General features: G+C 57.5%; 57 protein-coding genes, 1 tRNA gene and 2 pseudogenes (2 of these 60 cut by a window edge). 34 read left to right on the top strand and 26 right to left on the bottom strand.

What is annotated here, in order from left to right:
* The 12 genes from nuoH to AC2FJV_RS06375 form a co-directional block, all read left to right on the top strand.
* Positions 1-98 carry the final stretch of an NADH-quinone oxidoreductase subunit NuoH gene (gene nuoH, locus AC2FJV_RS06320; RefSeq protein ID WP_142634879.1) on the top strand. It extends 940 nt beyond the left edge of the window, so only the last 98 of its 1,038 coding nucleotides appear in the window; its start codon lies beyond the left edge, outside the window; it ends in the stop codon at positions 96-98.
* Between the two features lies 1 nt (position 99).
* Entirely contained in the window at positions 100-594 is a 495-nt protein-coding gene (gene nuoI, locus AC2FJV_RS06325) for an NADH-quinone oxidoreductase subunit NuoI (RefSeq protein WP_496693923.1), read from the top strand.
* Entirely contained in the window at positions 591-1,001 is a 411-nt protein-coding gene (locus tag AC2FJV_RS06330) for a carboxymuconolactone decarboxylase family protein (protein WP_142634878.1), read from the top strand. Before nuoI ends, AC2FJV_RS06330 begins: the two co-directional genes overlap by 4 nt.
* On the top strand, positions 998-1,600 hold the full coding sequence (locus tag AC2FJV_RS06335) for an NADH-quinone oxidoreductase subunit J (RefSeq protein WP_281972815.1): 603 nt from the start codon (positions 998-1,000) through the stop codon (positions 1,598-1,600). Before AC2FJV_RS06330 ends, AC2FJV_RS06335 begins: the two co-directional genes overlap by 4 nt.
* A 92-nt stretch (positions 1,601-1,692) precedes the next feature.
* A complete protein-coding gene (locus tag AC2FJV_RS06340; RefSeq protein WP_496713070.1) occupies positions 1,693-2,085 on the top strand; it encodes a hypothetical protein in 393 nt (130 codons plus the stop codon).
* A 4-nt stretch (positions 2,086-2,089) separates the two neighbouring features.
* A complete protein-coding gene (gene nuoK, locus AC2FJV_RS06345; protein WP_050602759.1) occupies positions 2,090-2,395 on the top strand; it encodes an NADH-quinone oxidoreductase subunit NuoK in 306 nt (101 codons plus the stop codon).
* A gap of 6 nt (positions 2,396-2,401) precedes the next feature.
* Positions 2,402-4,552 (top strand): NADH-quinone oxidoreductase subunit L, encoded by a 2,151-nt coding sequence (gene nuoL, locus AC2FJV_RS06350; protein WP_496713072.1) that lies wholly within the window; start codon positions 2,402-2,404, stop codon positions 4,550-4,552.
* Positions 4,552-6,096: an NADH-quinone oxidoreductase subunit M gene (locus AC2FJV_RS06355; RefSeq protein ID WP_496713074.1), complete on the top strand. Its 1,545-nt coding sequence runs from the start codon at positions 4,552-4,554 to the stop codon at positions 6,094-6,096. Before nuoL ends, AC2FJV_RS06355 begins: the two co-directional genes overlap by 1 nt.
* Positions 6,097-6,111: 15 nt before the next feature.
* Positions 6,112-7,554: an NADH-quinone oxidoreductase subunit NuoN gene (gene nuoN / locus AC2FJV_RS06360; RefSeq protein WP_496713076.1), complete on the top strand. Its 1,443-nt coding sequence runs from the start codon at positions 6,112-6,114 to the stop codon at positions 7,552-7,554.
* A gap of 36 nt (positions 7,555-7,590) precedes the next feature.
* The gene (locus AC2FJV_RS06365) at positions 7,591-8,340 is read left to right on the top strand and encodes a biotin--[acetyl-CoA-carboxylase] ligase (protein ID WP_496713078.1); all 750 of its coding nucleotides are present in this window, start codon (positions 7,591-7,593) and stop codon (positions 8,338-8,340) included.
* A gap of 11 nt (positions 8,341-8,351) precedes the next feature.
* Positions 8,352-9,131 carry a type III pantothenate kinase gene (locus AC2FJV_RS06370; RefSeq protein ID WP_496713080.1) on the top strand — a complete coding sequence of 260 codons (780 nt, stop codon included), beginning with the start codon at positions 8,352-8,354 and terminating at the stop codon, positions 9,129-9,131.
* On the top strand, positions 9,128-10,795 hold the full coding sequence (locus tag AC2FJV_RS06375) for a ribonuclease J (protein ID WP_496713082.1): 1,668 nt from the start codon (positions 9,128-9,130) through the stop codon (positions 10,793-10,795). The genes AC2FJV_RS06370 and AC2FJV_RS06375 overlap by 4 nt, the downstream gene beginning before the upstream one ends.
* 6 nt (positions 10,796-10,801) lie before the next feature.
* Here AC2FJV_RS06375 and AC2FJV_RS06380 read toward each other — a convergent pair whose 3' ends face one another.
* Positions 10,802-11,506, bottom strand: coding sequence for an NUDIX hydrolase (locus AC2FJV_RS06380; protein WP_282021545.1), 705 nt, complete (start codon positions 11,504-11,506; stop codon positions 10,802-10,804).
* Positions 11,507-11,531: 25 nt separating this feature from the next.
* On the bottom strand, positions 11,532-11,930 hold the full coding sequence (locus AC2FJV_RS06385; RefSeq protein ID WP_142634860.1) for a DUF983 domain-containing protein: 399 nt from the start codon (positions 11,928-11,930) through the stop codon (positions 11,532-11,534).
* A gap of 222 nt (positions 11,931-12,152) precedes the next feature.
* Between AC2FJV_RS06385 and AC2FJV_RS06390 the strand changes: the two genes are divergently transcribed.
* The 4 genes from AC2FJV_RS06390 to AC2FJV_RS06405 are packed head-to-tail and all read left to right on the top strand — an operon-like array spanning position 12,153 to position 14,045.
* A complete protein-coding gene (locus AC2FJV_RS06390; protein ID WP_496689764.1) occupies positions 12,153-12,620 on the top strand; it encodes an EF-hand domain-containing protein in 468 nt (155 codons plus the stop codon).
* A gap of 6 nt (positions 12,621-12,626) precedes the next feature.
* Positions 12,627-13,241: an RNA polymerase sigma factor gene (locus tag AC2FJV_RS06395; protein WP_271950161.1), complete on the top strand. Its 615-nt coding sequence runs from the start codon at positions 12,627-12,629 to the stop codon at positions 13,239-13,241.
* Positions 13,234-13,575 (top strand): hypothetical protein, encoded by a 342-nt coding sequence (locus AC2FJV_RS06400; RefSeq protein WP_496689765.1) that lies wholly within the window; start codon positions 13,234-13,236, stop codon positions 13,573-13,575. Before AC2FJV_RS06395 ends, AC2FJV_RS06400 begins: the two co-directional genes overlap by 8 nt.
* Positions 13,572-14,045 (top strand): periplasmic heavy metal sensor, encoded by a 474-nt coding sequence (locus AC2FJV_RS06405; protein ID WP_271950157.1) that lies wholly within the window; start codon positions 13,572-13,574, stop codon positions 14,043-14,045. The genes AC2FJV_RS06400 and AC2FJV_RS06405 overlap by 4 nt, the downstream gene beginning before the upstream one ends.
* Before the next feature lie 5 nt (positions 14,046-14,050).
* Here the strand turns inward: AC2FJV_RS06405 and AC2FJV_RS06410 are convergent, their stop codons facing one another.
* On the bottom strand, positions 14,051-15,472 hold the full coding sequence (locus AC2FJV_RS06410) for a diguanylate cyclase (protein ID WP_496689766.1): 1,422 nt from the start codon (positions 15,470-15,472) through the stop codon (positions 14,051-14,053).
* A gap of 66 nt (positions 15,473-15,538) precedes the next feature.
* Between AC2FJV_RS06410 and AC2FJV_RS06415 the strand changes: the two genes are divergently transcribed.
* The 5 genes from AC2FJV_RS06415 to AC2FJV_RS06435 all read left to right on the top strand — a co-directional run bounded on the left by AC2FJV_RS06415 (position 15,539) and on the right by AC2FJV_RS06435 (position 19,923).
* A complete protein-coding gene (locus tag AC2FJV_RS06415; RefSeq protein ID WP_142634849.1) occupies positions 15,539-15,823 on the top strand; it encodes a DUF3572 domain-containing protein in 285 nt (94 codons plus the stop codon).
* 25 nt (positions 15,824-15,848) lie between these two features.
* A complete protein-coding gene (locus AC2FJV_RS06420; protein ID WP_271950155.1) occupies positions 15,849-16,544 on the top strand; it encodes an HAD family hydrolase in 696 nt (231 codons plus the stop codon).
* 118 nt (positions 16,545-16,662) lie between these two features.
* The gene (locus tag AC2FJV_RS06425; protein ID WP_496690834.1) at positions 16,663-18,222 is read left to right on the top strand and encodes a trimethylamine methyltransferase family protein; all 1,560 of its coding nucleotides are present in this window, start codon (positions 16,663-16,665) and stop codon (positions 18,220-18,222) included.
* 121 nt (positions 18,223-18,343) lie between these two features.
* Entirely contained in the window at positions 18,344-18,931 is a 588-nt protein-coding gene (locus AC2FJV_RS06430; protein ID WP_271950151.1) for a heme NO-binding domain-containing protein, read from the top strand.
* Positions 18,928-19,923 (top strand): diguanylate cyclase domain-containing protein, encoded by a 996-nt coding sequence (locus AC2FJV_RS06435; protein ID WP_496693922.1) that lies wholly within the window; start codon positions 18,928-18,930, stop codon positions 19,921-19,923. Before AC2FJV_RS06430 ends, AC2FJV_RS06435 begins: the two co-directional genes overlap by 4 nt.
* Before the next feature lie 45 nt (positions 19,924-19,968).
* On the opposite strand, the gene AC2FJV_RS06440 is transcribed toward AC2FJV_RS06435, so the two are convergent.
* The 8 genes from AC2FJV_RS06440 to AC2FJV_RS06475 form a co-directional block, all read right to left on the bottom strand.
* Positions 19,969-20,667 carry a CbiX/SirB N-terminal domain-containing protein gene (locus AC2FJV_RS06440; protein WP_496693921.1) on the bottom strand — a complete coding sequence of 233 codons (699 nt, stop codon included), beginning with the start codon at positions 20,665-20,667 and terminating at the stop codon, positions 19,969-19,971.
* A 69-nt stretch (positions 20,668-20,736) separates the two neighbouring features.
* Complete coding sequence (locus AC2FJV_RS06445; protein WP_496713085.1) at positions 20,737-21,669, bottom strand: AEC family transporter; 933 nt, start codon at positions 21,667-21,669, stop codon at positions 20,737-20,739.
* A 62-nt stretch (positions 21,670-21,731) separates the two neighbouring features.
* Positions 21,732-22,529, bottom strand: a complete 798-nt coding sequence (locus tag AC2FJV_RS06450; RefSeq protein ID WP_142634836.1) for an MBL fold metallo-hydrolase — start codon at positions 22,527-22,529, stop codon at positions 21,732-21,734.
* Positions 22,526-23,332, bottom strand: coding sequence for a TatD family hydrolase (locus AC2FJV_RS06455; RefSeq protein WP_496713087.1), 807 nt, complete (start codon positions 23,330-23,332; stop codon positions 22,526-22,528). Before AC2FJV_RS06455 ends, AC2FJV_RS06450 begins: the two co-directional genes overlap by 4 nt.
* Positions 23,329-24,450 (bottom strand): DNA polymerase III subunit delta', encoded by a 1,122-nt coding sequence (locus tag AC2FJV_RS06460; RefSeq protein ID WP_496713089.1) that lies wholly within the window; start codon positions 24,448-24,450, stop codon positions 23,329-23,331. The genes AC2FJV_RS06455 and AC2FJV_RS06460 overlap by 4 nt, the downstream gene beginning before the upstream one ends.
* Before the next feature lie 10 nt (positions 24,451-24,460).
* On the bottom strand, positions 24,461-25,084 hold the full coding sequence (tmk, locus tag AC2FJV_RS06465; RefSeq protein WP_496693918.1) for a dTMP kinase: 624 nt from the start codon (positions 25,082-25,084) through the stop codon (positions 24,461-24,463).
* On the bottom strand, positions 25,081-26,202 hold the full coding sequence (locus AC2FJV_RS06470; protein ID WP_281972839.1) for a D-alanyl-D-alanine carboxypeptidase family protein: 1,122 nt from the start codon (positions 26,200-26,202) through the stop codon (positions 25,081-25,083). The genes tmk and AC2FJV_RS06470 overlap by 4 nt, the downstream gene beginning before the upstream one ends.
* 64 nt (positions 26,203-26,266) lie before the next feature.
* On the bottom strand, positions 26,267-27,451 hold the full coding sequence (locus tag AC2FJV_RS06475) for an SPOR domain-containing protein (protein WP_496713091.1): 1,185 nt from the start codon (positions 27,449-27,451) through the stop codon (positions 26,267-26,269).
* 204 nt (positions 27,452-27,655) lie between these two features.
* Here AC2FJV_RS06475 and AC2FJV_RS06480 point away from each other — a divergent pair.
* The 3 genes and pseudogenes from AC2FJV_RS06480 to AC2FJV_RS06490 all read left to right on the top strand — a co-directional run.
* A tRNA-Ser gene (locus AC2FJV_RS06480) sits at positions 27,656-27,745 on the top strand.
* 69 nt (positions 27,746-27,814) lie between these two features.
* Positions 27,815-28,342 carry a DUF3604 domain-containing protein gene (locus AC2FJV_RS06485; protein WP_496713093.1) on the top strand — a complete coding sequence of 176 codons (528 nt, stop codon included), beginning with the start codon at positions 27,815-27,817 and terminating at the stop codon, positions 28,340-28,342.
* 187 nt (positions 28,343-28,529) lie between these two features.
* Positions 28,530-28,724 (top strand): annotated as a pseudogene (locus tag AC2FJV_RS06490) (IS6 family transposase); the annotation flags it as partial.
* Here AC2FJV_RS06490 and AC2FJV_RS06495 read toward each other — a convergent pair.
* Together AC2FJV_RS06495 and AC2FJV_RS06500 are read right to left on the bottom strand one after the other, a co-directional pair.
* Positions 28,706-30,358, bottom strand: a complete 1,653-nt coding sequence (locus tag AC2FJV_RS06495; protein ID WP_496713095.1) for a GMC family oxidoreductase — start codon at positions 30,356-30,358, stop codon at positions 28,706-28,708. The pseudogene AC2FJV_RS06490 and the gene AC2FJV_RS06495 overlap by 19 nt on opposite strands.
* 10 nt (positions 30,359-30,368) lie before the next feature.
* Positions 30,369-31,397: a LacI family DNA-binding transcriptional regulator gene (locus AC2FJV_RS06500; RefSeq protein ID WP_142635174.1), complete on the bottom strand. Its 1,029-nt coding sequence runs from the start codon at positions 31,395-31,397 to the stop codon at positions 30,369-30,371.
* Positions 31,398-31,635: 238 nt separating this feature from the next.
* Between AC2FJV_RS06500 and AC2FJV_RS06505 the strand changes: the two genes are divergently transcribed.
* The 8 genes from AC2FJV_RS06505 to AC2FJV_RS06540 all read left to right on the top strand — a co-directional run bounded on the left by AC2FJV_RS06505 (position 31,636) and on the right by AC2FJV_RS06540 (position 40,596).
* On the top strand, positions 31,636-33,102 hold the full coding sequence (locus AC2FJV_RS06505) for an aldehyde dehydrogenase family protein (RefSeq protein WP_221929474.1): 1,467 nt from the start codon (positions 31,636-31,638) through the stop codon (positions 33,100-33,102).
* Positions 33,103-33,156: 54 nt separating this feature from the next.
* A complete protein-coding gene (locus AC2FJV_RS06510; RefSeq protein ID WP_496713098.1) occupies positions 33,157-34,131 on the top strand; it encodes an ABC transporter substrate-binding protein in 975 nt (324 codons plus the stop codon).
* Between the two features lie 67 nt (positions 34,132-34,198).
* Positions 34,199-35,731, top strand: coding sequence for a sugar ABC transporter ATP-binding protein (locus tag AC2FJV_RS06515; protein WP_496713101.1), 1,533 nt, complete (start codon positions 34,199-34,201; stop codon positions 35,729-35,731).
* Positions 35,716-36,693, top strand: coding sequence for an ABC transporter permease (locus AC2FJV_RS06520; RefSeq protein WP_271946110.1), 978 nt, complete (start codon positions 35,716-35,718; stop codon positions 36,691-36,693). The genes AC2FJV_RS06515 and AC2FJV_RS06520 overlap by 16 nt, the downstream gene beginning before the upstream one ends.
* A gap of 3 nt (positions 36,694-36,696) precedes the next feature.
* Positions 36,697-37,695, top strand: a complete 999-nt coding sequence (locus AC2FJV_RS06525) for an ABC transporter permease (RefSeq protein WP_142634806.1) — start codon at positions 36,697-36,699, stop codon at positions 37,693-37,695.
* On the top strand, positions 37,692-38,792 hold the full coding sequence (locus AC2FJV_RS06530) for a mandelate racemase/muconate lactonizing enzyme family protein (RefSeq protein WP_496713103.1): 1,101 nt from the start codon (positions 37,692-37,694) through the stop codon (positions 38,790-38,792). Before AC2FJV_RS06525 ends, AC2FJV_RS06530 begins: the two co-directional genes overlap by 4 nt.
* Positions 38,789-39,829, top strand: a complete 1,041-nt coding sequence (locus AC2FJV_RS06535; RefSeq protein ID WP_496713105.1) for a zinc-dependent alcohol dehydrogenase — start codon at positions 38,789-38,791, stop codon at positions 39,827-39,829. Before AC2FJV_RS06530 ends, AC2FJV_RS06535 begins: the two co-directional genes overlap by 4 nt.
* Entirely contained in the window at positions 39,826-40,596 is a 771-nt protein-coding gene (locus AC2FJV_RS06540) for an SDR family oxidoreductase (RefSeq protein WP_496713107.1), read from the top strand. Before AC2FJV_RS06535 ends, AC2FJV_RS06540 begins: the two co-directional genes overlap by 4 nt.
* 30 nt (positions 40,597-40,626) lie before the next feature.
* On the opposite strand, the gene AC2FJV_RS06545 is transcribed toward AC2FJV_RS06540, so the two are convergent.
* The 7 genes from AC2FJV_RS06545 to AC2FJV_RS06575 all read right to left on the bottom strand — a co-directional run bounded on the left by AC2FJV_RS06545 (position 40,627) and on the right by AC2FJV_RS06575 (position 47,391).
* A complete protein-coding gene (locus AC2FJV_RS06545; protein ID WP_496713109.1) occupies positions 40,627-41,046 on the bottom strand; it encodes a secondary thiamine-phosphate synthase enzyme YjbQ in 420 nt (139 codons plus the stop codon).
* 112 nt (positions 41,047-41,158) lie between these two features.
* Positions 41,159-42,022, bottom strand: coding sequence for a sugar phosphate isomerase/epimerase family protein (locus AC2FJV_RS06550; protein WP_496713111.1), 864 nt, complete (start codon positions 42,020-42,022; stop codon positions 41,159-41,161).
* A 12-nt stretch (positions 42,023-42,034) separates the two neighbouring features.
* Positions 42,035-42,925, bottom strand: coding sequence for an NAD(P)-dependent oxidoreductase (locus AC2FJV_RS06555; protein WP_496713113.1), 891 nt, complete (start codon positions 42,923-42,925; stop codon positions 42,035-42,037).
* A 224-nt stretch (positions 42,926-43,149) separates the two neighbouring features.
* Entirely contained in the window at positions 43,150-44,331 is a 1,182-nt protein-coding gene (uxuA, locus tag AC2FJV_RS06560) for a mannonate dehydratase (protein ID WP_281994848.1), read from the bottom strand.
* The gene (locus tag AC2FJV_RS06565; RefSeq protein ID WP_281994847.1) at positions 44,328-45,380 is read right to left on the bottom strand and encodes a Gfo/Idh/MocA family protein; all 1,053 of its coding nucleotides are present in this window, start codon (positions 45,378-45,380) and stop codon (positions 44,328-44,330) included. Before AC2FJV_RS06565 ends, uxuA begins: the two co-directional genes overlap by 4 nt.
* On the bottom strand, positions 45,377-46,378 hold the full coding sequence (locus tag AC2FJV_RS06570; protein WP_496713116.1) for a Gfo/Idh/MocA family protein: 1,002 nt from the start codon (positions 46,376-46,378) through the stop codon (positions 45,377-45,379). Before AC2FJV_RS06570 ends, AC2FJV_RS06565 begins: the two co-directional genes overlap by 4 nt.
* Positions 46,375-47,391, bottom strand: a complete 1,017-nt coding sequence (locus tag AC2FJV_RS06575; protein WP_496713118.1) for a Gfo/Idh/MocA family protein — start codon at positions 47,389-47,391, stop codon at positions 46,375-46,377. Before AC2FJV_RS06575 ends, AC2FJV_RS06570 begins: the two co-directional genes overlap by 4 nt.
* Positions 47,392-47,514: 123 nt before the next feature.
* Between AC2FJV_RS06575 and uxaC the strand changes: the two genes are divergently transcribed.
* Together uxaC and AC2FJV_RS06585 are read left to right on the top strand one after the other, a co-directional pair.
* On the top strand, positions 47,515-48,858 hold the full coding sequence (uxaC, locus tag AC2FJV_RS06580; protein WP_496713171.1) for a glucuronate isomerase: 1,344 nt from the start codon (positions 47,515-47,517) through the stop codon (positions 48,856-48,858).
* Positions 48,859-50,055 (top strand): mannitol dehydrogenase family protein, encoded by a 1,197-nt coding sequence (locus AC2FJV_RS06585; RefSeq protein WP_496713119.1) that lies wholly within the window; start codon positions 48,859-48,861, stop codon positions 50,053-50,055.
* On the opposite strand, the gene AC2FJV_RS06590 is transcribed toward AC2FJV_RS06585, so the two are convergent.
* The 6 genes and pseudogenes from AC2FJV_RS06590 to AC2FJV_RS06615 form a co-directional block, all read right to left on the bottom strand.
* Complete coding sequence (locus tag AC2FJV_RS06590; protein WP_496713121.1) at positions 50,042-50,905, bottom strand: sugar kinase; 864 nt, start codon at positions 50,903-50,905, stop codon at positions 50,042-50,044. The two genes, AC2FJV_RS06585 and AC2FJV_RS06590, sit on opposite strands and share 14 nt — an antisense overlap.
* Positions 50,902-51,783 carry a DMT family transporter gene (locus tag AC2FJV_RS06595; protein WP_281994842.1) on the bottom strand — a complete coding sequence of 294 codons (882 nt, stop codon included), beginning with the start codon at positions 51,781-51,783 and terminating at the stop codon, positions 50,902-50,904. The genes AC2FJV_RS06590 and AC2FJV_RS06595 overlap by 4 nt, the downstream gene beginning before the upstream one ends.
* A 3-nt stretch (positions 51,784-51,786) precedes the next feature.
* A pseudogene (locus tag AC2FJV_RS06600) lies at positions 51,787-52,716 on the bottom strand (NAD(P)-dependent oxidoreductase); the annotation flags it as partial.
* Between the two features lie 98 nt (positions 52,717-52,814).
* Positions 52,815-53,819, bottom strand: coding sequence for a Gfo/Idh/MocA family protein (locus tag AC2FJV_RS06605; protein ID WP_142634776.1), 1,005 nt, complete (start codon positions 53,817-53,819; stop codon positions 52,815-52,817).
* Entirely contained in the window at positions 53,816-55,318 is a 1,503-nt protein-coding gene (locus AC2FJV_RS06610; RefSeq protein ID WP_496713123.1) for a UxaA family hydrolase, read from the bottom strand. Before AC2FJV_RS06610 ends, AC2FJV_RS06605 begins: the two co-directional genes overlap by 4 nt.
* A gap of 24 nt (positions 55,319-55,342) precedes the next feature.
* Positions 55,343-55,688: the 3' portion of a phytanoyl-CoA dioxygenase family protein gene (locus tag AC2FJV_RS06615; RefSeq protein WP_142634772.1), read on the bottom strand. Its footprint extends 605 nt past the window's final position; the window shows 346 of its 951 coding nt (coding positions 606-951); its start codon lies beyond the right edge, outside the window; its stop codon occupies positions 55,343-55,345.

Raw genomic sequence — 55,688 nt, forward strand, 5'->3', positions numbered from 1 at the left:
TCCTGCCCTTCTCGCTGGCTTGGGTAGTCTTCGTGGCCTTTGCGGCAAAATTCGACTGGTTCTGGGGCGCGTTCGCTCGCTGGAGCGTAGGAGGCTGACATGACCCAAATCGACTACACCCGTGCCGCCAAGTATTTTCTTCTACAGGATTTCTGGGTCGGCATGAAGTTGGGGCTGAAGTATTTCTTCGCAGCGAAGGCCACCCTGAACTACCCGCATGAAAAGGGTCCTCTGTCTCCGCGTTTTCGCGGTGAGCACGCCCTGCGTCGTTACCCCAACGGTGAAGAACGCTGTATTGCCTGCAAACTCTGCGAGGCGATCTGCCCTGCACAGGCCATTACAATCGACGCCGAACCGCGCGAAGATGGCAGCCGCCGTACCACGCGCTATGACATCGACATGACCAAGTGCATCTATTGCGGTTTCTGCCAAGAGGCCTGCCCGGTCGATGCCATCGTCGAAGGTCCGAATTTCGAATTCGCCACGGAAACCCGCGAAGAGTTGTTCTACGACAAGGAAAAACTGCTCGACAACGGTGAGCGCTGGGAAGCCGAGATCGCCCGCAATCTGGAAATGGACGCGCCGTACCGATGACTGACGCCCCGACAAATCCGTTTGAGCTGATGATGAAGCAGGCGCAGGACATGGCCAAGGCGATGAACCCTGCGATGGAGAGCTTCTCGCCCAAAGGGTTCGAAACTCTATGGCCGACCATGCCGAAAGAAGTCATGGAGATGATGTTCGGCAACACCGTCAACAAAGACGGGTTGGATGCCAAAACGCGCCTGTTGCTGACACTGGCCGGGCTGACCTGTCAGGGCGCGCAGGCGGATGCGGCGGTGCGTCAGACCGTGCGCCACGCTGTGGAAGCCGGTGCCAAGAAACAAGAGATCGTGGAAACGATCGGTCAGATGTCGGTCTTTGCCGGCATCCCGGCCATGACGCGCGCGCTGGAATTGGCGCAAGAGGTCATGGGCGATAACGAGGATGAGGATCAATGACCGTCTTTGCCTTCTATCTGTTCGCCATCAGCGCCATCACCGGCGGGCTGTTCACGGTGATCAGCCGCCAGCCGGTGCATTCCGTGCTGTGGTTGATCCTGTCCTTCCTGTCCGCGGCAGGATTGTTTGTGCTGCTGGGGGCTGAGTTCGTGGCGATGCTGCTGATCATCGTCTATGTCGGCGCGGTCGCGGTTTTGTTCCTGTTCGTCGTGATGATGCTGGACGTGGATTTTGCTGAGCTCAAGGCCGAGATGGCGCGCTATATGCCGCTGGCCCTGCTGATCGGTCTGGTTATCCTGATGCAGTTTGTCATGGCCTTTGGGGCTTGGGACAGCGCGCAGGGTGCTTCCGCCAATCTGGCACAGCCGGTTCCGGTGGATCGTCACAATACCGAGGCACTGGGTGTCATCCTTTACGACCAATACTTCCTTCTGTTCCAACTGGCGGGCCTGATTCTGCTGGTGGCCATGATCGGCGCCATCGTGCTGACGCTGCGCCACCGTCAGGACATCAAGCGTCAGGACATCATCGGCCAGATGATGCGCGACCCGGCCAAAGCGATGGAGTTGAAGGACGTGAAACCGGGGCAGGGGTTGTGAGGTTCAGTGCCATCATATCTGGTTTTGCTGTGGCAAGTATGCCTTTGTCAGTAGTCGCGTTTCCAATAACGGAGTGCGATGGCCTGCCGTTGTTGTCCCATCATTGGATTGCAACTGAGCACCAAGTGATCGGTGACGGAGTTGTAGCTTTCTACGAAGCCGGCGGTCTTTGCGACGAAGAATTGGGATGCACGGAATCGACATTCCTAAAAATTTCAGCTTGCGAGACTGGGCAAACACTTAATGTCGTGACGCAACTCAACAGGGAATACGACAATACCCTTCTGGATCGAACTGACGAGGCAAGTGAAACCCTACAAAAACTGGCCAAAGGTGGTGCAAGCCATTCGTGGGATTCGGTGAAAAAGACATTCGATCAGAAAGCCTTCGACGTCAGCGAAATCACGGAAACGAATGAAAACTGCGCCTGTGCGGCGGCTTTTCCAGAGCTCCGTAACGGGAAAGAGAAATTCGAGGGACTATGAGACGATGATCGGACTTGAACACTATCTTACGGTCGCGGCGACGCTGTTCGTCATCGGCATCTTCGGTCTCTTCCTGAACCGCAAGAACGTCATCATCCTGCTGATGAGCATCGAACTGATGCTGCTGGCGGTGAATATCAACCTCGTGGCGTTCTCCAGTTTCCTCGGCGATCTGGTCGGGCAGGTGTTTACGCTGTTCGTGTTGACCGTGGCGGCGGCCGAGGCGGCGATCGGGCTGGCCATTCTGGTCTGCTTCTTCCGCAACCGCGGCTCGATCGCGGTTGAAGACGTCAATATGATGAAGGGGTAAGGGCACATGGAAACCACCATCCTCTTTGCCCCGCTAGTGGGCGCGATCCTGTGCGGGTTCGGCTGGAAGTTCATCGGCGAGAAAGCCGCCATGTGGACCGCCACGGGCCTGCTGTTTCTGGCCTGTCTGCTGTCGTGGATCGTCTTCCTGACGTTCGACGGCCACACCCAGCAGATCGAGATCATGCGCTGGATCGAAAGCGGCTCGCTCTCGACAAGCTGGGCCATTCGTCTGGACCGGCTGACAGCAATCATGTTGATCGTGGTGACGACCGTCTCGGCGCTGGTGCACCTGTATTCCTTTGGCTACATGGATCACGATCCGCAATGGCGCGAAGGCGAAAGCTATAAGCCACGCTTCTTTGCCTATCTGTCTTTCTTTACCTTTGCCATGCTGATGCTGGTGACCGCGGATAATCTGGTGCAGATGTTCTTTGGCTGGGAAGGTGTGGGCGTCGCGTCTTATCTGCTGATCGGGTTCTATTACCGCAAGCCAAGCGCCAATGCGGCGGCGATGAAGGCGTTTATCGTCAACCGGGTTGGGGACTTTGGCTTTGCGCTTGGCATCTTTGCGCTATTCCTGCTGACCGACAGCATCAATTTCTCGGACATCTTCGCCTCTGCCCCGGCATTGGCCGAAGAGAAGCTGAACTTCCTGTGGGGTGAATGGACCGCGATCGAGGTGATCTGCGTTCTGCTGTTCATCGGTGCGATGGGCAAATCGGCACAGTTGTTCCTGCACACCTGGTTGCCGGACGCGATGGAAGGTCCGACGCCTGTATCAGCCCTGATCCACGCCGCGACCATGGTGACCGCTGGTGTCTTCCTGATCTGCCGCATGTCGCCGCTGATGGAGTTTGCGCCGGGTGCGACCGGGTTCATCACCTTCCTTGGTGCGTCGACGGCGTTCTTTGCCGCGACCGTGGGTTTGGTGCAGACCGATATCAAACGCGTCATCGCTTATTCGACCTGCTCGCAGCTGGGTTACATGTTCGTCGCCGCGGGCGTCGGGATGTATTCGGCAGCGATGTTCCACCTGCTGACGCATGCGTTCTTCAAGGCGCTGTTGTTCCTTGGGGCCGGTTCTGTGATTCACGCGATGCATCACGAGCAAGAGATGACGGAATATGGCGGGTTACGGAAGAAAATCCCCTATACGTTTTGGGCGATGATGATCGGTACGCTGGCTATTACCGGGGTTGGCATTCCGCTGACCACATTCGGTTTTGCGGGGTTCTTGTCCAAGGATGCCATCATCGAAAGCGCCTTTGCCGGAGGCACCGGCTATGCGTTCTGGATGCTGGTGATTGCGGCGGTATTTACGTCATTCTACAGCTGGCGTCTGATTTTCCTGACCTTCTATGGCGAGCCGCGCGGGGACAAGCACACGCATGACCATGCGCATGAAAGCCCGTTGGTCATGCTGGTTCCGCTGGGCGTTCTGTCGCTGGGTGCGGTTTTCGCCGGGATGATCTGGTATGGCAACTTTTTTGGCCACACCGACAAGGTCGGCCAGTTCTATGGCATTCCGGTTGCAGAGGCTTCGGTGGATGGCCACGCGGCAGAGGGCGCGCATGGGGACGATACCCATGCCGAAGATGATCACGGCGACGATACGCATGCGGATGCCGGTCACGCGGAGGACAGCCATGGTGAGAAGGACGCGCAGGGCGGCGATCACCATTATGCCTTTGTTGGGACGCCCGGAGAAGGCGCGCTCTACATCGCACCGGACAATCATGTGCTGGACGATGCGCATGCTGTTCCGAAATGGGTCAAGGTCTCACCCTTCGTTGCGATGCTGCTTGGTTTCATCGTGGCCTATTGGTTCTATATCGTGAATACGACGTTGCCCGCGCGCTTGGCAGCAAACCAGCGTCCGCTTTATCTGTTCCTGCTGAACAAATGGTACTTTGATGAGATCTATGACGCGATCTTCGTCAAACCTTTCTTGGCACTTGGGCGGTTCCTGTGGAAACGCGGAGACGGCAACACGATTGACGGTTTCCTGAACGGGGTAGCGATGGGCATCGTGCCATTCTTCACCCGCCTCGCCGGCAAGGCGCAGACTGGTTACATATTTACCTATGCCTTCTGGATGGTCCTGGGAATTGCTGCCCTGGTCACCTGGATGTCGATCGGCGGAGGCGCACACTAATGGACAATATCCTCTCGATCGTCACCTTCATCCCCGCAGCGGCGGCCGCCATACTGGCGCTGTTTCTGCAGGGCGACGACGCAGCCGCGCAACGCAATGCCAAATGGGTGGCCATGGTTGCGACGACGGTGACCTTCCTGGTCTCGATTGGCATCTATACTGGCTTTGATCCTGAAAACACCGGCTTCCAGATGGTGGAAGAGGGCCAGTGGCTGATGGGTCTGAAATACAAGATGGGTGTGGATGGCATCAGCGTCCTGTTCGTGTTGCTGACCACTTTCATTATGCCGCTGACAATTCTGGCCAGCTGGAATGTGACAGACCGCGTCAAGGAATACATGATTGCTTTCCTGCTGCTGGAAACGCTGATGCTTGGCGTGTTCATGGCGCTGGACCTGGTGCTGTTCTACCTGTTCTTCGAAGCGGGTCTGATCCCGATGTTCCTGATCATCGGCATCTGGGGTGGTAAGGAGCGCATCTATGCCAGCTTCAAGTTCTTCCTCTACACGTTCCTTGGCTCTGTGCTGATGCTGGTGGCCATGGTTGCGATGTATGCGGATGCAGGCACGACGGATATCGAAGCGCTGATGGCGCATCAATTCTCGTCCGACAGCTTTACCGTTCTGGGCATCCATATCGTAGGCGGTATGCAGACGCTGATGTTCCTGGCGTTCTTTGCCTCATTTGCTGTGAAGATGCCGATGTGGCCGGTCCACACCTGGCTGCCGGATGCACACGTGCAGGCGCCGACCGCAGGGTCGGTCGTGCTGGCGGCGATCCTGTTGAAGATGGGTGGCTATGGCTTCCTGCGGTTCAGCCTGCCGATGTTCCCGGTGGGGTCGGCGGTGATGACAGATCTGGTGCTTTGGATGTCGGCCATCGCGGTGGTCTATACCTCGCTGGTTGCACTGGTGCAGGAGGACATGAAAAAGCTGATCGCTTATTCCTCGGTCGCGCATATGGGCTTTGTCACCATGGGCATCTTTGCGGCAAACCAGCAGGGTGTCGACGGAGCCATCTTCCAGATGCTCAGCCACGGGTTCATCTCGGCGGCGCTCTTCCTGTGTGTCGGCGTGATCTATGACCGGATGCACACCCGCGATATCGAGGCCTATGGCGGTCTGGTAATCCGGATGCCGGCCTACGCGCTGGTCTTCATGCTGTTCACCATGGCCAATGTTGGCCTGCCGGGCACCAGTGGGTTCATCGGAGAGTTCCTGACCCTGATGGGCGCATTCCAGGTCAATACCTGGGTGACTGCTGTGGCCGCGACTGGTGTTATCTTCTCGGCGGGATATGCTTTGTGGCTGTATCGTCGGGTCGTATTTGGGGATCTTATCAAAGAAAGCCTCAAGGCGATGACTGATATGAGCTCGCGCGAGCGGTTGATATTTGCCCCCCTGATCGTCATGACGATCCTGCTGGGTGTGTATCCATCGCTGGTAACAGATGTGATTGGCAACTCGACTGCCGCGCTGATTTCGAACTATGATACGGCTCTGGCCGCGGCTGAGACCGCGACCCAGACAGCCGCCTCGCATTAAGGAGGCTTTGGAGACATGATCCAGGCTGATCTGACAATTATCCTGCCAGAGATCGTTCTGGCACTATATGCGATGGCGGCATTGCTTGCGGCTGTTTACACCACCAAGGACGGGCTTGCGCCGACATTGGTCTGGGTGACAGCAGGGCTGATGGCGCTGCTGGCGTTCTGGATCGCCACCAATGGCGACGGGACGAACATCGCGTTTAACGGCATGTTCGTTGATGACGGATTTGCGCGCTTTGCCAAAGTGGCGATCCTGCTATCTGCCGCAGCCGTTTTGATGATGAGCCAGGACTATATGACCCGCCGCGGGTTGTTGCGTTTCGAATACCCTTTGCTGGTGGCGCTTGCCGCTGTCGGCATGATGATGATGGTCAGCGCGGGTGACCTGATGTCTCTGTATATGGGGCTCGAGCTGCAGTCGCTGGCACTTTACGTTGTGGCTGCGCTGCGTCGTGACAGCGCCAAATCCACCGAGGCTGGCCTGAAATACTTCGTTCTGGGCGCGCTTAGCTCGGGCTTACTGCTGTATGGGGCTTCGCTTGTCTACGGCTTTACGGGTACCACGCTGTTCTCGGGCATCATTCAAACAGTTCACCACGGCGATGTGACCCTCGGGTTGCTGTTTGGGTTGATCTTCCTGATCTCGGGGCTCGCGTTCAAGGTTTCGGCTGTTCCGTTCCACATGTGGACGCCGGATGTCTATGAAGGATCGCCCACACCAGTCACTGCCTTCTTCGCCACGGCGCCCAAAGTGGCCGCCATGGCCCTGTTTGCCCGCGTGTTGCACGACGCATTTGGAGGTGTCGTAAAGGACTGGCAGCAGGTGATCGTACTCTTGTCTGTTCTGTCTATGCTGCTGGGGGCCGTGGCTGCCATCGGACAACGCGACATTAAACGGCTGATGGCGTTTTCGTCGATTGCCCATATGGGGTATGCGCTGATCGGACTGGCGGCTGGGACCGAGCTGGGTATCAAGGCGATGCTGATGTATCTGGCGATTTACGTGACCATGAATGTCGGAACTTTCGCCTTTATCCTGATGATGGAACGGGACGGTAAACCTGTTACCGACATTGACGCCTTGCGCCAGTATTCCAAACGCGATCCGGGTAAGGCTCTGGCCGTGCTGATCCTGATGTTCAGCCTTGCCGGTGTTCCACCGATGCTTGGGTTCTTTGCGAAATTCGGCGTCTGGCAAGCGGGTATTGAGGCTGGCCTGACCGGTCTGGTTATCATGTCTGCCATCGCCTCGGTGATCGGTGCATTCTATTACCTGCGGATCGTATACTATATGTATTTCGGTGCCGAGAATGACGACCCGATCGACGCAAATTCGTCTCCGGTTCTGTGGGCTGCTCTGATGGGGTCAGCTGCATTGATGTTGGTTGGCGTATTCTATCAGTTTGGGATTGAGGGCGCAGCGGCAGCTGCAGCGGCGACGCTTGTTAACTGATTTCGATCATTGCCCGCGGCCTAATGTTCTTGTGACATGAGCGATTGGCCGGATGGATATGGCCTGCATGTATTGCAAGAGGTCGATAGCACTCTGAACGAAGCCGCCCGGATCGCGCCGATGGCTCAGGGTCCGGTCTGGATCCTGGCGCACCGCCAGACACGGGCGCGCGGTCGGCGCGGACGGGTCTGGACCAACCCCGAGGGAAATCTTGCCGCAACTCTGCTGATGCGGCCCGCAGGACGCCCGGAACAGGCCGCTCTGCGCAGTTTTGTCGCCGCCTTGGCCCTGTTTGATGCATGTGTGGCGGTCACCGGACGCATATCGGGTTTGTCGCTAAAATGGCCCAATGATGTGTTGCTGAACGGTGGTAAGCTTGCGGGGATACTGCTGGAAAGTACCGGGCAGGGGCGGGACGTCTCGCATTTGGCAATCGGCATCGGCGTCAATCTCGCGCAGGCACCGGCTGCAGATAAAGTCGAACCAGGTGCGCTAAGGCCGGTTTCGCTGTTGTCCGAGACAGGGGCAGATGTCACCACCGAAGACTTTTTGACCGAGCTTGCATCGGCCTATGCGCGTTTCGAGGCCCAGTTTGTAACCTACGGGTTCGAACCCATCCGCGCTGCCTGGTTGTCCCGCGCAGCTAAGCTGGGTGAGGTCATCACCGCGCGTACTGTCACCACTGAGACCGTCGGGACCTTCGAAACGGTGGACGCACGGGGTAACCTTGTCCTAAACACCGCGAAGGGCCGCGTCAGCATACCTGCGGCAGACGTATTTTTCTGAAAGGGGCACCAATGCTTCTAGCCATCGACTGCGGCAACACCAATACCGTTTTCTCGATCTGGGACGGTGAGGAATTTGTCTGCACGCTGCGCACGTCTACGCACCATGCCCGTACGGCGGATGCCTATTTCACCTGGTACTCTACGCTGGTCAAACATTATGAGATCCAAGCTGATATCACCGATGTGATTATCGCCTCGACCGTGCCGCGTGTGGTCTTCAATCTGCGCGTCTTTGCGGACCGGTTCTTTGGCTGTCGCCCATTGGTCGTGGGCAAGCCGGAGTGTCTGCTGCCTGTCAGCCCGCGTATTGATGAGGGTACGGTCCCTGGCCCGGATCGCCTGGCCAATGCTGCAGGGGCGTTTGAACGGCATGGCGGGGATGTGGTTGTTGTCGATTTTGGAACGGCCACCAACTTTGACGTGGTGTCTTCGGATGGAGCATATGTCGGCGGCATCATCGCCCCAGGTGTAAACCTGAGCCTTGAGGCGTTGCACCAGGGGGCCGCCGCGTTGCCGCATATCGACATCACACGTCCCGAAAAAGTGATTGGAACAAATACGGTTGGCTGCATTCAATCTGGCGTGTATTGGGGCTATTCCGGTCTGATCGAAGGGCTGATTGCCCGGATCAAGACGGAATACGGCATGCCGATGAAAGTCGTGGGAACCGGGGGGCTTGCGCCTCTGTTCGATCAGGCAGATGTTGGGTTTGACGCTATAGAAGACGATTTGACGATGCACGGACTGACCGTGATCCATCGCTATAACAAGGAAAATGGCTCAACATGAGCAGTGAACGACTGATCTATCTGCCCCTGGGCGGGGCGGGCGAAATTGGGATGAATGCCTATGTCTATGGCTATGGCAAGCCGGGAAAGGAGAAGCTGATCCTTGTCGATCTTGGTGTAACCTTCCCAGATATGGACACAACACCCGGTGTCGACCTGATCCATGCCGATATCAACTGGCTAAAAGAACGTGCCGACCGGCTTGAGGCGGTATTCGTCACCCATGCCCACGAAGATCATGTCGGCGCTGTGGCGCATTGCTATGACGACTTGGGCGCCCCGATCTATGCACGCGCTTTCACCGCAAATCTCGCACGTCGCAAGATGGAAGAGAAAGCCCATCCGACAGACGCGGTTCAGACCCTGTCAGCCTGGCCTGAACAGGTGACGGTTGGCCCGTTTACAGTCGGGTTTTTGCCGGTATCGCACTCGATCCCCGAAAGTGCGGCGCTTGTCATAGACTCGCCTGCGGGGCGGATCGTGCATACAGGGGATTTCAAGCTGGATGCCAACCCTGTGGTAGGTGAACCGTTTGATCAGGACCTTTGGGCAGAGATTTCAAAGGACGGTGTGAAAGCATTGGTCTGCGACAGCACGAATGTGTTTTCAACGCATGCGGGCCGCTCGGAATCCGAGGTCGGGCCTGAGATCACCAAATTGATCGAAAATGCCAAATCAATGGTGGTTGCGACGACTTTTGCCTCGAATGTCGCACGGGTGAAGACGCTGGCCGAGGCTGGGCAGCGCGCGGGACGCTCGGTCGTTCTGTTAGGTCGTGCGATGCGGCGGATGATCGAGGCCGCGACGGAAACCGGTATTCTCACGGATTTTCCCAAGGTTATCAGCGCCGAAGAGGCCGTAGATATCCCGCGCCAGAACCTGATGCTGATCGTAACCGGCAGCCAGGGCGAACGCCGTGCGGCCAGTGCCCAGCTTGCACGCGGTAAATACCGCGGGATCGAGTTGAAGGAAGGCGATCTGTTCCTGTTCTCGTCGAAGACGATACCGGGCAATGAGAAGGGCGTGATCTTCATCATGAACCAGCTCAGCGAAAAAGGCGTTGATGTGGTGGATGACAGCTCGGGTCTGTATCACGTCTCTGGCCATGCCAACCGGCCTGATCTGGAAAAAGTGCACGCCATAGTCAACCCGCAGATGGTTATTCCCATGCATGGTGAACACCGACATCTGCGCGAACATGCTAAACTGGCCGAAGCGGGTGGTCGTACCGGGGTTGTGGCAGTCAATGGCACGATGCTGGATCTCAGTGGCAATGCCCCCAAGGTCGTCGACTACGTCGAGACAGGCCGAACTTATCTGGATGGAACCGTAAAGGTCGGAGCCTTGGATGGAATTGTCCGCGACCGCATTCGCATGGCCTTGAACGGGCATGTAACCGTGACGGTTATTTTAGACGAAGAAGACGAACCGTTGGGTGAACCTTGGTGCGATACGATGGGCTTGGCCGAGACCGGAACATCGCGCGCAGCACTGGTCGAAGTTCTGGAAGAGGACCTGAACCAGTTCCTCATGCGGGCGGATGCCAAAACCCGGCGCGACGATGACAAGCTGGAAGAGGCACTGCGCCGGATCGTGCGTCAGACAGCAAAGACCGAGATCGGCAAAAAGCCCGAGGTGACCACGGTGATCAGCCGAATGAAGTAGGTTCGGCTAGAAGTCCTGTTCGGACATTGGATAGCCTTTGATCTGTAAGAACAGGCTTTGTTCTTCTTGATTGAGGAAGAACGGAACGCTTTGGGGTGGTTCGGGTCGTGTGACCCGGGCTGCGACTTCGGCCAGAACAACTTCGGTTATGAAGGGAAGATCAAGCTCGCGCGCCTTGTTCAACGGAACCCATTGCAGGTGAGACAACTCATCCGAAGCGCGGCCAAAGTCATCCAGATCGCCTTGCAGGGCGTCTGCATCTACCAAAAAGAATCGTGCATCGAACCGGCGCGTACGGCCGGGCGGGGTGACGGCGCGAAAAACAAACTGCAATGCCTGTGCAGAGGGCAGAAATCCTGCCTCTGCATAGCTTTGCCAGTCAATCGGCACCTCACCTGTCCAAGCGCCGGGAACTCCAAGCACCAGGCCGGTTTCCTCCCAGAGCTCGCGGATTGCGGCGGCCGCCAAAGCATTCTGCAGCCCGGGCGGAGACTGTTCAGTAAGCCGATCGCGGCAGAGCTGGGACATGTCAGCCGATAGCGGGACAAGGGCGTCCTCTGCGTCTACCGCGCCACCTGGAAACACGAATTTGTTCGGCATAAAAACGGCTTTTGCGCCCCTTTGACCCATCAAAATGGAAGGGTTCGTCATCCGGTCCCGCAACACGATAACTGTTGCAGCGTCCCGTATAGCCGTTTTGTCTGTACTCATCTCAGGGCCGACCCAATCATTCCAGTCATCGGTCCGTTTCGAACCCATGCATCCGTCGTGCCCACTGATAGGCGACAACGGCCCCTTTCATTCGCGGTAGCAGGAACAGTGTCAAGGCTGTACATCCGAATGCAAAAATCAGGAACATGTTCAGCGGGTCAGGGCGCCACTGGACATAAGAGATGTGCAAAGCGGGCGCCAGCAGGTGACCGACCAACAGGATCGTCAGATAGGCTGGACCGTCATCCGCACGGTGATGAAACAGTTCCTGACCACAGCTGCTGCAGCTGTCATTCACCTTCAGGTAGCTGTGCAACAGCTTGCCTTCACCGCATTTTGGGCAGCGGCAGCGGAAGCCTTTGATTAGCGCAGGCCGGGTTGGACGGTCGTTCTCGGATATTGTGTCGATCGTTTGATCTGTCATTTTGAAACTCGCGCATTCAGATTGCCCTGATATTGCGCTTGTTTTGCCCCACAGAAAAGGGGGGTGCGTCGCTTTGTGCCGCGATGAGATGTCCGGAAATTATGAGGTCGATGGCAGTGAGCAACAGAAAAAATTCAAATTGGGCGACGGAAACCGAAAACTGCACCGTTTTAACCTATGTGAGCAGCGACAAACCGGTCGCGAGAAACAAAGGAAAACGATATGAAAAGCGCGAAACTTATCCCGGCCATTCTGGTATCGGCCATTGCATTGACAGGCACAACCGCCTTGGCTGTCGGTCCGAAAGGCCGTGAGGACGTGACCTTTCAAGAGTTGGACCTGAACAATGATGGTCAGGTCACGCAGGAAGAAATGCAAACCTATAGGCAACAGCGTTTCACCAATGCCGACACCAGTGGCGACGGCATGTTGAGCGTCGACGAGATGCAAGCGGCTAGCCAGAAGAAGGCGAATGAGCGTGTGAATCAAATGTTCGAAAAGCATGACGCCAATCAAGATGGCCTCTTGTCCGATGATGAGTTGCCCAAGCCGCGCCGTGCTGGCAAGATGTTTGACCGCATCGACGCGGACAAAAATGGCACGATCTCGGAACAGGAATTTGCCGATGCGAAAAACCGGATGGGCTGGCATCACAAAAAACGTGACAAGGCTGGCACCGACGACAGCTAATGAAGGATGCGGGACCTGAGTACCTCATCAACGGGGGCTCGCAGCCAAAGTCAGGCTGCGGGCGACCCCGGAGACGATGCATTGTTGCGGCGGTTCGCCGAGGGTGACGCTGATGCGGCACGCATTTTGACCGATCGGCTTGGGCCGCGCAGTTTTTCGGTGGCGCTCAGGCTGTTGAACGACCGGGCCGAAGCCGAAGATGTCACACAGGAAGCCATGATGCGCCTATGGAAGATGGCGCCGGATTGGGTTGCTGGACAGGCAAAGGTGTCGACTTGGCTTTACCGAGTCACTCTGAACCTGTGTGTCGATATTCGGCGGAAGAAATCGGCGGACAGTCTTTCTGATGTTGCCGAACCTGAAAGCGATGCGATCAGTGCAACCGAACACCTTCAGGATGCCGCCAGGTTGGACGCACTGCAGTTCGCGTTGGCGCAACTTCCGGACCGGCAACGTCAGGCTGTTGTCTTGCGCCACATCGAAGAGTTGCCCAATCCCGAAATCGCGGGAATCATGGATGTTTCCGTCGAAGCTGTAGAGAGTCTGACAGCTCGGGGAAAGCGGGCACTGGCACAGCAGTTAGCCACAAGAAGAGACGAGTTGGGATATGCCGATGGATGAAAATAGCGACCTGAATCACCTGTTTTTACGTGCTCGTCAAGAAGATGAGCCGTTACCCGATGCTCTCGCCCTTCGTATTCTGGCCGATGCGGAAACCGTTCGTTTGCAAAGGCTTCAGAAATCACCCCAAGGGTTCTGGGCACAGGCATTGGATAGTTTCTTTGGCTGGCAGGGGATGGGAGGTTTGGCGGCCGCGGGCATTGCTGGCATCTGGATTGGATTGACTGCCCCGGCCTTTTTGCCTGATCCGGCGACGTTGCTTTATTCGCAATCCTCTGGCTTTGAGGTTGCGGATATGGATCTGAATACAATCTTCCTGGAGGAAGGCGAATGAGCGAACAGTCAAAACCTAAACGCCGGTGGATGCCTGTCCTGCTGATCGTGTCCCTTGCTATCAATCTGCTAGTCGTCGGTGCGGTTGTTGGCACGGCGCTGCGCGTCAGAAACAATGACCACGTCAAAACCCCTCCGGGATTTGGATCGGCGCTTTATCGCGCGCTTCCCAAGCATGAACGCCAGGCGATGCGGGCCGAGCTTTCGGGCCTGCACCGCCAAGGTGTCGATCATCGGGCGGCGGATTTTCAAGCCCTTGGCGACGCACTTCGCGCCGAACCCTTTGCGGCTGACGCTGTAGAGGCTTTGTTGGGTCAGCAGGCGCAGGTGATGTCAGAGATGCAGTCTGCTTTGCAGGAACAGTGGCTGATCCGTGTGTCAGCCATGAGCCCGAAAGAACGCGTCGAATACGCTGATCGTCTGGAAGATGTGGTGCACCGAAAATCGAAAGCGGGCAGAAAACACGACTGACCGGATCAGGCTGCGTGATCCTGGACCATGACCTGATTGCGTCCCGCCTTTTTCGCAGCATACAGGGCTGTATCCGCAGATTTTATCATGTTGTCCAATGGTGCGGGTGGGATGCCCCGGCGAAACGTGTTGTCATCAGCTGTAATGAGGCCGATGCTGATTGTCACTGCGATTGGTTCGGCGGCCTCGGATAGGTCAAATGGACACTGGCAGATGTCGTCGCAGACGGTTCGTGCGATCCCCAATGCTCGAGGCCCCGTAGTTTCAGGCAGACCGATCAAGAATTCTTCGCCACCGATCCGTGCCACAAAGCCGTCAGAACCAATGGAATTGCGCATGCGCCTGGCTGTTTCGATCAAGACCTGATCGCCTCCGGCATGGCCAAACTTGTCGTTGATTGATTTGAAATGGTCCAGATCGGCCACCATCACGGTAAACCCGAGCCCGGTCTGCGCAGACTGCCGGGCGATTTGCTTCAATGCTCGCATTGCATAGCGGCGGTTATGCAGGCCGGTCAGTGGATCCACCCAGGATTCCGCGATGCCACGCCGCAAAGAATCCCGCATCTGGTCAATTCGGCTTTTGCGGGCGAGCTGGTTATCAAGCCGCAACAGAGTTTCACGGGGGCAGAGCCCCGCCATACAGATGGCATCCGCGCCACGATCCAGCGCTTCGGCAGCCAGAGACGCGTCATCCTTTCTCAAGATGCCGATCAGCACCGTGTGCCGTGTTGCCCCGCGCGATTTCAAATCCGCCAGAATACTCAGGCCTGAAGATTCGCCATCAATTTCGACAATAATCGCGTCCGGGATGGGGCCGGAAAGCAGGCGGTGAAGGTTTGATATCGTGTGAATTGACAGACTGTGATGCGTATGTTCGGACAGCGCCTTCTGCCAAAGCGCCCCGGTTTTAGCGGATTGCGTCAGTAGGGCGGCGCGCGCAGCTTTGGGTGGCGTAGCAAAGGCGCTTGTCGCTTCGGCAAATCCCAAACATGGCGATCCGCTATTGTCTTGCAATTCCTGCGTATCGGCGCGTGCCCTTAGCAAGCTGCGAACCCGAGCTAGCAACAACGTGTCCTTGAACGGGTGCGCCAATACATCGTCCAACCCATCTGACAATGCCCTCAACCTTGCGGATTTGTCGTTTTGCGGCGCGATAGCGACAATGGGTATATCCGCCAGATCCGGGTCGGCCATTACCACTTTCTTGACATCTGCCGCCGTTCCATCCGGCAATGACTGCGCGGTTAAGATCAAATCGGGGCGCACACGTTTCAACAGCCCATCAAGACCCCGCAGATTTTCCCCCTGTGCGACGTGATACCAGGCCGCGGTAAGCTGTACCTTCAGCATAATTCGATTGGTTGAGGTCCCGTCCAGGACAAGGATCGTGCCTTGCACCGACATATCAGTCACCGTTGATTGCATGCGTTGCTAAAGTGTTTATGACTCTGGTTAACAAACCCTTTCCAATATCAGATCAGGGGCTTCTTTATGCCAATTTCCGCTCAATCCGCCGAAACGCTGGCGCTGAATGCCCTTGCTTGGCTTGTGGGCAATGATGACCTGCTGCCTGTATTTCTGGGTTCGACGGGGGCTTCGGTGCAGGACATAAAAGACAGGGCAGCAGAGCCGGAGTTTCTGGGTTCAGTTCTGGATTTTCTAATGCTTGACGATTCGTGGGTAGTCGAGTTTTGTGACGTCAATTCTGTGCCGTATGATCAGCCGGGCCAGGCCCGCGCCTTATTGTCCGGCGGCGCGGAAGTTCATTGGACCTGAAAGCCTACCGGGCAGGAGTTTCACAATGCCAATCCAAGCCATCCTGTTCGACAAAGACGGTACCTTGTTTGATTTCGCGGAAACCTGGGGCACGTTCGGGCGCAATTTTTTACTGCGAGTGACGAACGGAGATCATGCCCGTGCGGCCGAGCTTGGGCAGGTGATCGGCTTTGACCTCGAACAGGTTGCCTATTCTGAGGACAGTGTTGTCATCGCGGGCACCGTCGAAGAAATCGCCGAGGTTCTAGAGCCGCACCTCCCGGAAATGCCGCGCGAAGAGTTGGTGGATCTGTTGAATGCCGAATCGGCCTCATCTCCGCAAGCCCAGGCCGTTCCGCTTATCCCGTTCCTTGAGGGGCTGCGTGAGGCAGGGCTGAAACTGGGTGTTGCGACCAATGACGGAGAAATGCCCGCATCCGAGCATCTTTCGTCTGCAGGAATCCGCGAACATTTCGATTTTGTCGCCGGTTATGACAGTGGGCACGGATTCAAGCCAGGCCCGGGTCAACTCTTCGCCTTTGCTCAGCATGTGGGGGTAAACCCAGAAAACATAGCAATGGTGGGCGACAGCCTGCATGATCTGCAGGCCGGACGGGCAGCAGGTATGAAGACGATCGGGGTTCTGACGGGTCTGGCGCGTGCAGAAACGCTCGAAGCGATGGCGGATGTCGTCTTGCCAAACATCGGACATATACCTGCATGGTTGTACGAAAATGCGTGATCGGGCTGTGAATTCGGCGGTTCAGACGTCGAAACCGACATAGCCTGTCGCAGACAGAGCGGCCAACAGTACGCGTTCGGGGCTTGCTTCTAGAAAGCCAAGTTCCGAGGAGTGTCCAATGGCCGACAAGAAAGCACGCAGAGGTCGCAGCGGAGGACGGGCCGGTGCCGCCGAGAGACGGGGCGCAGCGGTTATTGATCAGATGCCGTGGAGCCCTCCGATCAACACCGACAAACCAACCGAACCGTTGGACGAGATTGGCGTCGCGGCGATCCACGAGGGCGCAATGCGGATTCTCGAAGAGATCGGGATCGAGTTCTACAACGAAGAGGCAATCGGAATCCTGCGTGAGGCCGGATGTACGATCAACGGTGACAACGTTCGAATGGGCCGGGACTTTGTCATGGAAATGGTGCGTAAAGCCCCATCCACCTTTACCATCACACCGCGTAATCCCGACCGCGCAATCGAGATCGGGGGCAAGAACCTGCTGTTCGGAAATGTGTCGTCCCCGCCGAACTACTGGGATATGGAGATTGGCACCAAGGTACCGGGAAATCGCGAGATGTGCCGGAACCTGTTGAAGTTGACGCAGTATTTCAACTGTATCCATTTTGCCGGCGGATACCCGGTCGAGCCAGTGGATATACATGCCAGCGTCCGGCATCTGGATGTTCTCTACGACAAGCTGACTCTGACCGATAAGGCGATGCATGCCTATTCGCTGGGCAAGGAACGCGTCGAAGACGTCATGGAAATGGTGCGGATCGCAGGGGGTCTGAGCCATGAAGAATTCGAAGCCAAGCCGAGGATGTATACCAACATCAACTCGACCTCGCCGTTGAAGCACGATCAGCCCATGATCGACGGTTGCCTGAGGTTGGCGCGGCGCGGGCAGGCGATTGTTGTGACGCCGTTCACCTTGGCCGGGGCGATGGCCCCCGTCACAATGGCCGGTGCAGTAGCGCAATCCCTGGCTGAGGCGCTGTGCGCGATTGCATTGTTCCAATATGTGCGACCAGGGATTCCTTGTGTCATCGGTACGTTCACCTCGAATGTGGATATGAAATCTGGTGCTCCGGCTTTTGGAACGCCGGAATACATGCGGGCGACACAGATGACCGGCCAGATGGCCCGATTTTATGACCTGCCCCTGCGGTCTTCGGGTGTCTGCGCGGCAAACGTTCCGGATGGCCAATCTGTGTGGGAGACCTCGAACTCATTATGGGCGGCGGTGCAATCGGGCACCAACATGGTCTATCACGCTGCAGGTTGGCTTGAGGGTGGCCTGATCGCAAGCCCTGAAAAGTTCATTATGGATTGCGAGATATTGCAGCAAATTCAGCGGTATATGCAGCCGGAATTGACGGCAACCGGCCCTGATGAGATTGCTCTGGATGCGATCCGGTCAGTCGGCAATGACGGGCATTTCTTTGGCATTCAGCACACTCAGGACCGCTATACCACCGCGTTTTATCAGCCGTTTCTGAGTGACTGGAAGAACTATGAGGGTTGGGAAGTCGCAGGAGGCGTCTGGACCGCTGAGCGCGCGCATCACATGTTCAAGGAAATCATCACCAGCTTTGAAGCTCCGGCAATGGATGAGGGCATCCGGGAAGAGCTTGCCGACTTTGTTGCACGACGCAAAACCGAAGGCGGAGCGCCGACAGATTTCTAGCGTAATCTCAGTCACTTCCACTTCGATACTTGCGTGAATTCTATGTGGTGACGCCCGCGTGTTGGGTGTTTGTTAACAAATTTCAGAGCACACTGCGTGAGAAACCAATTTGAGGTCTCTTATGCATGGTCTGATCAACCGGGCGATTCAATCCTTTGTTGCGGTGACCTACGGGCAGCCGTGCTGGATGCGCGTGATGGATTCAGCCGAACTGGGCTTTGCCGAGTTCGAGGCCATGCTTGTTTACGACGATGATATTACCGAGCAGGTATTGGATAAGGTATGCACGGTCCTGAAACGTTCACGAAGTGACGTTCTTGAAGACCTGGGAACGTACCTTGTGTCTCATCCCAACATGGAAGACCTGCGCCGTCTGTTGCGATTTGGCGGTGTCAGCTATCTGGAATTTCTCCATTCGCTTGATGATCTGTCAGACCGGGTCAGATTGGCCGTATCGGATCTAAATCTTCCGGCACTTGAATTGCACGAGCTTTCACCGACGGAATACAGATTGTCCTGCCATCCAGGCCTGCCTGGCTTTTCAAGCGTCATGGTTGGTGTATTGCGCGCGATGGCTGATGATTACGGGGCTCTGGCTATGCTATCGCATGAGGGCCAGCAGGGTGAGATCGAGTTTATCTCAATCGTTCTGGTAGAAAGCGCTTTTTCAGAAGGTCGGCATTTTGATTTAGGGGCGCGAAAAGCATGATGAACACGAATAATCTGGCAGAGCTTTTACAAACCCTGTGCCCAATGTTTTTGCTGGTGAACGAGGATGGGAAAGTGACCCGCGTCGGATCAACCTTGCAAAAGCTGCGCCCTGAAAAGCCGATGGAAGGTCAGAGCTTTCTGGATATCTTTGAGCTGCTTCGCCCTAGGGCGGTTACCACAGTTTCAGGCTTGATGTCCCAGGCCGGCACCAAGTTACAGCTCAGGTTCCATGACGCCCCGCGCACAGCATTGAAGGGCCTTATCGCTCCGCTGCCCGAAGGTAAGGGGGCGGTCATCAATCTGTCTTTCGGAATATCGATTTTGGATGCGGTCCGGGACTATGCCCTGACCAGTGCGGATTTCTCGGGCACTGATCTGGCGATCGAATTATTGTATCTGGTCGAGGCGAAATCGGCAGCAATGGAGGCGTCCAGATCTCTGAACCTGCGCCTTCAAGGGGCGATGCTTGCCGCCGAGGAAAAGGCATTTACAGATACACTGACGGGGCTGAAAAATCGCCGGGCGATGGATGTTCTATTGGATCACATGATCTCGTCCAAATCTCCATTCGCGCTGATGCATCTGGATCTTGATTTTTTCAAATCGGTCAATGACCAATTCGGGCATGCCGCGGGCGACTATGTGTTGCAACAAGCGGCGCGGATCATGGGTGAGGAAACCCGCGGAGACGATACAGTGGCGCGTGTCGGCGGGGACGAATTTGTAATTATATACAAAGGATTGACGGACGAGGGTGTTCTCTCTGCAATCGCCAGCAGGCTGATCGAACGTCTGCGGGAAACTATGATGTTCGACAACGTGTCGTGCCAGGTTTCAGCCAGTATAGGAACGGCGCTTTCGACCCAGTTTCCATCGCTTAAACCGGCTGAGATTTTGCATGCGGCAGACCTTGCCCTGTATGCGGCCAAGCGAAATGGCCGGTCTCGCCACTGTCTATATTCGCAGCTTGTGGATCACTCACACAGATAGGTTTCCCCCTAAAGGAACCGGCAAAGTGTATGTGGTCAGACGACTCTATTTCGATGAAGAAAAAGCTTTGAGAACGGACGCTATGTGTTGCTGCACCAGTGGCAGTTCACCCACAACCGGTAAAACCTGTCCCTTGAACTTGGCCTTGCTTAATTCTTGCGGCACATCCTCAAGAACATGGCCACCCGTGCAGGCAAAAAATGGCAAACACAGGGTTTGGGCGCCGGTTCCTGCGGCGGCCACAGAAATCGAAGGGGCCTCTTCGACAAACCCAAGGCGCAGGGATCCAAGTGGTATCAGTTGCAACAAAGCGTCGCCGAATGCCGTTGCAACGGCGGAAGGGTTTCTGCTGCGGCCCGATCCATGCGCAGCGATCACAAGGTCCGTTTCTTGTGACCGCCAGTCTTTGTCCTGCAGCGTTCCCTCAAGGGTTTGCGCGACCAACTGGGGCAATTTCGGGTCCGCGCCCAAGGGATCCAGAATAGGGTTTCGGCGGTCACCAATACGTTTCGGCAGCACATCTGTGACAAACCACCCTTTGGCCATGAATAGGGGATAGATGACGGCGTTGCCGGGAATCTTGTCCAGTGTGCTGTCAAGTGCCCCGGGGGCTGCCAGCGTTGCAGAATGAACCGAAACACCGGCACACAGGGCATTTACATCGGCCGCATAAGCCGCCAAGGCCGCTTCGGCTGGTTCTGGGTCAGAAGGTTGGCCATGGGTAACGATAAGGGCGTGTGTCATAAATCTGTCCTGTCCGCTTTAGCGATAGGTGCGCCGCGTCGTGTAAAAGTCAATCCGCCTGCGGCACCGTCAGCCCAATAGGGTCAGCCAAAACCAGACGCTCAGGATAGATACTGCCGTCCCCAACAGAACAGAGGATGCAGCAACCCGTTTGGCGCGGCCATAGATGTTTGCAAAGATATAGGCGTTGAAACCAGGGGCCATGGCGGCTGTCATCACTCCGGACCGGAATAGATCCTGTGGCAGTCCAAGGGTGGATCCGAAAAGCCAGAAAAGGCTCGGGTGCAGCAGCAGAGAAACGCCGCAGACAAAGGCGATCGCCCTTAGGTCACCTTCGGGTCTGTATTTAACCAGAACGCCCCCAAGCGCGAATAGCGCGCCGGGAAGGGCCGCGCGGGTCACCAGGCCAAGGGCATCATCTACAACGGCTGGCACGCCGAGCCCGGACAGATTTACGATGAAACCCAGTGAGATCCCGACAATCAGAGCGTTGCGAAACATCGCGGTCAGGACCGAGCGAACCATTCGCGATCCTCCGTGGCCCCGGTTCCGGATCACCTCCATTACCGTGATGCCTAGGCCGTAACAAAACGGCGAGTGAAAGGCGATGACGGCATAATTGCCCGTAAGGCTTTCAGGGCCATAAGCCCGTTCAGTAATCGGCAATCCCAGCAGGACGGAATTGGAGAACAGGCAGCAAAAACCGATTGCGACGCAATCCTCCCATTCGCGGTTGAAGATCAGTCGCGCGCCGAACAGGCCGGCACAAAAGCAAAGCGCAGCAGCAGAGTAAAAGCTGATCAACAGCTTGGGATCAAAACTGACACTGAGGTCGAGATGTGAAATCGCAAGAAACAGAAGGCAGGGGATTGCAAAACCCTGAGTGAACTTCATCAGGCCATCAATGTGGTTTTCCTTGAAGTATCCAAAAAGAGTGGAGACGTAACCGGCTCCAATAACAAGAAAAACTGGAAGGATGACTTCAATGAGATTTTGCAGCATGTCAGCGTTCCGCAACAGTTATTCGCGCGGGAAAGGATATCTGCATGATCTCGGCCAGGGCTCTACAGAGCCTGATGTATCACCATGCCGTCATAAGCAGGGGTGATGTTGTCTGCGGTTTCTGCGTCGACTGCGGCATAGTCAAGATCGATATGCATGTTGGTCAGAACCGCGGTTTTTGGTTGCAACAGGTCGATCCAGCCAAGGGTCTTTTCCAGATGCGCATGGGTCGGGTGCGGGGACCGGCGCAGCGCGTCGATCACCAGACAGTCCAGACCCTCTAATGTGGTCCAGGCATCGTCATATATCTCTGCCACGTCCGGCAGGTAGGCCAGATTGCCCATTTTGAAACCAAGCGCGTCGATTGATCCGTGGTTCACCTTGAAGGGGTGAAACGGGATAGGGCCTCCGGGGCCAGTGATCTCGAACGGGCCGTCGATTGTCTTGAGGTTGAGGATCGGCGGGTAGGGTGAGTTTTCGGGTTGGATGAAGGCATAGCCAAATCGGCCCAAAAGATCATTCTGGGTGTCGCCATCAGCCCAGACCGGCACCCGTTCGCGCATGTTGAAGACAATCATGCGCAAGTCGTCAATGCCGTGGACGTGGTCGGCATGGGAATGGGTATAGACCACCCCGTCCAACCGCCCGGTGCCGGTGTCCAGCAGCTGGCTGCGCATATCCGGGGTTGTGTCGATTAGAACCGAGGTGGTGCCTTCGGGCCCGTCACGTTCGACCAGCATCGAGCAGCGGCGGCGGATGTTCCTGGGGTTTTCGGGGTCGCAGTCGCCCCAGTGACCGCCAAGACGTGGCACTCCACCTGACGAGCCGCAGCCCAAAATGGTGCAGCGCAGCGTGGTCATGCCGCCGCCTTGTAAGAGGCGACCTTGGTGAAAAGTCTTTCGAAATTGGCCTGCGTCTGCGCCGCGAAATCGGCATAACCCATGCCAAAGACCTCGGCGCCTTTGCGGGCGGTGTGGGCGGTATAGGCCGGTTCATTCCGTTTGCCGCGATACGGGGGGGGCGCCAGATAAGGTGCATCGGTTTCAACAAGGATGCGGTCTACTGGCGCATTTGCGAAAATATCGCGCAATTCCTGGCTTTTGGGAAAAGCGGCGATGCCCGACATGGACAGGTAAAACCCAAGATCCAGGGCGGACTGTGCCAGCTCGGCCGAAGACGAAAAACAATGCATCACACATGAATAGGGGGCATTGCCGTATTCTTCGGCCAGAATGCGGGCCATGTCTTCGTCCGCCGCGCGCGCATGAATGATCAGAGGCAGTCCGGTTCGCTGAGCGGCCTCGATATGAACGCGCAGGGATTGCTGCTGAACCTGCGCACTTTCGGCGGTATAGTGATAATCCAGCCCGGTTTCACCGATACCAACAAACTTGGGGTGCTGTGACAGTGCCACCAGCTCGTCCACAGTTGCCATCGGTTCATCGGCTGCACTCATCGGGTGCGTGCCTGCCGCGTAGAATACCGGCGCGTGAGCCTCAGCTATGGCGCGCACAGTGGGCTCGTTCCTCAGCCTGGTGCAGATCGTCACCATCCGGGTCACACCGGCTTCGGCCGCATTTGCGACGATCAGGTCCAACTGTCCTTCAAAATCGGGGAAGTCCAGATGGCAATGGCTGTCGGTGATTTGGGGGGTGTCGCTCATCTGTTCTGACCGGCGGTTTCCTGTATCTTGAACACCGTATCTAGGACCAGAGCGGCAGGGTCAAGGTTCACCGCCTGCCCGTGGCGGGCGCGGGCGGTGATCTGGGCTGCGGTTTCCGCCCAAAGGCGTGCCTGCTCCGGCGATCTGGACAAACGGGACAGGATATCACCTTCGTTTGGCGCGGCCTCTGGCGATGGCGGAGCACCAGTCGCACCGGTCACAGCAAGACGTGACAACGCAATGTCGATCAGCGTCAACAGCAACTCGAACCGTTCGGTTGCTCCGCGCTGTGCGGCAGCCTCGGCCAGAGCCAGAGCGCGTTGTCTGTCCAGCCGGGGCAGGGTGCCCAGGATCGCGATGAGCTCGGCATATATTTCGAGCCCGCTCAGATTTATCAGGCGGACGGCGTCCCCAACGGACCCGCTGGCCAGAGCGGCCAGATGGTCGGGGTTTCCAGTCAGCTCAACCCCGGTCTGGGTCAGTGCGGCGTTCATATCTTCCGCGTTCAGCGGCGAAAGGCGCAAGGTACGGCACCGGGATCGGATCGTGGGCAAAAGGCGCGACGGCTGATGCGAAATCAACAGCAGCGTCGTCCTCGCAGGCGGTTCTTCGAGCATTTTCAGCAATGCGTTGGCGGCGCTGATGTTCATCTCGTCAGCGGCATCGACGATGACGACACGGCGGCCCCCATCGGCCGAGGACAGGCCGAAGAACTTGCCAAGTTTGCGAATGTCGTCCACAACGATTTCATTCCGCAACCTGCCCTGATCGTTCACGGATCGTTTGATGGCGGCCAGGCCAGGCTCGGCACCAGCCAGAATTCGATGAACAACCGGGTGATCTGGTGGAATCTCAAGCGTTTCAGGGGGAGGTGGCGCGCCAAACAGCCCATCCTCTTCGACAGCCGGGGTCGCCAGCAGAAACCGCGCGATCCGCCAGGCCAGCGTCGCCTTGCCCACACCTCGGGGGCCGGTCAGCAGCCAGCCATGGTGCAGGCGATCAGAAGCATAAGCGCAAAGAAAGGCCTGCTCGGCCTCTGCCTGCCCAAACAGATGTGGCGTTTCGCGCGGATGAAGGGCACCGGGTGCCTGATCCGGGATCGGGATGTCGTTGTTCATCAATCGTCCGTCACAAGGCTTGCACGACGATATCTGTCACATCGCGGGCAACACTGTCCATGTCCCTGTTGCCATCGACCAGGCGAAACCGGTCGGAAAATTCATCCGCCAGTTCCAGAAAACCGGCCCGCATCTTCTGTTGTAGGTGAATGCCGAAATCCTCGAACCGTTCTTCGGTGCCCTGCCGGCCCTTGGCCCGAGAGAGGCCGGTTTCAGGATCCATGTCGATCAACACGGTCAGATCCGGTTCACGTTTGATCATCAGCTTATGCAACTGATCGACCAAACCACGCAGGTCGCCGCGTGATAGGCCCTGATACATGCGGGTGCTATCGGCGAAACGGTCGCAGATGACGATCTTGCCCGCAGCCAAAGCGGGTTCAATGGTGCGTTCCAGATGGTCGCGCCGCGCAGCAGTGAAAAGCAGGATTTCCGTCTCAGCTGACCAGCGATCGGGATCGCCTTCAAGAACCAGTCTGCGGATTTCCTCGGCCCCGTCAGAGCCGCCAGGTTCACGCGTTAGAACGACATCATGCCCGAGCCCGCGCAAATGCTCGGCCAGCATACGCGCTTGCGAGGATTTGCCTGATCCATCGATACCTTCGAAAGTCAGAAATAACCCGCCTGCCGTCACATCGCGCCCAACGGGTTACCAATGACATCTTTCGCGACAATGCCGCCAACTGTCATAATCCGCACGAAGAAACCGCCCTTTTCGACGCTTTCCGCTGCAACCAGGGGTCTACGGATCTCGGGCAGGCCATCGGGTTTGATGACAAGCTCAGCGATTTCCTGTCCTTTGGCGATGGGGGCCTCAAGCGGACCGTCATAGACTATTTCTGCCTCAACATTCTTATCCCCGAGAACAGGCAGCAGCAGTGTCAAATCCTCATGCGGGACAAGATCAACCGTTTTCGAAGTGCCCATCCAGATATCGGCTTGTCCTATCGGTTTTTCTGCTTCGGCAAGCTGCCTCTCGACAAAATTGCGAAACGACCAGTTAACGACGGCCTCAGCCTCCTCTGCGCGGCGGGCGACGCTGTCGAGCCCCGACAAAACGAAAATGACCCTGCGATCCCCCTGCTGTGCCGATCCTACAAGGCCATAGCCCGCTTCTTGCGTGTGGCCAGTCTTTAGCCCATCTGCACCAATCCCAAGTTTCAGTAAGGGATTCCGGTTACGCGAATTTGACGGCACCCGGTTGTCGAATTCGAACTCTTCCTCGGCGAACAGAGGGTAATATTCGGGAAAGTCGCTAATCAGATGGTCGGCCAGAATGGCGAGGTCATGCACAGACATCATGTGGCCTGCGGCTGGCCATCCGTTCGAATTCGCAAAGTTCGAATTATTCATGCCCAGCTGTTGCGCGCGTTGGGTCATGAACCGGGCAAACCCAGCTTCGGTTCCGTCCGGGCTGAGGGCTTCGGCGATAACAACACATGCGTCATTTCCTGACAGGACTATGATCCCGCGCAGCAGGTCTTCGACCCGGACACGGTCCTGCGTGTTCAAGAACATACTTGAGCCCTTATAGCTGGTCGCATGTTCGGAAACCGGAAGTTCCTCATTCAGTTCCAGGCGACCGTCCCGCAGCGCTTCGAATGCTACAAACAGGGTCATGAGTTTGGACATGGACGCGGGCGGCAACGGCTGGTCTGCGTCTTTGGACAAAAGAACGGTTCCTGTCGTTTGGTCCATGACATAGGCAGCACGGGCTTGCGTATCGAAAGCTTGTGCGGGCAGGGCAAACATAGCCAAACTGAGGGTCAGTACAGATGATCGAAATGAGGACAGCACGAGGGGGACCTCCTTTTGCTTAATTCTTCACGGTATAGGCGTCAGAAAAGCCCAGATCTTTGACGTCGCTTTGCATTGCGTTTCGTTCCGCCCGCGTCAAAGCAGGACCAACGATCACCCTCCAAACGGTTTTGCCATTGGCTTCGAGTTTTTGAACTTTCGCAGGCAACCCGTTTCGCCGAATTTTCTCGGCAGCACCTTCGGCATTTTCTTCAACTGTGAAAGTGCCCACCTGAATAAACGGTTTTGAAAGCGATGAAACGGAGGCAGCCTCAGTGCTGGCTGCGGTTGCTGCCGGGGTAGGGGCGGCCTCTTCGATGGCCGCTGCAGCGCCCTCAATCGGGTCCAGAGGTGTTTCGGTGATTTCGTCGGCAGACTTCTTTTGCCACCATTTACGCTTCGGTGCAGCCTCGGTTGGCGGCGTGACAGTGGGATCGGTCAGATTTGCGGTTGGTGCTGGCTCAGGCGCCGCCTCGATAATCTCTGTTGCCACCTCATCGGCCTTTTCTGCGGTTTCAGCCACGGCTGCAGCTGTCGCAGCACCAGCTGCGGCAACTGGAGCCTTCTTTTGCCACCATTTACGCTTGGCTGGTTTATCAATGTCTTCGGACACATCTGCCGTGGTCTGGCTATCGGTTTTCTTTTCCTGAGGTTCAACCGCCTCAGCAGTTGGGGTCTCTTCGGGTTCAGCGACCCCTTCGGGCTCAGGAGCTTTTTCTTCTACTTTCTCGGCAGGCTTGCGTCGCAGGGCAACAACTTCAACCCGAGTCGGTGCGCCTGCGAGGATACCCAGTTTCGCGGCGGCAGTCGAAGACAGTTGCAGCGCAGGGCCCGGCAAGTTGCGTTCGCGGCGGAAAAGTGCGCCGGTTACGGATTTGTTGTTCTTTGTATTCGTTATCCGAACACGTTCAGGCTGTGTAACGTCCGGGTGCGCGACCCAGATTCCGCCCAACGAGGGGCGCCCATCCCACAAACCGGCTTCGGTGACCTTGAAGACATCAGGAGCTTCAACATCATCACGCGCGTTCCCTGTCGTTTTGGGAAACAGCTCTAATTTGCCGTCGTCCTGCACGCTTTCGTCCGCCTGCTCGGTGGATGTTCCACCCGATGTCAGGGCCTCGTCGCACCCTGACAGAGCAGCAACTGTTATTACCAGAACCGCCAGTGCCCGCGGTTTTGCGCGTGTCGTGGTCGCTCGATCCATATTTGCAATCCCTTGCCTGTAAGGGGCCTCTTTCATCGTACCCCGCCGCCGATCGCTGGTTCTGAACTGCCAGCCTGTCACGGTCTTTCACGCAAAGCATAGCCTGCACGTTCGGCCATGGAAAGTCTGCTGCACAGGCTTCGGCAAGATTTCCCTATTTGGTCTTGCCACCGTTTAAAGATAGCCTTAGACCCGGCCCCACGCGGGGAGGTGGCAGAGTGGTCGAATGCGGCGGTCTTGAAAACCGTTGGGCGTGAGAGCGTCCCCAGGGTTCGAATCCCTGTCTCCCCGCCACTCATACTTGTCTCACTTCAGTTGTGTTTTCTGATCCGGAATTGCACCGCAATTCCCGCGAGTTGGCGCATGCGCTTTCAATCAGAGACGGAGCAAACCGTACACTCAGAACGCAATTCAGGCCTCAGTCTCAATGGCGCATTTTGGCGGGGTCGCTTTGGGAGGGATTTCCCTGATATTCGGCAATTTACGGGGAATTTTCGTGAGATGGGTCTGGAACCCAGAGTTTCTCCTCTCAGAAATGTATGTTTTTCAAAGGTCTATGCTGCAAATTCCCAAAAAGGTGGAGCAGGGAATTGTTCCGTCGGATCGCCGCAAGAACGTATCATTGATGTAGTGTGGTCAAGAGATCGCGTGCCGGACGTGAATGGCAAGCTGCCGCCCATTGGCAATACGGTTGATCCTGAAACTTCGACTTACAGTAACGCAAACGGAGCTGCGGAGTTGTTTGGTCATTGGACAGACGACGATTTTGATCCTGGCCAACATGCTCTGTACTACATGCGCGTCATCGAAATACCAACTCCACGCTGGACGACGTATGACGCCGTCCGCCACGGCTTGCCGCTCCTTGAGGATGTCGCGGTGTGGATATAAGAACGAGCATGGATTTCGCCAATTTGGTATTCACCGGAGCAGTAGCCCACGGTCTTGTCAGAAGAACATAGCTTGAGCGGGGCAGGGCGGTTGCGTAGTTTTTGCACATGACCAAACCTGCCTCTTTTAAAAACTTCAAGACCAGTCCCGAGATCATCCGCCTTGCTGTGATGCTGTATATTCGATTTCCGCTCTTCCGTTTCGACGACGCGAACGCGCGACGCAACGGTTCAGGCGCATGCGAAGTTTACAGAAATTCGCTGCCGTTCATTCTTCCGTCTAAAACCACTTCAACCAAGAATGATCGCTCACCAGCCGAGACACCTTCAAGCTGACCCGCGCTGCCGCTCTTAGCGAGTGGCGTCAACTTTGTTCCGGATAAGAATTGCGTCCCTCGCCTACTGATCCGATGCCAAGGATAAGGTCGGCGCATCGTTCGCCAAGCATCATGGCAGGTGCGTTTGTGTTGCCGGCGTTGATGTCGGGCACTGCGGACATGTCGCACACCCGTAAGCTCTCGATCCCGCGAACGCGCATTCTGGCGTCCAGCACTGCCATTCCGTCGCCGTCCCGGCCCATTTTGGCAGTGCCCGCCGGGTGATAGTTGGTTTTTACGAATCTCTTGCAATGTGCTCGCAGCGTCTGGTCGTCGTCCGCTATCGGAATGACGATTTCGCGGATCCTTTGTGCAAGCGGGCCCGACGTGAATGCCCGACGAAAGAACCGCTGCCCCCGGATCATCTCTTGCATGTCGTCTTCATGCTTCAGAAGGTTGGGCGAAACCACCGGCATAGCTTGAGGATCGGCCGAGCGAAGCCGAACCTCTCCGCGTGATTTCGGTTTGACCACGACGGTCGTAACGGTCACGCCAAAGTCATCCTGCACTTCGTCCAGCGCGTCGCGATCCAGATAGACGATGGGCACGCAAAAGGCTTGAATGGTCGGTTCTCCATTAGGAACCGACGGATTGACGAAGGCACCAGCTTCGACCCCGGCCGAAGTCACTGGGCCGCTGCCGAACAGTTTGAACTGTATGCCGTTGCGAAGCATCCGCCAGCCATCACCTTGTTTAAAATATCCGTATGGACCGTTGGCAAAGGCGGTGATGGGAACTTCGGGGTGGTCGATCAGGTTCTGACCGACCCCAGGCAGTGGGCAGACCACAGGAATACCGTGTTCGGCAAGATGTGCATCCGGTCCGATACCCGAAAGCATGAGGAGTTTCGGCGTGACCAGAGCGCCCGCCGCAAGGATAACCTCACCATCACACCGGACGGTGTGGAACCCGCCTTTGTCGCGATACTGCACCCCGACGGCCTTGTCGCTTTCGATGATGACTTTTCTGACCGTTGCGCCAAGCCGTATGGTCAAGTCCGGGTTCGTCTCGAGAGGGGCGAGGAAAGCATAGGCTGACGAGCTGCGCTTTCCAGCGCGATTGGTGAACTGATAGAACCCGACACCGCGCTGTGTTGCGCCGTTGAAGTCCGTGTTGAATGGTTCACCAAGGGCCTGCACCGACTGAACGAACCAACGGGACATGTCGTCGATATACCCCGGATCAGAGACCTGCACCGGACCATCGCTGCCATGCAGGTAATTATGAAGCCTGTTGTTGTCTTCAATCCTGCGGAAATAGGGCAGCACATCATCCCATCCCCAGCTGACCCCGTCGTTGGTCTGTCGTAGCAGGTCGTTCCACGCGTCATAGTCAGAAGGGCGGCCGCGCATATAGACCTGCGCATTCACTGACGACCCGCCGCCCAGTACGTTGGCCTGCGGAATCTCATGCACGCGGCCGTCCAGGTGGTCCTGCGGTTCGGTCTGGTGGTAGGTCATGAACTTGGACCCGTTGATCATCTTGAAAATACCCGGCGGCATGTCCAGCAATGGATGGTGGTGCGAATGCCCGGCCTCCAGCACCAGAACCCTGCACTTGCCCTGGTTGACCAGTCGGGCGGCGGCTGCGGCACCGGCTGAGCCGCCGCCGATGACGATGTGATCGAAGGTTTCCGTCATGATGTCGCCTTCAGGTCCGGCGTTTGGGTTCTCTGATCGAGTCGCGCTCGACCAGTTCGCATTCAAGCTTCACGAGTGGGTGCCTCTGACCATCCGTTGGCCCGTGGAATAGCTGTTCGACGACCCAGCGTCCCATCGCCCGGGTGGGAAGAATCATCGAGGTCAGTGGCGGCGAAAGGTGTCGCGCGGTTTCGTCATCGTCAAATCCGATGACCGAGATGTCCTCGGGGATGGACAGGCCAAGTTCCTTGAGTGCCTCATAGCAACCGATTGCCATGCGGTCATTCTGACAGAAAATGGCGGTTGGCGGAGAGGGCAGGTCCATCAATTCGCGCGTGGCGGCATATCCGGCGCTGGGCAACCAATTGCCTTCGACAACCAAGTCCTCGTCGAATGGAATGTCGGCGGAAGCCAAGGCGTTTCTATACCCGGTCGTTCGTCCCGCGGCGCATTCCATGAACGGCTCGCCGGTGATAGTGGCGATTCGTTTGTGCCCGGCCTTGATCAGGGCGTTGGTCGCCGTATGTCCAGCAGCGACTTCGCCGGGGATCACCGCAGGAAACGAGAGGTCGTCGCAAAAGCAGTTTAGCAGCAGAACCGGGGTTGCGGCCTGCGTGAGGATTTCCGGAACGACCACCCGCCGGGTGAAAACAGTTGCGTAAACGATGCCCGCAACCTGTTGGTCGAGGAAATACTTAAGCGTTCTGGGTTCGACCTCTGGGTCGTTTTGGGTTTCTGCCAGCAATACAAGATTTCCGGTGTCCCGAACGGCCTGTTTCACGCCGCTAAACGCGTTTACCATTTCGGGGCTCGACGCCAGATCGTCCACGACAAAAGCGATGGTGTCGTCTAGTGCCGAGGGTCGGCGCGCGCTGTCTTGGGGTTTCCTGAGTTGAGAGGGCATGGCGTATCCAAGCGTATTGGCGGCATCCAGGACTCGTTGCTTTGTGTCCTCGGAGATTTTGACGGAATCGTTCTTGTTCAGAACCAGCGATACTGTCGTTTGTGAGCATCCAGCGACGCGTGCAATGTCGTGCATCGTTATGCGCTGTCGGCCCGCGACTCGTCCTACACCCCTGTGTTGTCCAGCCTTGTTCGCTTGATCGTTCATCGCTCAACCTTTTTGTTCGTTTCCTTTTTACCGATTATGCGGAGGACGTGCAACTAATATTAGCGGATAGTAATTAATATTAGTGTTGACTAAATAATAATATTAGTGTTTTGATCGGTGGTGCGGTCGCCATTGTGGTTTGACCGAGCAAGCGCGGGAGGCGAAATTGCGGTCTGTAGTGGGGGAGTTGGGTCAAGTCGTTCGGCATTCGATGTTCATCGATGGCCGCTTTGTCGACCTTGACGCGGACACGGTTGTTGTCGAAAACCCTGCGAATGAAGAGATCGTTGCGCTAGTTCCAGATGGTGCCGCCGCTCACGCGGATGCGGCGGTCGAAGCGGCCCATCGGGCTTTTGGCTCGTGGTCCTCGCGCCCGGCGATCGAGCGGGCTCGACTGGTCCTGAGGCTCGCTGAGGCCGTCCGGATCGACGCCGGTCGTTTGGCTGCTCTGATCACCGCCGAGCAGGGCAAGCCGATCTCGCAAGCCCGAGGTGAAGTGGATGCTGCCGTCACCTTTCTTTGCCATGCGGCTGAAGAGGCCCGGAGGATTTCGGGTGACATAGTTGCGTCGGACAACGAGTCCGAGGAAATCCAGATCCGGCGTCATCCTTATGGCGTTGTTGTTGCGTTGACGGCCTGGAACTATCCGTTGGCATTGGCCGCCAGGAAGGTCGGACCCGCGCTAGTCGCGGGCAACACCGTAGTTCTGTTGGGGCACGAAATCACGCCGCTATCCGGTCTTGCGGTCGCCGAGCTTGCCAACAAGGTCGGGTTTCCGCCCGGTGTTCTTAATGTTCTGACAGGCAAGGGGCCGGTGGTAGGGCAGCGGTTGGTCGAACACCCCGATACGTCACTGATCACGATGACCGGCAGCACACGCGCCGGGAAAGAGATTTTTCGCGCCGCGGCCAACCGGATCAAGGTTGTCAGGCTCGAGCTTGGCGGTAAGGCTCCGTTCATCGTGATGGAGGATGCGGATATTGACGCCGCCGTTTCGGCCGCCATTGCCGCCCGGTTTGCCAATTGCGGCCAGATTTGCACCTGCAACGAGCGTATGTATCTGCATCGCGGCATTGCGGATCAGTTCTTGGAAAAATTCGTGTCCGCGGTCCGCGCTTTGTCGATCGGGGAACCGATGGACGACTGCGATTTGGGTCCCAAAGTCAGCAAGGCCGAAGTGACCAAGGTCGCCGAGATCATCCAGCGCAGCATCGCCGAAGGCGCCACGGTTCATCTTGCAGGTGGGCCCCTGACGGACGGGGCGCACCATAAGGGGCACTGGATGTCCCCGACGGTTCTTGAGGTCTCAGACAACAGCAATGCCGCGATGCAAGAGGAGGTCTTTGGCCCCGTGGCAACAGCCATGCGAGTAGATGATTTTGATCAGGCGATAGACGTAGCGAATGACACATCATTCGGGCTGTCTGCCTATCTCTTTACGGCATCGCACCGGCGATTGATGGAGGCCCCGAGCCGTTTGAAGTTCGGCGAACTGTATCTGAACCGCTCCAATGGTGAGGCCGTGCAGGGATTTCATACCGGTTGGGGTATGTCCGGGGTTGGGGGTGAAGACGGCGCATATGGCTTCGATGGCTATCTGAGGAAACAGACGACTTACATGAATTGGGCATGACCTAAAACTCGCGGTCAAAACGTTGGCGACCGCACCAATGGAGGAGGAATAACCATGAAACGCAGAACTCTTTTGATCTCGACGGTTGTCGCGGGTGCGCTGTTGGGCACGACTGCGATTGCGCAGGATCTGCCACAGCTTGAGCAGAAGGAGCGCTACAAAGTTGGCTTTGCGCAGATGGAGTCGAACAATCCGTGGCGCATTGCCGAGACCAAATCGTTCCATGACACGGCCGAGGCCTGCGGCTGGGACCTTATCGCGACGGATGCAGCTGGATCTGCGGCCAAGCAGGTTGCGGATGTGGACAGCATGATCGCACAAGGCATCGACGTTCTGTTTCTGCCTCCAAGGGAAGAAAAGCCACTGATTCCGGCGGTTATGAAAGCACGCGCCGCCGGCATTCCGACTTTTCTCGTGGACCGCTCGGTTGATCCGGCCGTCGCCAAGCCAGGCGAGCATTTCGTAGCATTCCTGGGATCGGACTTCATTGATCAGGGCAACCGCGCCGCGCAATGGCTGATGGAAAATTTCGACGGCGACAAGGGCGTCATCGTCCAGTTGGAAGGCACAACTGGTTCTTCACCTGCAAATGACCGTAAAAAGGGTTTCGACGACGCGATCGCAGCGGACGACCGCTTTGAGATCGTGGCTTCTCAGACCGGTGACTTTGCGCGCGACCTGGGTCGTCAGGTGATGGAAACCCTGCTGCAGGCGCACCCCGATGTGAACGTGGTCTACGCCCACAATGACGAAATGGCGATCGGCGCGATCCAGGCTCTGGAACTGGCCGGCCGCAAGCCTGGCGAGGATGTGACCATCGTTTCGATCGACGGGACACGCGATGCTCTTCAGGCCATCATCGATGGCAAGATGGGGGTCACGGTGGAAAGCTCGCCCTTCTTCGGTCCTCTGGCTTGTGAAATCATGAAGAAATACGCGGCTGGCGAGACGATCCCGGAATGGGTGAAAGTCGAAGATCGCATCTTTACCAAAGACAATGCGGCTGATCACATCGACGAAGCTTATTGATTCTCCCTGGTGGGTGGTGCTGGCCTGTGGTCGGTGCCGCCTGCAAGCAATCGGAGGAAGACATCTTATGAATGCGCTCGTCTCGATGTCAGGAATTGAAAAGTCCTTTGCCGGCGTACCGGCACTGAGCCAGGCCAGTCTGGAGATCGCACTTGGCGAGGTTCATGCGCTGATCGGTCAGAACGGTGCCGGCAAATCGACGATGATCAAGGTTCTGACCGGAGTTTACGATCGGGATGCCGGCGACGTCCATTTGGCGCGTGGGCCTAGCCGCATTTCCACCCCGCGCGAAGCGCAGGAATCCGGAATTGCCACGATCTATCAGGAGCTCAACCTGGTTCCGCTGCGGTCAGTGACCGAGAACATTATCATGGGGTACGAGCCCAAACGTCTCGGTTTGGTCGACTGGCGCGAGGGCAACAGGCGCGCACGCGAGGTTCTTGCGCGCTTTGGCATAGAAATTGACGTGACTGAGCCGCTAGGAAATTTCTCGACTGCGATCCAGCAGTTGGTTGCGATTGCGAGGGCTGTTTCTCTTGACGCGAAGCTGGTCATTATGGATGAGCCGACGTCGTCGCTTGATGCCAGCGAGGTCGAGGTTCTGTTCGGTGTGGTGCGCGAGTTGAAGAAACAGGGCGTGTCCGTTCTGTATGTCTCGCATTTCCTCGATGAGCTGTTCCAGATCTGCGATCGGGTCACAACGATGCGCGACGGGCGCACTGTCAGCACTCGCAATGTCCAGGACACGACCAAGCTGGAAATGATCGCGGACATGCTGGGCCGCAACAAGGACGAGATTGCGGCAGACGGTTTGACGGACTTCGCCGGCGCCAAGGCTAAGAAAGGCGATATCGTTCTGCGGGCCGACTCTGTTTCGACAGGCCCACGACTGACGCATTTCGACCTCACGCTCCACCGCGGGGAAATCGTTGGGTTGGGCGGGTTGCTGGGCTCTGGCCGGACTGAGGCGGCGCGCGCTTTGTTCGGCGTGGACGGAGCCCGCAGCGGTGCGATCGAGTTGCACGGCGCGGTTGGACAACCATCCGGACCGGGTGACGCAATCGCAAACGGGGTTGGCTTTCTGACCGAAGATCGAAAGGCTGAAGGGATCATTCCAGACATGTCCGTGCGCGAGAATATGACGCTGGCCCTGCTGCCGAAACTGGCCAGTCGTGGTCAAATCGACTTTGCCCGCGAGCGCGAGATCGTTCAGGCCTTCATCGACGATCTGGGTATCAAGGCGGCCCATATGGATCAACCCATTCGTGAGCTGTCTGGCGGCAACCAGCAAAAGGTGCTGCTTGCCCGTTGGCTGGCGACGCAGCCCGACATCCTTATACTCGACGAGCCGACCCGAGGCGTGGATGTCGGCGCCAAGCGAGAGATCCAATCGTTCATTCGGTCGTATGTCGAAAAGGGGTTCGGCGTCGTTCTTATCAGTTCGGAATTCGAAGAGCTGGTGGAAGGCGCCGACCGCATCGTGGTCATGCACGAAGGGCGCTCGGTCAAGGAACTGACCAACCCCGGGATTACCGAGAACATACTGGTGCGCGCGCTTGCGCATCATGAAGGAGGAACTGGTTCATGGACCGAGCAATGAAGTTGCCGCAACGGGTCGCATCGATGCCCTTCCGCTTTCATGGCGGCATCGCCGCGTTGGTCGCCCTGCTGGTGTTCAACGCGTTTTTCACCCCCAATTTCCTGCAGATGCAGACCCTGTTCGTGAATATCAGCCAGGTTGCCACGATCGCCATCGTGGCCATGGGTATGACGCTGGTCATCGCCACGGGTGGAATTGATCTGTCGGTTGGCGCTGTCATGGCTCTGGCGGGGGCGTTGGCCCCGCTGATCTTTCTGTCGGATCTGGGCGCCGCCAATCCGATGCTTGGCGTCATTTTGGCCATTGTCCTGCCACTGTTCGTCGCGGGTTTATGTGGGGTATTCAACGGCGTGATGGTTGCCGTGTTGAACGTGCAGCCCATTATTGCGACGCTCATTCTTTTCATCTCGGGTCGCGGTATTGCCCAGGTTTTGACGAATGGCAACCTGCAGACATTTTCAAACCCTTCATTCAGTTATCTTGGAACCGGCAAGGTGCTTGGCTTGCCGTTCCAGGGTTGGCTGGCGCTGGCCATTGCCTGTGTGCTGTTCTGGGTGATCACCAGAACCACTTGGGGTCGTTACCTGCTGGCGATCGGCGGCAATGAACGCGCGGCCTATCTGGCCGGTGGTCCCGTCCGGCGGGTCAAGATCGGGGCCTATGTCATCTGCGCGGTGCTTGCGGGCTTGGCTGGTCTGATCGTGGTTGCGATCAACTCGGCCTCGGACGCCGCGCGCAACGGCAATCTGATGGAGCTTGACGCCATCGCGGCCGCTGTCGTTGGCGGGGCTCTTTTACAAGGCGGACGGGCGCCGATCTTTGGTGCCATACTGGGAGCCGTCATCATCCAATTGGTCAAATATACATTGCTGGCCAACGGGGTAGAGGACGAAGTTGCACTGATCGCCAAAGCGGTCATTATTATCCTGGCCGTCTGGGTCCAGCAGTTCCGGAGGGCTTGATCGATGTTGGATGAAACGGCTTTTGACCTGCGAAAGTACCTTCGGCGCAATTCGGCTTCGGTGACGGTGTGGATCGCACTGCTGGCTTTGATCCTGTTTGGGCTGATGCGCTATGACAACTTTGGCAGCGCCTACAATTTCTCGTCTTTCCTGAACTACAACGCGATGTTCATCGCGATTGCGCTGGGTATGTGTTTTGTGATCATGACCGGCGGGATTGATCTGTCGGTTGGATCCGTTGCGGCCTTTACGTCGGTTGTTGCGGCCTATCTCAGCCCATACGGGATTCAGGTTGCGCTGCCGGGGGCCGTGCTTGCCGGGGTGGGCTTCGGAGCGATCAACGCCTTTTGCATCATCATCCTTCGGATTCCGCCCTTCATCGCCACACTGGCGACCATGCTTGCCGCAAAAGGCGGCGCATTGGTGATTTCGGGCGCCCAGACAATTTCGGTTGATTGGGGGTCGAACTTCACCAAGCTTGGCATGGGGCAGGCGTTTGGTCTGTTTCCATGGGCAATAGTCATAGTGGCCGGACTGACGCTGGTACTGTGGCTGGTGCTGGAAAGAACAACCATCGGGCGGACCGTCTTGGCGATCGGTGGCAGCGAGGATGCCTCGAACCTCATGGGTCTGAAGGTGAATCGCGCCAAGGCTTTCGTCTACCTGCTTTCGGGCGGCTGCGCAGGGCTGGCTGGCGTCTTTCTGGCCTCGGGTTTTGGAGCCGGACAACCCCTTGAGGGCATCGGATGGGAATTGTCGGCCATCGCGTCCGTTGTTGTGGGCGGCACCTTGTTGACAGGTGGGATGGGTTCGATCCCTGCGACCGTGGCCGGAGCGCTTTTGCTGGGTCTGGTGTTCAACGTTCTGAACTTTGAAAACGGTCAGGGGACCATCAGTTTCAGCGCCTATTGGCAGATGGTCATACGTGGAGGCTTTCTTTTTGTGGTCATCCTCTTACAGTCTCGGGTTATTGCCAGGCAGCAGAAGGTCTTGGGTTCGTGAATCGCATAGAAAGTGTTTCAGCGCGGCTGTTCAACGTCCCGCTCGCCGAAGTCCTGGTCGATGCCAAACATGGCGATCACACGTTCTTTCAATTGATCACCGTTACCATTCAAACGTCGGATGGGGTTGAGGGGGTTGGGTATACCTATACAGGCGGCAAGGGCGGTCATGCCATCTTGGCGATGATCCAGCATGATCTAGCGCCGTTCCTGGTTGGACAAGGCGCCGAACAGATCGAAAGCCTGTACGATGCCATGCAGTGGCATGTGCACTACGTTGCACGGGGCGGGATCGCCTCGTTCGCTATCTCGGCCGTGGATATTGCCCTTTGGGACATTCGTGGCAGAACGCAGAATGCACCACTGTGGCAAATGGCTGGTGGAGCGTCCAAACGGTGCAAGGCCTATGCCGGCGGGATCGACCTGAATTTCTCGTTGGAGAAACTGCTGCGGCAGACCGAAGGCTACCTTGCGCGTGGGTTCAACGCGGTCAAGATCAAGGTTGGGCAACCGGATCTGGTCGACGATCTTGCACGTGCCCGGGCAGTGCGCGAGATGCTGGGGCCGGACCGGTTCTTCATGGTCGATGCGAATTACTCCATGAGCGTCGAGCAGGCCATCGAGGCCGCCCAAGGGTTCGCCGACTGCGATATCCTGTGGTTCGAGGAGCCGACAATTCCAGACGATTACAAAGGCTATGGCCGAATTGCCGAAGCCACGGGCGTTCCCCTTGCCATGGGTGAAAACCTACACACGATTCACGAATTCGAATACGCCTTTGATGACGCGAAGTTGAGTTTCATCCAGCCCGATGCCTCAAACTGCGGTGGGATCACCGGTTGGCTGCGCGTGGCCGGGCTAAGCGCACAGTACGACATTCCGGTTTGCAGTCATGGGATGCAGGAGCTGCACGTCAGCCTTGTTGCCGCGCAACCCAACGCAGGGTGGCTAGAAGTACACTCATTCCCGATAGATCAGTACACGACCCGTCCGCTGGTTGTGGAAGACTGTATGGCCGTGGCCCCGGATACACCGGGAACCGGAGTGGAATTCGACTGGGACAAACTGAATGCGGAACACATGGAGATGCATACATGACAACCGAGACGATCTGTGCGGCATACTACAGGGGCAACAAGAGCTTTGTTGTAGAGCAAGCCCAAGCGACGGATCCGGGCCCCGGCGAGGCTGCTGTTCGCGTTGCCTATTGTGGGATTTGCGGGACGGATATGCACGTCTACCACGGCAACATGGATGCCCGTGTCGGCCTGAATCGGGTGATTGGACATGAAATGTCAGGTGTCGTCGAAGCGGTGGGCGAGGGCGTCGATACGGTAAAACCCGGCCAGAAGGTCGTGGTCCGACCGCTGGATCACTGCGGAGAATGCCCGGTCTGCAAACGGGGGCATCAGCATATCTGTCAGAACCTCAAGTTTCTCGGCCTCGATACCGATGGTGCCATGCAAGAGATCTGGACCGTTCCGGCCCACACCTTGCACGTTCTACCGGATGACTTGCGCATGGATCACGCGGCGCTGATCGAGCCGGTCGCCGTTGCCTGCCACGATGTGCGCTTGTCTGGCCTGCAACCTGGCGAGGACGTCGTCGTCATCGGCGGCGGCCCGATCGGCATCCTGGTTGCCATGGTTGCGCGGGACGCGGGCGGAAACGTCGTGATTTCCGAAGTGAACCCAAACCGCTTGGCCATTGCCGAAAAGCTTGGTTTTGACACGATCAACCCAATCGAAACCGATCTGGTGGCCACGATCAACGGGCGCACGGGCGACAAAGGGGCGGATGTAGTTTTCGAGGTATCGGGAACGCAGCCCGGTGTTGATGCGATGACAGCGGTTGCCGCGACGCGGGCCCGGATCGTGATGGTCGCGATCCATGCTCAAAAACCCCATATCGACCTGTTCCAATTCTTCTGGCGAGAGCTGCAACTGATCGGTGCTCGGGTCTATGAGCCGGAGGATTACGAGAAGGCGATCGCAGTTGTCGCTTCGGGCGGAGTGGACGCGGATGTTGTGATTACCGACGTCAGCCCTCTGTCAGACATTCAGGCTGCGTTCGAAGCACTGGATCGCAGCCCAACCGCAATGAAAAGCCTGATCGAAGTAGGACCGCGTTCATGAGTGTTTTGCAAAGTTTCGACCTGACGGGAAAAACGGCACTTGTGACCGGGTGCAAACGCGGCATCGGGCGCGGCATGGCCGAGGCATTGGCATCGGCCGGAGCTGATATTATCGGAGTGTCCGCCTCGCTCGAGCTGTCCGGCTCGGAGGTCGAAAAAGCCGTCACGGCGATGGGGCGCAGTTTCCGGGCTTACCAATGCGACTTCTCGGACCGCTCCGCGCTGCATGGGTTCATTGATCAGTTGAGGGCCGACGGACAAACCCCTGATATCCTTGTCAACAATGCCGGCACGATCAAACGCAAGCCAGCCGCCGAACACCCGGACGACTGGTGGGACGAAGTGATTGAGGTCAACCTGTCCTCGCAATTCGTTCTGTCTCGCGAGATCGGTAAGGAAATGCTGGCGCGCGGCTCGGGCAAGATCATCTTCACCGCATCGCTGCTGACGTTTCAGGGCGGCATCACCGTTCCCGGATATGCGGCGTCGAAAGGTGGGATTGGACAGCTGACCAAGGCCTTGGCCAATGAATGGGCCGGGCAGGGTGTGAACGTGAATGCAATCGCCCCCGGCTACATCGCGACCGACAATACCCAAGCTTTGCAGGACGATCCGGTTCGGTCGAAGTCGATTCTGGAACGAACACCCCAGGGCCGTTGGGGTACGCCTGGTGATTTTGCCGGACCCGTGGTTTTTCTGGCTTCTGCAGCGTCGGACTACGTCAACGGTGAAATCCTTGTTGTCGACGGGGGCTGGATGGGGCGGTAACACCGTCAACGCGCCACGGGACCCAAGGCATCACGTCCCGATGTAGTGCACCTTCAATCGCCGCGTCTTGGGTGCCTCGCGGTGTTCGAACAGGTACAGGCTTTGTACGCGGCCCAGCGGAAGTTGCCCCTGTTCGACCGGGATGGACACCTGCGTTTGCGTCACCAGCGCGCGCAGATGCGATGGCGCGTTGTCGTCTTCGGTCGGGCGGTGGTGATATTTGCCTGGTGACTTGGGGACCAGTTCTTCGAAGAACGTCTCGATATCCTTGAGCACCTCGGGATCGGCATTGGCCTGCACCATCAGCGCGGCACCCGTGTGGAGGCACCAAAGGGTCAGAAGGCCCGAGACAAATTCGTGTTCGGACACCGCACGCTGTACGATCCCGCTGATGTCGATGAGGGATTTGCCCGGCGTTTCAATTGACAGCTCGAAAAACTCTTGCTTCATCCAGCAGGCCCTTTACTTAGTTTTACGCGAACGCGCCCAGCTTTCTACATCCCACTTGGCATTCAGCAATGGGGATCAAGTATTTGATTTTGAACGCATATTGACTGTACGTCTATGCAAACAGGCTTTTGAACCTGTCCACACATAGACGAAAACCATCTTCGAATTTCCCGTTGCCGGGGTGATAAACGCTTTCGAAAGAAATGACGCCATCATAGCCGTCGGATCTGAGCGCGTCCGCGATGGGTTGGAACAGGGGCGCAAGCTGACCTTCCCCCATGCGGCGCACTTCCAGCGTTGCCCGCGGCGTGTCGACCTTTACGTCCTTGATGTGAATGTGCCCCAGATAGCCGCCGCGCAGTTCTTCGTAACCGTCCGGGTATGCCAGTTCATGGCACCAGCAATTGTTTCCGGGGTCCCAAAGAATTTTCAACGCATCCTTTGCATCCAACTCGTCGATCAGTTTGCGGGCTGTATAGTTGGAATTGACCAGCGTGCCGTTTCCGGTTTCTACGACAAGCGTCACGCCCTCAGCCCTGGCAAGTTCAACCGCCGGCGCGATCAGCGGCGGCATCGAGTCCCATACCCCATGCGCCACGTTCCACTTCTCGGCGCCGTTTTTTCCCCAGAGTATCTGCTCTTTTCGTTGGGTCATGATCCGAACCAGCGGAGACCCCACGATATGCGCCATGTCGATCACGCGTTTCAAGGCGTCCATGTGTCGGGTGTGCAGGTTGTCACCGGGCCTGTTGGCAGCTGTCATCCCCGCAAAGATATGGCGAGACAGACATGACACAGGCTTGCCCCGGTCGCGCAAAAGCGCGTCGATCTCGGCAATTTCCTGCGGGGAATGGTCCCCGACCTCCGTATCTCCAACGAACTGAAGCTCTGCATAGTCCAGACCGAATTCGTCCATTACGTCCACGGCATGCCGCAGTTCGCGGGAAATGCCGTCGCAAATCACACCAAGTTTCATGTTCGTCCCCCCTCAGCGATGCAATTCTGCGCCAACGATCTCTTCGATGACCTGAGTACACACCCAGTTGTCGCCGTTCGGGTATTTGGTTTTTCCTGCGTGAAAGATCTGCATTGCGGATGACGCTGTGTGCATTGGAACGCCCAACGAACCGGCCAGTGCCAGCGAGATAGTCAGGTCCTTGTGCATGGTTGCGATATGGCTACCGGTGGCCTCGAACTTGCGATCAATGATGTTTTCAAGGGCGGTATTCACGACGCCGCACCCCGCGCTGGATGAGGAGAACACATCAAGTAATGCCTGACCGCTGACACCGGCTTTGGCCGCCAGGGCCGCAGCCTCGAATGTGGCGGAAAAGATCGATCCGATCAGAGATTGCAGGCAGGCTTTCACGGTTTGCCCGTCGCCGGCGTTTTCTCCGACCCGATGAATGGTTGCCGACACTGCCTGCATGACTTCTGCATTTCTGTCCAGCACATCCGCAGCACCGGCAGCCATCATCGTCAATGTGCCGTTCTGCGCGCCGGGGAACCCACCCGAGACAGGGGTGTCTATTAGGTGGATGCCCGAGCCCTCCATATCCTGCCCGATGGCGCGGGCTTCGGCCGGGGTAATGGTCGCCGACAGGATGACCGTTCCGCCTTTCGCCATGTTCGGAACCAGCCCGTTTTCACCCAAGATGACATCGCGGGCCTGATCTCCGTTCATCACCATGACAAACACAGTGGCGGCGTGACGACCGACTTGCCCCACGCTGTCCTTGGGCCGGCCGCCCATGTCGGCAAATGCCGCCATGCGTGTCACGCTCAGGTCGAAACCGGATGTTTCAAAGCCATTCTTGATCAGGTTCTTGGCAAGGCCGCTGCCCATGTCGCCAAGACCGATTACGCCTGCGGTTTTCATTTGGAATCCTCCCGTTCTTCCGTCGTTGCCGTCTGGCAGACGTTTCGAAAAATGATGCCCCAAGGCATCGGTTTTCGCGGGAGTTTCACGCGTCTTGAACAGACGTCGGGCGAGTCCGGAAGACACCCCGCTGCCCGTTTACGTCCCGCAAGTAAACGAAGAATGCGGCGCACAGGCAAGCAAAGAAGTGTTACGGACGGAAAGAAACTGCCTGATCCGACGTGTCAGGAAAACGCCGCCATGATGCCGCGCAATTCTGCCAGCCCGCGCATTCGTCCGATCAGCGGATAGCCGGGAGTGCTGTGTCCGCCCAGATCGCTCAGCAGCTCTTGTCCGTGGTCGGGTCGCATAGGAATTTGCCAGTCGTCCCGCCCTTGAGATTTGCGGCGGCGTTGTTCTTTCATCAGCTCGCGAATGGTTCCGATCATGTCAGTGTCGCCCTCCAGATGCGGAGCTTCATAGAAATCGGGCTTCTGGCTGTCTGACCCCGCGATGCGTCGGGTGTTTCGCAAGTGAACAAAGTGAATCCGGTCGCCATGCCGGCGAACGAACTCCGGCCCATCGAATTCAGGGGAAACACCCAGCGATCCGGTACACAAGGTTGCGCCGTTCGCGGGCATATCAACCGCATCCAGTACGGCGCCGTAGTCCTCGGTACTGGACATGACCCGCGGCAGACCGAGCAACGAGAAGGGCGGATCATCGGGATGACAGCACAAGCGCACCCCCAATTCTTGGGCTATCGGGGCGACCTCAGACAGGAAGTCGATGAGGTTTGCGCGCAGCCGGTCACGGTCTATCTCGGCATATGTCTGCAGCAAGCCGCTCACGTCCTCTACGCTCCACTGATCGTTGGCGCCGGGCAGCCCCGCAGTGACATTGTGCTGCAACTGGGCCTTGGATTCATCCGACATGCGCATGAAGCGATCCTTGGCCGCTTGGCGGACGTCGCCGGAATAGTCTTCGGACGCGCCCGGACGTTCGAGAATATGTATATCAAAAACTGCAAAATCGGTCAGGTCGAACAGCATGGCCGTTCCGCCATGCGGCTGTGGGGCACGAAGGGCGGTGCGCGTCCAATCCAGGATCGGCATGAAGTTGTAGCAAACAATTTTGACGCCACGGACGGACAGGGCCCTGAGGCTGGACTTGTACGCCTGCAGATGCTCGGCCATGTCTGCCGACTGCGTCTTGATCGCCTCCGATACGGGCAGGCTTTCGACAACGTCCCAACTGTACCCGGCCGCGGCAAGAACGGCCTGCCGTTCGGCGATGCTCTGTTCATCCCAAGGCTGTCCGGGTGGGATGTGATGCAGCGCGGTGACGATTCCCTGAACCCCGACTTGATGGAGATCGGCCAGGGCGATCGGATCCTCGGGTCCGAACCAACGCCAGCATTGTTTCATGGCAGCCATCCTTCATACAGTGGGTGATCGGGCCTGATGGGAAGGGCAACGCGCTGCCCGGTGCGCGCCGCGTGATAAATCGCCGTAACAAGGCCGATGGACGCAGCGCCATCCTTCAGCGTAACGGCCGAATTTGCCTCGGACCGCAGCGCTTTGCCGACTTCGGTAAAAAAACCTTCGAACCCCGTTGGCTCGGCAGCGGCGGCGGCAAGAGCCGCGTCGATAGCGGCTTGATCCGCCGGATCCCGCGCGGCGAATGTCCAAGGCGTTTGGCCCGGGGCATAGGGTTCCGTGCCAGAGGTGGCGGTCACCTTTTCAAAGACGAACCGCAGGCGGGTTTCGTCCGTGGCGGCGCCTAGTGTGATATTGCTTGTGCACAATGCTCCGGAAGTCATGCCAAAGCAGATCGCGGCGCAGTCTTCCGTCTCGATCGGGTTGACCCGCGTCGTTGTCATTGCAGACACCCAGGCGATATCGCCCGCGATATGAGTCAGCAGATCATGGTTGTGGATGGCATGGCCCAGAACCGCGCCGCCGCGTTCACCGGCCCATGTTCCTCGCCACGGCACCGCGTAATAGTCCGCCTCTCGGGACCAATGGGTTTCAAGCGCGGCAGTTTGGACCGCTCCGGTCAGGCCTGCGCGTTGTAAGTGGCGCAGTTGGGCCAGTGACGGGCCCCACCGGTATTGAAAGACCGGAAACACCTGCTTGCCCGCGCTGCGTGCGGCTGCCGTGATCCGATCCACATCCTGCATCGAGGTCGCAAGAGGCTTTTCGCAGACAACGTGTTTTCCTGCCGCCAGTGCCTCAAGGGTGGTCGGTACATGCAGATGGGGCGGCAGGCAGATGTCGATGACATCAATCGCCGGATCATCCAGCGCGTCTTGAATGTTGGTCAGTGCTCGAAAATTCGCGTTCTGTCGAATCTGTTCGATCCGGTCCGTATTCTGGTCGACCATGGCGGCTACGCGGAAGTCGCGGTCAAGCCGTTCCAGTGCGCTCAGATGTTGCGCACCGATACCAGCGCCAAGGATCGCAACGTTGATCATCTGCGTTCCGCCATTTCCTGCGCACGTAGCGCCAGTTCCATGACCTTAAAGCAGTGGGTCTGCGTCATTGCAGTTTCGGTCCGGTTACGGATGTCATCGGCGAGGCGCGCAAAGTAGGGAAGGCCGGCGTCAGATGCGTCGATCTTTTGGCAGGTTTCACCGTTGACGATGATCAGATGGTCTGTCCCTGAGGCCCCACCCACATCAACATATTTTCGCAACTCGATATAGCCTTCGGTTCCTAGGATCGTCAGACGACCATCCCCCCAGTTCGGAAGGGCATCCGGCGTAAACCAGTCAACCCGGATGTACCCGGTGCCATTCTCGCTTAGTAGATTGACCTCGCCAAAATCCTGCAACCCGGGATCCTTGGGGTTTGCGTAGTTCGCCACGTAAGCGTTTGTGATTTCCGCGGTTTCCGAACCTGTGTAATGCAAGAACTGATCGATCTGATGCGAGGCAATGTCGGTCAGAATTCCGCCATAGCGGTCACGCCTAAAAAACCACTCCGGCCGGGTTGCCCGGTTCAATCGGTGCGGGCCAAGTCCGACCGTTTGGATCACGCGCCCTATGGCGCCGGCCTCGACCAACTCGGTCGCCATGGTGCTAACCGGCGTTTCAAATCGTTCAGAAAAATTTACCGACCAGATTCGACCGGTGTCCGCGACCGTTCGCTTGATCTGGTCGAGTTGCTCGAACGTCGTGCAGCCCGGCTTGTCGCTCATGACATCCATGCCGTTCTGCATAGCGCGGATCGTCAACGCGGCCCTATCTGCCGGAATTGCGGAAATCAGCGCTAGATCCGCCCCGCAGGTTAGGGCGTCTTCCAATCGGGCCAGCCGCGGAATATTGGGAAACCTTTTGACGTAGCCCGGCAGCGTTTCTGGATCGCCTTGTGTCCAGTAGCCGACGCAGTCCACGCCGATTTTACGCATGTTTTCCGTCATGCCATAGATATGGCGGTGGTCCAGACCAAGGGCGACGCAGGTCAGGCTCATGAGGCTACTCGTGTTTTCTGGCCGGTTCGATTGGCGATCTGCATCGCGTCTATGACGGCGTGAGTCAAAAGGGCACTGCGTCCGCTGGCCAGCGGCCTCGTTCCACCGGCGACGGCCTTGGCGAAATCCTCGATAACCGTCTGGTGCCATTCATGGGTGAACGCCATGGGATCGGCCCCTCCGCCTGTGGCGGACGTTTCGCCAACCGTGGATTTCCGACCATCGAAAGTGGTCAAGGTCAGGACACCTGAATCCAGATGCGCTTTGGCGCGCGTGCCCTGGATCGTGATAGATTCAGCGGCCCCAGGATATTCGGCAGTAGTTGCCATCAACGTTCCCACCGCGCCGTTATCCATTTCAAGGATTGCACCTGCCCAATCCTCGGCCTCAAGATCGTGTAACGGAGTTTTTCTCATCATGGCTTGAATGCCCGAGATCGGCCCCAGCAGCCACATCGCAAGGTCAAGCGTGTGGATTGCCTGCGAGATCATGACACCGCCTCCGTCGCGTGCGTAAGTGCCGCGACCCGGCTCGTCATAGTAGCTCTGATCACGCCACCAGGGGACACGGATCTCCACCGTGGCGATCGCGCCCAGCTCACCCTGTTCAATGGCTGATTTCAGCGCCTGCGAAGCGGCGCGGGCGCGGTGCTGAAAGACTATGCCCAGCGGAACACCAGACACCTCGCACTGCTCGACAATGGCCGTCGCGGCGTCCAGCGTTCTTTCGATGGGCTTTTCCATCAGGATCGGTTTCGAAGCGGTCGAAAGAACCCGCACCAACTCTGTGCGCTGATCAGGTGGGGTTGCGATGATCGCAAAGTCGACGTCTGGTTCGTTTGCGATTTCCTCGACCGAGCTGAACGCGCGGGTCTCGTTTCGCCGCGCGAACTCAGCTGCCTTGTCAGGATTGCGCCCGAGGACTCCGGCAATACTGAGGCCTTGATCCGATGCCCGAATGGCGGCGACATGCGTGCCAGAAACCATCCCCAAACCAATCAGCGCAATATTCATTCAGTCCCCCGGATCACCCGGTCAGTCTGCGGGTTCGAACGGGAAAGATGCAACCATTAAAAACTGTGTTAACAATTTCGGGCAGCAGTATCGGAGGCAGAATTGACCGGTAATTTGAATGGCATGGCAGAAGACCTGTACCTGGGCATCAGGGACCTGCCGATCGTATCTCCGCATGGTCACTGCGATCCGGGGTGGTTTGCAACCGATGCGCCGTTCCCCAACCCGGCAGAGCTGTTGGTGGTTCCCGACCATTACGTGTTCCGTATGCTCTATTCGCAGGGCGTTCCCTTGTCGGAACTCGGCGTTGGGGAAGAGGGGCGAAAGAAGGATCCTCGCGCCGTTTTCCGCACCTTTGCCGAACATTGGCATCTATTTCTGGGAACGCCTTCCCGGATCTGGATGAACTACGTGCTGCATGAAACGCTGGGCGTGTCTGAGGAGTTGTCTTCGCGTACGGCAGATCTGATCTACGACAAGATCGCGGAAAAGCTGGCGCAACCCGATTTTCGCCCGCGGGCTTTGTTCGACAGGTTCGGGATCGAGGTTCTGGCCACTACGGATTCGGCTCTCGACACTCTCACACAGCATCAGGAGATCCGTGCAAGCGGTTGGGGCGGGCGGGTTGTTCCGACGTTCCGCCCGGACGGGGTTTTGGATGGGGCGGACCCGGAGTTCGTACAGAACCTGAACAAGTTGGCCGAGCTGACAGGCTGCGATCTGGACAGCTATGATGGCTACCTCAACGCGCTGCGGATGCGGCGGGCTTATTTCATCCAGCTGGGCTGTACGGCCACCGACCACGGTATCGGACGTGTGCAGACCGAGTGGCTGGACGACCCGGATGCGCTGTACCAACGGCTGAGACGGCGGGAAGGTACAGAACAGGGCGCGCGCCGGTTCTATGGACATATGCTGATCGAAATGGCGCAGATGTCTATCGATGATGGTCTGACCATGCAGATACATGCTGGCAGCAAGCGCAACACGAACGACGCGGTAATGCGGGACTTCGGACGGGACAAGGGGGCCGACATTCCAATCGCGATGAATTGGGTCACGGGCCTTGAGGCGCTTTTGAACCGGGTCGGAAACTCGGCGGAACTGCGCATCATACTCTTCACATTGGACGAAAGCACCTATGCCCGTGAACTGGCGCCCATGGCGGGACATTGGCCGTGCCTTAGGATCGGGCCGCCTTGGTGGTTCCACGACAGCCCAGCCGGTATAGCGCGGTATTTCGATCAGATTGTTGAAACGTCCGGATATTACAATCTGGCCGGATTCAATGACGACACGCGGGCTTTTCTGTCCATTCCTGCACGGCACGACCTGTGGCGACGGGGAGTGGCGATTCATTTGGCCGATCAGGTTGCGCGCGGCTATTTCGGTCGGGATAGTGCTGAGCATCTTGCGCGGTTGCTGGCTGTCGATTTGGCGAAACAAGTTTACGGATTGCAAAGCTAGATGGGTACAATTCTTCACTTCGGCCTTGGAAACTTCGCCCGGGCGCATTTGCTGGACTACACGGATCAAGCTGGCGGATGGGACGTTGTCGGCGTCAGCCTGCGTTCATCCTCGGTTCGGGATGGATTGGCCCAACAAGGTTTCGAGTACGATTTGTGCGTACAGGGGCAGGGCGTCCGGCGCATCAAAGCTCTGCGTGACGTTCTGGTCGTGCCCAATGATCGCACAGAGATTTTCGATGTGATGGCGGATGCCGAGATCATCTCGGCGACCGTCACCGAGAAAGGTTACCATTTGGACGCCGCGGGCAATCTGAACCTTCAGGACCCAGCGATTGCCGCCGATCTGGCAGGGCAATGGCCTGTGACGCTGATCGGTTTTTTAGCTTATGGCCTTGCGGAACGGTGCAAGCCAGTAACGGTGCTAAGCTGTGACAATCGCATGGAAAACGGCAAAACGCTCGAAATGGCAGTTGCCGATTTTGCGAATGCAGCCGGCCTGGACGTGAATTGGAATGCCGTTCGCTTTCCAAACGCGATGGTCGACCGGATCACCCCGGCTACCACGGACGCCGTTCGCGCAATCAGCGGCGATCCTATGGCTGTTCCGACCGAGGCGTTTTCGGAGTGGATTATCGAAGACAGTTTCGCCGGTCCGCACCCGGATTGGCCGGGCGTGCAACTGGTCGATGACGTAGCCCCGCACGAGATGCGAAAGCTGCGCATGTTGAACGGTGCCCATTCCCTGTTGGCTTATGGCGGCTTGGAGCGAGGCCTGACCTACGTCCACGAAGCGGTTCGAGACCCGGTTTTGCGCCCGCTGGTTTCCGAGTTGATGAAGGATGCGGGCGCAACGCTGCCCGCAGCACTGCAAGTACAGGTTCCGGACTATGCCGAGGCTTTGTTGCGCCGCTTTGAAAACCTCGAGCTGGCGCACCGTCTGGACCAAATCGCGATGGATGGCAGCCAAAAGCTGCCGTATCGGTTTGTTCCCACACTCCGTGAGACCGGCTCTCAGGCGGTGATTGCAGGGATGCGGGCCTGGATCTCCTTTTGCATGTCCGAGACCGCCAAGGGCAGGACGCTGAACGATCCTTGCGCGTTGGAAATCGCCTCGGCTGTCAAACAGCCAGATCCGGTAGTGCCACTTTTGGACCTTGTTGGCGCTGAGGATCTCGCGTCACTTATCCGGGAATGATCGCGCCGCGGAACTGAACAACGGTGGACGCCAGATTGTGTCCGGCCATCAGGGCCTTGGCCTGCGATTTTCCTGTCAGCAAGGCAGCGAGGTAGCCACCGTTGAAACTGTCGCCCGCCGCTGTGGTATCCAGCACGTTTTTGGCAGGTTCATAGGTTTGGTCAATGTTCTGACCAATGGGCAGAGGGCCATCCTCTCCGCGTTTCAATGCACCGACACCGTGATGATCGGCAAAGCGTGCCGCCACTTGATCCGCGCTTTCCCCGAACAGTGCCATCTCGTCGTCGATGGATGGTAGGGCAATATCTGCACGCTGCCAAAGCCGTTGGTTGATTTGCCGGGCGTGTTCGACGCTGTCCCAGAGACGCGGACGAAAATTGCTGTCATAGACCAACCGAACTGAAGAGCCTTCTAGCCAGTCCAGAAGCGCAAGCCTCACCGAATGCGGAAGAATGGCTACGGAAATCCCTGACAAGTACAGCACGTCGTAACCGTTAAGTGGGCTGAAGTCGTGATCGGCAAATAGCTGACGGGCGGCCGCCTCGCTGCGCCAATAGGTAAAGCTGCGTTCACCGTCCGCAGATGTCGTGATTGCGTATAATCCCGGAGAGGCGTTCGGAATGATGCGGATGCCGGATGTCCCGATTCCATGACTGGCGATAAAGCCGGCGATGCGCCCTGAGAACGGGTCGTCGCCCAGACATGTCATATACTCCACCTGCAGATCAGGAGCGGCGCGGTGCATGTAGATGGCCGTGTTCAGCGTATCCCCCGCGACGCCCACATTTGCACCGGTTTCCAGCATGGACAATTCGATCATTGCTTCGCCGATGCAGGCAATTCGCGTCATTTCTTTTCTCTCTTCCAGATGATGAGACCGGCAGTCATGATTAGAGCAGCCCCTGCCAAAGTGAATGCGCCCGGTACCGTGTCAAAGAACAAATAGCCCCAAATCGCAACGTAGATCAGGAACGAATAGGTGAATGGCATCAACTGGTTCGCCGTTCCGAACCGATGCGCGTTCGTCAATAGTTGATGCCCGCACCAGCCAAAGACGCCAAGGCCGATCAGTACAATCAGGCTCCACGTGTTTTCTGGCTGGACCCAAAACCATATGGCGAACGGCAGCAGAACCACCGTCCCGGTAAGCCCAAGGTAGAATTGCATGGTGTCCACGGCAACAACCCCGGACAGCTTGCGCGTCATGATCGAGTACAAGGCCAAAGCGGTGGCATTGTAGACGATCAACAGCATGGTCGGATGAAAGGCTGAACCAAACGGCCGCACGACAACCAACACCCCCAGAAAGCCCAGGGTAATAGCCGCCCAACGCCATGGACCCACGCGTTCTTTCAAAACGAAGACGGACAGAAAACACACGATGACCGGGCTTGAGAACATGATTGCTGACACGACGGTCAGAGGCAAAAACCGCAGGGCATAAAAATTGAAAACGGTCGCCGAGATCAGCAGCAAGGCCCGGCTAATGACCTGCCATGGATGGTCGGTCTTGAACCTGCTGGCCTCAATCCCGCCCTTGGCGATCACGCCCACAGAGATCACAAAGTGCCCCGCATAGCGCATGAATGCCAACTGAAATGCCGGCACGCCCGCCAACGCCAACCACTTGGCCCCAAGATCCACCAGCGAAAAGAATAGCCACGCCGTCAACATCAGCACGATGCCAAGGCGCGGCAGGTCCGCAGTGGGGCTGGCGGTGACGGCCATCGATCAGGTGTTGAAACGCTTGACGTAGTAGTCAACCATCTGGCTGACCATGTCGTCCGCCTGACCGTGGTCGCGCGCGTCAATCAGCGCCGAAAGCGCGCCCTGCGACATCACGCTGGTAACGCCTGCCTCGCGTGCCATGCGGTCATAATACCCAAGATCTTTTGCCGCGTTCTTGATGGCAAAGGCCAGCTGATTTGGGTCATCCTCGACGCCGTAGGCTTTGACGAAATCCATCATTCCGGAATACAGCGGCCCTGCGGCCATAACGTCATACACCTGCTTGCGGTCAACACCGGTAATATCTGCCATGGCAAAAGCTTCGGCCATTGCGTTCGCGACGGTCATTCCGAAGAAGTTGTTGATCAGCTTGATCGTGTGTCCGGACCCAACGGGGCCAAGGTAAAAAACGTTTTCGCCCAAGTCTTTCAGTGTCGGCTCGGCCTTGTCAAAGGCAGCCTTGTCGCCGGAAGTCATAATGTTGAGCTTGCCCTCTAGCGCGTGCGAAGGCGTACGGCCAAGCGGCGCATCAAGATAGCTTCCGCCGGCTGCGGCAACCTCCTCGGCCAAGGCGCGTGTGCTGCCTGGAAGCGAGGTGCCAAAGTCGATGACGATCGCCCCGGGTTTCAATCCCGAAATCACTCCATCTGCACCGCGCATACGGCCCTCGACCTGTTCGGAGGTACCCATGCACAGCATCACGATGTCACTGGCCTGAGCCAGCTCGTGGGCGTTTTCCATCTCGCGGGCGCCTCGGTCAATCGCGGCGTCCAGGTATGTGCGGTCGCGGTTTCCCAATACCGTGACCGAGTATCCTTGGTCCAACAGTCGGTTCACCATGGCTCCGCCCATTAGTCCCAAGCCGATAAACCCGATTGATGGTTTGCTCATTGGTTTCCCTTTCCGTAAATGTCTCTGGTTTTCATTCTTGTGTCTGGCGCGGGCGGTTTTGAAGTTCGGATGCTCATATTGCCCGGCGTGTAATCATAGGTTTTTTGGTGGCCCGGTTCTTCGCCGGGGCCGGATTTCCTTCAGGTCGGTGCCCGCGCTCGAGCTGACCGCGCTTTTAGCCCCTGTTCTATCCGTGATGTGACCTCGAGCGTCCGGGCCGCATCCTCGACGTCGATCAACGGTGAGGCGCCGTCGATCACGTCAAGGAAGTGATCCAACTGGGCCTCCAGCGGCTCGCGTTTCTGTTTCGGTCGTAGAAGTTGGTCTTTTTGGGCCGCAGTGCCCCAATCCTTACCACGCCACAGGGTCATGGAAGGAAAACTTACAGCGCCCTTGGTTCCAGTGATCCACATCATGTCCTGTCGGGTTGTGCCGATGTTCGGGTTTTCGCCGGTTCCGGCCTCAAACCCCCAAGGGCTGGGTGCGGTGTCGGCAAAGCTGATAGTGCCCGTTGCGCCGTTTTCGAACGCGATCGCGATAGCCCCGCTTTCTATCCGATCTGATCCGCGGATCGACGCGCCAGGCAGGGCGACGACATCTGAGATTTCTCCGATCACAAAGCGCATGACATCGATATCATGCACCAGGTTGATCATGACTGGGCTGCCATCGAAAGTCCGCCAGTTCTGTTCAAAATAACTCTCGGGTTTGCGCATGGCCCACAGCAACGAGACGTTGATAACTTGTCCGATCGTACCTTGCGCGATCACCTCTTTCAGTTGCTGCAAGGTTGTGTGATAACGCCGATGGTGGCCTACAAGGCTGCGGACATTAGCCTGGCGAACAGCCGTCCTCAGGCGCAGGGCATCATCGACTGATGCGGCAACCGGCTTTTCGATTAGCATGTGCCAACCGCGGGATGCGGCCAGAATGCCATGTTCTGCATGCAGGCGGGTCGGCGTCGCAATGATGACGCCATCCACCGGGTCCTGCACCTCGTCCACACTAGCAAAACGCGGCACGTCTATCTTGATCGAGCCATCTGGATCGGCCAACCCGACCAACATACAGCCGGGATGCTCAATCACGGCGCGGACGTGGCGGATACCGATCAATCCACCGCCGGCTACAAGGATCCTTTTCACATCACCGCTCCGATTTGCCAGGGAACGAATTCGTAGTCACCCAAGCCCTGCGCCTCGGACTTGGTCCGCGCGCCCGAGGCGACTTGGAGCAGCCGTTGGTATATTTCCCGTCCTTTTTCTTCGACGCTGGTACCTTTGGTCAGAATGTCGCCCGCATCCACGTCCATGTCTTCGGGCATGCGCGCTGCCAACTCAGAGTTAGTAGCGATTTTCAGCGTGGGTGCCGGTTTGGACCCAAATGCAGAGCCGCGTCCCGTGGTGAAGCACACAAGGTTGCACCCGGCCGCGATCTGCCCGGTCACCGAGGCCGGGTCATATCCGGGGCTGTCCATGAAGGTGAAGCCTTTGGCGGTGATGGGTTCGGCGTATTTGAATACACCGGTCAAAGGGGTGGTTCCGCCCTTCGCCGCTGCCCCCAGCGATTTCTCAAGGATGGTCGTCAGACCGCCTTGCTTGTTGCCGGGGCTTGGGTTGTTGTCCATCGAACCGTGATTGCGAGCGGTATAGTCCTGCCACCAATCGATCAGTCCGATCAGTTTGTCCCCAGTTGCACGACCAAGGGCGCGGCGGGCTAAAAGGTGTTCGGCTCCATAGATTTCGGGCGTTTCCGCAAGGACTCCTGTGCCTCCTTGGGCAATCAACAGGTCGCAGGCATGTCCGAGCGCAGGGTTCGCGGTCACACCTGACCAAGCGTCCGATCCACCGCATTGCAGCGCAACCATCAGTTCGGACGCCGGGGCTTCGCTGCGCCGCGCTTCATTGGCAAGGGGCAGCATCTGGTTGATCTTGCTGATGCCCATTTCCACGGTCCGGCGCAATCCGGCGACGTTCTGGATGTTCATCGTATGGAAGGTGGGGCTCTGCTTCAGCCCATACGCGTCCAACAGCCAGTCGATCTGGTTCATCTCGCAGCCCAGACCGACCATCAGAACAGCAGCGTGGTTGGGATGTTTCGCAAACCCCCACATGACCCGTTGAAGAGCTTCGAAACCGTCGCCAGAATCGGCCATTCCGCAGCCCGTTCCGTGGACAAAGGCAACCACGCCGTCGACGTTCGGAAACTCTGCCAGCTTGTCCGGTGTGAAGTGGTTGGCAATCATGCGGGCCGCAGTCGCCGAACAGTTCACGGTGGTCAGAACCGCGATGTAATTGCGCGTACCGAACCGACCGTTGTCCCGGTGGTAGCCCATGAACGTATCGACCGAGGTGGCGGGTTTCATGGGCCGGTGGTCCGTCGCAAACTCGTAGTCCACGCTGGTATTACGGAACTCGATATTGTGGGTGTGCACATGGTCGCCAGGTTCGATCCGTTGGGTGGCGTAACCGATAATCTGGGCGTATTTTCTGACCGGATCACCGGGTGCAAGCATACGCGTGGCGACCTTGTGTCCCGAGGGGATGCGCGCATTGGTCGAGACATCTTCGACCATACTACCGGCCTCCAGCGGCCGAGTTGCAACCACCACGCTATCCGCTCGATCTAAACGTACAAAAGTCATAATCAGCTTTCTTGGCGGCAGCAGCTAGGCGCAGAACGGCGAGTCCGATGTCCACCGGTGAATATCTATATGCGGCTGTCCGGACAGCCTTGCTCTTGCCGCTTCCCAATTGGACTTGCAGACGCGCCAATCTCGCAGCTCGGTTTCGGGGTGCGATCTGGACCTCGCGATGAAGCTGGGGAAATGATCTCGACCGGTGGGTTGGCCTGTCGCACTGAAGCGGATGTCGAACGACCAGCGGAACCGGTCCGTTTCATTGACCAGCGAAGCATGTGGCGTCAGAGGGTGAAACAGGATGATCCCGCCTGCCTTGACAGGAAGGGGCACGGCTCGGTCTTCGTCAATGAACCCGTCGGCAATGCCTGTCTGT

The organism is Ruegeria sp. CDSA241 (assembly GCF_059611265.1).

Coding starts and splice junctions, on each gene's coding strand:
- nuoI (WP_496693923.1), top strand. CDS start 100: ATGACCCAAATCGACTACACCCGTGCCGCCAAGTATTTTCTTCTACAG.
- AC2FJV_RS06330 (WP_142634878.1), top strand. CDS start 591: ATGACTGACGCCCCGACAAATCCGTTTGAGCTGATGATGAAGCAGGCG.
- AC2FJV_RS06335 (WP_281972815.1), top strand. CDS start 998: ATGACCGTCTTTGCCTTCTATCTGTTCGCCATCAGCGCCATCACCGGC.
- nuoK (WP_050602759.1), top strand. CDS start 2,090: ATGATCGGACTTGAACACTATCTTACGGTCGCGGCGACGCTGTTCGTC.
- nuoL (WP_496713072.1), top strand. CDS start 2,402: ATGGAAACCACCATCCTCTTTGCCCCGCTAGTGGGCGCGATCCTGTGC.
- AC2FJV_RS06355 (WP_496713074.1), top strand. CDS start 4,552: ATGGACAATATCCTCTCGATCGTCACCTTCATCCCCGCAGCGGCGGCC.
- nuoN (WP_496713076.1), top strand. CDS start 6,112: ATGATCCAGGCTGATCTGACAATTATCCTGCCAGAGATCGTTCTGGCA.
- AC2FJV_RS06365 (WP_496713078.1), top strand. CDS start 7,591: ATGAGCGATTGGCCGGATGGATATGGCCTGCATGTATTGCAAGAGGTC.
- AC2FJV_RS06370 (WP_496713080.1), top strand. CDS start 8,352: ATGCTTCTAGCCATCGACTGCGGCAACACCAATACCGTTTTCTCGATC.
- AC2FJV_RS06375 (WP_496713082.1), top strand. CDS start 9,128: ATGAGCAGTGAACGACTGATCTATCTGCCCCTGGGCGGGGCGGGCGAA.
- AC2FJV_RS06380 (WP_282021545.1), bottom strand. CDS start 11,506: ATGAGTACAGACAAAACGGCTATACGGGACGCTGCAACAGTTATCGTG.
- AC2FJV_RS06385 (WP_142634860.1), bottom strand. CDS start 11,930: ATGACAGATCAAACGATCGACACAATATCCGAGAACGACCGTCCAACC.
- AC2FJV_RS06390 (WP_496689764.1), top strand. CDS start 12,153: ATGAAAAGCGCGAAACTTATCCCGGCCATTCTGGTATCGGCCATTGCA.
- AC2FJV_RS06395 (WP_271950161.1), top strand. CDS start 12,627: ATGCGGGACCTGAGTACCTCATCAACGGGGGCTCGCAGCCAAAGTCAG.
- AC2FJV_RS06400 (WP_496689765.1), top strand. CDS start 13,234: ATGGATGAAAATAGCGACCTGAATCACCTGTTTTTACGTGCTCGTCAA.
- AC2FJV_RS06405 (WP_271950157.1), top strand. CDS start 13,572: ATGAGCGAACAGTCAAAACCTAAACGCCGGTGGATGCCTGTCCTGCTG.
- AC2FJV_RS06410 (WP_496689766.1), bottom strand. CDS start 15,472: ATGCAATCAACGGTGACTGATATGTCGGTGCAAGGCACGATCCTTGTC.
- AC2FJV_RS06415 (WP_142634849.1), top strand. CDS start 15,539: ATGCCAATTTCCGCTCAATCCGCCGAAACGCTGGCGCTGAATGCCCTT.
- AC2FJV_RS06420 (WP_271950155.1), top strand. CDS start 15,849: ATGCCAATCCAAGCCATCCTGTTCGACAAAGACGGTACCTTGTTTGAT.
- AC2FJV_RS06425 (WP_496690834.1), top strand. CDS start 16,663: ATGGCCGACAAGAAAGCACGCAGAGGTCGCAGCGGAGGACGGGCCGGT.
- AC2FJV_RS06430 (WP_271950151.1), top strand. CDS start 18,344: ATGCATGGTCTGATCAACCGGGCGATTCAATCCTTTGTTGCGGTGACC.
- AC2FJV_RS06435 (WP_496693922.1), top strand. CDS start 18,928: ATGATGAACACGAATAATCTGGCAGAGCTTTTACAAACCCTGTGCCCA.
- AC2FJV_RS06440 (WP_496693921.1), bottom strand. CDS start 20,667: ATGACACACGCCCTTATCGTTACCCATGGCCAACCTTCTGACCCAGAA.
- AC2FJV_RS06445 (WP_496713085.1), bottom strand. CDS start 21,669: ATGCTGCAAAATCTCATTGAAGTCATCCTTCCAGTTTTTCTTGTTATT.
- AC2FJV_RS06450 (WP_142634836.1), bottom strand. CDS start 22,529: ATGACCACGCTGCGCTGCACCATTTTGGGCTGCGGCTCGTCAGGTGGA.
- AC2FJV_RS06455 (WP_496713087.1), bottom strand. CDS start 23,332: ATGAGCGACACCCCCCAAATCACCGACAGCCATTGCCATCTGGACTTC.
- AC2FJV_RS06460 (WP_496713089.1), bottom strand. CDS start 24,450: ATGAACAACGACATCCCGATCCCGGATCAGGCACCCGGTGCCCTTCAT.
- AC2FJV_RS06470 (WP_281972839.1), bottom strand. CDS start 26,202: ATGTTTGCCCTGCCCGCACAAGCTTTCGATACGCAAGCCCGTGCTGCC.
- AC2FJV_RS06475 (WP_496713091.1), bottom strand. CDS start 27,451: ATGGATCGAGCGACCACGACACGCGCAAAACCGCGGGCACTGGCGGTT.
- AC2FJV_RS06485 (WP_496713093.1), top strand. CDS start 27,815: ATGCGCTTTCAATCAGAGACGGAGCAAACCGTACACTCAGAACGCAAT.
- AC2FJV_RS06495 (WP_496713095.1), bottom strand. CDS start 30,358: ATGACGGAAACCTTCGATCACATCGTCATCGGCGGCGGCTCAGCCGGT.
- AC2FJV_RS06500 (WP_142635174.1), bottom strand. CDS start 31,397: ATGCACGACATTGCACGCGTCGCTGGATGCTCACAAACGACAGTATCG.
- AC2FJV_RS06510 (WP_496713098.1), top strand. CDS start 33,157: ATGAAACGCAGAACTCTTTTGATCTCGACGGTTGTCGCGGGTGCGCTG.
- AC2FJV_RS06515 (WP_496713101.1), top strand. CDS start 34,199: ATGAATGCGCTCGTCTCGATGTCAGGAATTGAAAAGTCCTTTGCCGGC.
- AC2FJV_RS06520 (WP_271946110.1), top strand. CDS start 35,716: ATGGACCGAGCAATGAAGTTGCCGCAACGGGTCGCATCGATGCCCTTC.
- AC2FJV_RS06525 (WP_142634806.1), top strand. CDS start 36,697: ATGTTGGATGAAACGGCTTTTGACCTGCGAAAGTACCTTCGGCGCAAT.
- AC2FJV_RS06535 (WP_496713105.1), top strand. CDS start 38,789: ATGACAACCGAGACGATCTGTGCGGCATACTACAGGGGCAACAAGAGC.
- AC2FJV_RS06540 (WP_496713107.1), top strand. CDS start 39,826: ATGAGTGTTTTGCAAAGTTTCGACCTGACGGGAAAAACGGCACTTGTG.
- AC2FJV_RS06545 (WP_496713109.1), bottom strand. CDS start 41,046: ATGAAGCAAGAGTTTTTCGAGCTGTCAATTGAAACGCCGGGCAAATCC.
- AC2FJV_RS06550 (WP_496713111.1), bottom strand. CDS start 42,022: ATGAAACTTGGTGTGATTTGCGACGGCATTTCCCGCGAACTGCGGCAT.
- AC2FJV_RS06555 (WP_496713113.1), bottom strand. CDS start 42,925: ATGAAAACCGCAGGCGTAATCGGTCTTGGCGACATGGGCAGCGGCCTT.
- uxuA (WP_281994848.1), bottom strand. CDS start 44,331: ATGAAACAATGCTGGCGTTGGTTCGGACCCGAGGATCCGATCGCCCTG.
- AC2FJV_RS06565 (WP_281994847.1), bottom strand. CDS start 45,380: ATGATCAACGTTGCGATCCTTGGCGCTGGTATCGGTGCGCAACATCTG.
- AC2FJV_RS06570 (WP_496713116.1), bottom strand. CDS start 46,378: ATGAGCCTGACCTGCGTCGCCCTTGGTCTGGACCACCGCCATATCTAT.
- AC2FJV_RS06575 (WP_496713118.1), bottom strand. CDS start 47,391: ATGAATATTGCGCTGATTGGTTTGGGGATGGTTTCTGGCACGCATGTC.
- uxaC (WP_496713171.1), top strand. CDS start 47,515: ATGGCAGAAGACCTGTACCTGGGCATCAGGGACCTGCCGATCGTATCT.
- AC2FJV_RS06585 (WP_496713119.1), top strand. CDS start 48,859: ATGGGTACAATTCTTCACTTCGGCCTTGGAAACTTCGCCCGGGCGCAT.
- AC2FJV_RS06590 (WP_496713121.1), bottom strand. CDS start 50,905: ATGACGCGAATTGCCTGCATCGGCGAAGCAATGATCGAATTGTCCATG.
- AC2FJV_RS06595 (WP_281994842.1), bottom strand. CDS start 51,783: ATGGCCGTCACCGCCAGCCCCACTGCGGACCTGCCGCGCCTTGGCATC.
- AC2FJV_RS06610 (WP_496713123.1), bottom strand. CDS start 55,318: ATGACTTTTGTACGTTTAGATCGAGCGGATAGCGTGGTGGTTGCAACT.